Here is a 56,814-nt window from a genome sequence, read left to right as displayed (position 1 = left end):
GCCATGCTGAGCTGGCCCTTGCCGCCATCGACGATGATCAGCTGGGGCAGGGAGGCGCCTTCGTCCACCAGGCGGCGGTAGCGGCGCGTGACGACTTCATACATCGAGTCGAAGTCGTTGGGGCCGATGACGGTTTTGATGTGGTAGTGGCGGTAGTCCTTCTTGCTGGGCTTGGCGTTGCGAAAACACACCATGGCGGCCACCGGGTTGTCGCCCTGGAAGTTGGAGTTGTCGAAGCATTCGATGTGCTTGGGCAGCTCCGTGAGGCGCAGGTCGCGCTTGATGCCTTCCATGATGCGCACCTCGTTGACGTCCTTGGACCGGTCGTTCATGCTTTCCTTCTCCTTGCGCAGGTAGAGCACGTTTTTGAGCGATACTTCCAGCAGCTTACGCTTATCCCCGATCTGCGGCACCGTGACCGTGACGCCGGGCAGCGGCAGGCCGCCGATTTCGGTATTGACCAGTATTTCCCGCGACTGGCTTTCAAACTCGTCCCGCATCTGCATGATCATCGGGGCCAGAACTTCGGCGTCGGTTTCATCGAGCTTTTTCTGCAGCTCGACAGACTGAGTAAGGATAATGGAGCCGTTCATCACCTTCAGATAGTTGATGAAGGCCAGCTTCTCATTGGAGGCGATGCTGAATACGTCGATGTTAGACAGCGCCGCATTGACGACCGTGGACTTGGCCTGAAAGTCATCGAGACGGTCGAGCTTCTGCTTGAGGGTGTGGGCCAGCTCGTACTGCTGGTCCTGGGCGGCGGCCATCATTCGCTCGCGGAAATACGCTTTGGGCACGGTCAGATTGCCGCTGAGGATGTTGCGGATCTGCTGAATGTACTGGCTGTAGGTTTCCTCATCCTGCTGGCCTTCGCAGGGGCCTTTGCAGTTGCCGAGGTGGTATTCGAGGCAGACCTTGAACTTGCCGGCCGCTACGTTTTCGGGCGAGAGGTTATAGGTGCACGTGCGCAGCGGATACAGGGCCCGGATCAGCTCCAGTATCACGTTCATGGCCGTCAGGTTGGCGTAGGGGCCGTAGTAGCGCGAGCCGTCGTTGATCTTCTGGCGGGTGGGCAGCACGCGCGGGAACCGCTCGTTGGTGACGCACAGGTAGGGGTAGGTCTTGCCGTCCTTGAGCAGGATGTTGTACTTGGGCTGGTTCTGCTTGATAAGGTTGTTTTCGAGCAGAAAGGCGTCGGACTCACTGTTGACGATGGTAAACTCAATGCGCCGGATAGTCTTGACCAGCTGCTGGGTTTTCTTGTTGTGGTCCTGCTTGGTGAAGTAGCTGCTCACCCGCTTGCGCAGGTCGATGGCCTTGCCGACGTAGATAATGCCTTCGTCGTCGAAGAACTTGTAGATGCCGGGCTGGTGGGGCAGCTGGCGGATTTGCTCCTGGAGCTGGGCGTTGGCGGCCATAGAGGGGGTAAGTCGCGGATGATGCTGTGAGTACTCAGGCCGGCCGCATTTGTTCGGTCGCGCGGGCCGGCCGGGGTAAAGAAACAAAAAGTGGCAGGTGTAGAACACCTGCCACCGGCAATTTGCGCCCGAAGAGTCGACTTAAATATCCTGGTCGTCCAGGTCCTGCAGGTCGGTCTGGTTGAGCTTCTGGTCGTAGGGAATCGTGTCGCGCTGGCCGCCGTAGTAGCGGCTGCAGTCAATTTCGATGCTGAGCGGCTGCGTCGGCTTGGGGAAGGGTGCGGTGCTGATGCCAATGCCCTTGTCGGCGTACACCTTGCGCATAAACACGCCGTAGATGGGCAGGGCCAGCCGGGCCCCCTGGCCGTAGGCGCCGGTGCGGAAGTGAATGCTGCGGTCTTCGCCGCCCACCCACATGCCGCAGACCAGATCGGGTGTGATGCCCATAAACCAGGCGTCGGAGTAGTTGCTGGTGGTACCGGTTTTGCCTCCCATTTCGTAGGGAAACTTAAAGCCCGTTTTCAAAATGACCGAGGTGCCGCCGGGTTCGGTGGTGGAAGCCTGCAGCATGTAGGTCATCAGGTAAGCCGTTTCCTCGCTCAGGGCTTCCTTGGTCTGGGGTACGAACTCGCGCAGCACGTTGCCGTTCTTGTCTTCGATGCGCGTCACCATCATCGGGCCGGTCCACACGCCCTTGTTGACGAAAGTGCCGTAGGCGCCGCAGAGCTCAAACATGCTCACGTCGCTGGAGCCGAAGCCCACGGCGGGCACAGCTTCGATGGGGGAGGTGATGCCGAGGCGCTTGGCATACTGCACCACGGTTTCGGGGCCTACTTTCTGCACCACCCAGGCCGTAATGGAGTTCATGGAGCGGGCCAGCGCCTGCCGCAGCGTGAAGGTGCGGCCCGAGAAGCCGCCCTCAAAGTTCTTGGGCGTGTAGGACTCGCGGCCCGCTACGGCCGGAAACGTGGTAGCTACGTCGGGGCGCTGGTAGCAGGGCGAGTAGCCCTGGTCGATGGCGGCCGTGTACACAATCGGCTTGAACGTGGAGCCGGGCTGGCGGCGTCCCTGCTTCACGTGGTCGTACTTGAAGTACTTGTAGTTGGTGCCGCCCACCCAGGCCTTGATCTGGCCGTTGAGCGGGTTCATGGCCATAAAGCCGGCCTGCAGGTACCGCTTGTAGTAGGCCAGGGAATCCAGCGGCGACATCACCATCTCCTTCTCGCCCTGCCACGAGAAAACCGTCATCTTATACTTCTTGCGCAGGTAGTAGTTGATGGAGTCCTTGTTGCCATCGAAGCGGTTGTTCAGGGACTTGTAGCGCTCCGTCCGGCGGATGGAGGTAGCAATGAAGTTGGGAATGACTTTGCCGGTTTCGTCGCGCCAGGGCTGCTGGCCTTTCCAGTGGGCATCAAACCATTTCTGCTGCAGCTTCATGTGCTCGGCCAGGGCCGATTCGGCGTACTTCTGCATCCGCGAGTCAATCGTGGTGTAGATTTTCAGGCCGTCGGCGTACAGGTCGTGGTCGGTTTCCTTGGCCCAGGCCTTGAGCATCTTGCTCACCTCCACGCGGAAGTAGGGCGCAATGCCTTCGTTCTGGTTTTCCACGCTGTAGTCGAGCTTGATGGGCTTCAGCGTGTCGGCCCGCAGCGAGGCTTCCGGCAGGTAGCCGTACTTGTTCATCTGCAGCAGCACCCAGTTGCGGCGGCGCTTGGAGCGGTCGGGGTTGAACTTGGGGCTGAACCGCGACGGGGCGTTGAGCACCCCGACCAGCGTGGCCGCTTCGGACACGGTCAGGTCCTTGGGCTTCTTGTTGAAGAAGGTTTTGGAAGCCGTGTTGATGCCAAAGGCATTGGAGCCGTAATCGTTGGTGTTCAGGTACATGCGCAGGATTTCGCGCTTGGTGTAGTTGCGCTCCAGCCGCACGGCCAGAATCCACTCCTTGGTCTTGGTAACGAGCATGCGCACTCCCGGGACCTTGTTCAGCGTGCCGTCGTTCAGGTCGCCGCGGGTGCGAAACAGCACTTTGGCCAGCTGCTGGGTGAGCGTGGAGCCGCCCCCGCCGCTGCCGCCCGTAACCAGCCCCGCGGCCACGCGGCCGGTGGCTTTGGCGTCGATGCCGGAGTGCTGCTCAAAGCGCGAGTCCTCGGTGGCAATCAGGGCGTCGATCAGGTGCTGGGGCAGGTCCTCGTACTCGGCCGGGGTGCGGTTTTCGTGGAAGTACTTGCCCATCAGCGCGCCGTCGGCCGAGTACACTTCCGACGCCAGCTCACTCTTCGGGTTTTCCAGCGTTTTCAGGTTGGGCATCCGCCCGAACAGCCCCAGAAAGTTGATGCTCACAGCCAGCACGTACAGGATGGCTCCCAGCACGCCGCCGCCGAAAAGCAGCCACAGGGTGCGGGTAAAAGCCGTGAACCGGCCCGGGCGCTGGGGTTTGCGGGAAGAAGATTTCGTTTTAGTGGCAGGGTAAGCCATGTATGCAGGTATGAGTCAGAAGGGCCGGGCTGCGCTTCCCCGGACGAGTATGCGCAGCAGCCCGCTTCCGGAATTATTTGGAGTAGGTCTTCTGGTAGAAGCGCTGATACTCTTCGACGTCCTTGCTTTGCAGCAACAGCGGGAGGTTATCAATACCAATTATCAGCGTTTGGTAACCCGCGCCCCGCAGCCGGCTCAGCGGCGACTGGGGGCCGCGCAGCTTCAGCGCGTAGTTCTGGGCCACCTTGGCGCCCGGCAAAGACTGCACCACCACCAGGTCCAGACTGTCGCCGAGCACCAACTGCTGCACCTGCAGATTGCTGGCTTTGAAGTAGCGGCTGTTGTAGGCGCTCAGCCCGGCCGGCAGATCCTGCAGCGGGGCGGCGCCTTTCGGGAAGGCCAGCACTACCGCGTGGCCGGCCGCCGAATTGGCCGTGTAGGCCGTAGCCGGCTTGCCAGCAGGAGGCGGAGGTGAAGCGGGCGCAAGGTCGGCGGCCGGGGCAGCTGGAGTCGGCGTGGCCGGCGTAGGGGCCGGGGTAGTCGCCGACTTGGGTGCCGATGCTGCCGGGGCCTTCAGTGCGCCCGGAACCGGAGCCGCGCCCGGCTTGGCCGGGGTAGGAACCGGGGCCGTCGGCGCAGGGGGCAAGGGCACCTTGCTGGCCGGCGACTCCTCAGCGGAATAGAAGATGCGCATCCGGTTGTCGATTTCCCCGGGGCGGAATACGGAAATGACCGGCTTATCGGTAGAAGCCAGGGCTCCCGCAATCTGGCCTTCCTCGTAGCGCTTGTAGCTGACCAGCAGGTTCTGCGCCTGCCCGCCGAGCGGACTTTCGGGATACTCCTTGCGAAACTGGTCTACTGCCGCCCGCGCTACCACCGGGGGCTTGGTGCGGATGGTGATGAGGGTGCTCAGAAACGAGGTCCGGTCGTTGAGGTCATTCACCGGGTGCTGCTTTTTGGCCCGGGCCAGCACGGCGGTAGCCTTGGTGAACTCCTGCTTCTTGTAGAAGGTGAAAGCCGAGTCCAGCAGTATTCCGACCTGGGCGTTGGCCAGTGAAGTGCGGCGCAGGTATTCCGGATCGGCCACCAGGCGCGCATACGACGAGTTCGGGTATTCCTGGCGCAGCTTCTCGGCGTAGGCTTCGCCCTTGGCATTGCCCTGCTCCTTGTAGAGCAGGTAAAGGCTGTAGTACGTTTCGGGCGAATGCACGCCGGCCGGAAAGCGCGTTACGAGCTTCTCGTAGGTTTCAGTCGCCTGCACCGGCTCCCGCAGCTGCTGGTTGTAGATGCCGCCCAGCGCAAACAGCGCCTCCTCAACCTGTTTCTGCGACGCTTGCAGCTGCGGCGCCGTCAGGGGCAGGTTGCTCCGGTAGCCGGCTACCAGGCCCTGCACCTGCGCCGCCGGGTCTACCGGCGCGGCGGTACCCGCCGCGCCGGTAGCCGGATTCACGCTGGTGCTGCCCGCGCCGGCTATCGAAACCGGCACGTTGCCGCCCTGGTTGGAAACGGGCGAAGAACTCGTTTGGCTTACCACGCGCCAGTTGTCGGTCAGCTGCCGGTCGCCCCACTTGCGGATAAAGTCGGCCCGGGCCACGGCCAGCGAAGTCGGGTTGTCGAAGTACCACACGGCGCCGGTGCCGCTGTTGGCGGCGGCCAGCGGGTCGAAGTTAGCCGTGCCGAAGGCGGAGGTGGCGTTGCTGCTGGCCGTCTGCTGCTGCTGGGCCTGCCGGGCCACCAGGGCCGCCAGGCGCTCCTCTTCCTTTTTTCGGGCCGCCAGCTCGGCCACGGCATAGTCGGTCAGGCGGCGGCGCAGGGTGGCCGTATCGAGTCGGGCCAGGGTTTGCAGGCTGTCCTGGGTGTCAATAATGGTAATCTGCTTGGCAAAATCCTTCAGCACCAGGCTGCGCTCGGCGGTGGCCGCATACTCGGGCGCTTCCCGGGGCATATTCTGCACGGTGCTGTCGTAGTAGGCCGCCGCCAGCCGGTATTTCTGCAGGTTCTCGTAGTAGATGCGTCCCGCCAGCAGGTAGGTGTAGGACTTCTGGGCCTTGTTGGAAGTAGCCACCCGGGCCGAGGTCCGCAGCAGGACCAACGAATTGTCGTAGCGCTGCTGCCGGTACTCCAGCCGCGCCATTTCGTAGTAGATTTTGTCGCGGTACTCCTTGTTCTTGGTGTCCTTGAGCAGCTTGGCAAAGTACTTATCCAGCCGGGCCTTGTCCTGGTTGTTCAGGTCTGACACCTGGCCCAGCATCAGCTTGGCAAAGAAGTCCAGCTCGTAGGGCGGGTTGCGCTTCAGAATCTGGTTGAGCTGGGCATAGGCCGCCTTATCCTGGTTGTTGGCCTGGTAGAGCTGGGCCAGGATGTAGCGCGTGCGCGACAACTCATTCTTGGGCGTGATGTAGGGCAGGGCCTTGGTCAGGTTCTCAATGGCCTTGGGCTGGTCGCCGGTCAGCAGAAAGTACTCGGCCCGGGTCAGGAACAGCTCCCGGGCATTCTGGCCGGTGCCCTGCTCTTTGTCCAGCAAATCGGATACGGCGGCGGCGTTTTCCAGCTCCTTGGTGGCCAGAAAAGTGCGCATCAGCCAGATCAGCGCCTCGTGCTTGGCGTTGGCGTCCTTGCTGGTGGTGTTGACGTACTTAAACGTCTTGCCCGCGTCCTCATACTCCTTCTTATAGTAGCGCGCCTTGCCGATGAGCAGGTAGCTGTCGTCGGTCCAGTCGGAGCCGGGGCGGTGCTGAATGGGCAACGACGCCTTTTTGATGATGTCGTCCAGGTCGGCCGTCACGCGGCCCACGGTGGCGTCGTCCAGGGTCGGAAACAGGGGCAGCACGCGGTTGTAGTCGTTCACGCGGGCCGCGTAGAGCGTGGTTTCGGTGGCGCGCAGCTTTTCGCGGGCCAGGAAGAAGCCGTTGTCGCGGGCTACAATATTCTCGTAGCCGTGCCCGATGATGGACTTGCGCTCCGAGGAGCACGCGCCCACGGCGGCGGCCAGCAGCAGCAGCACGGGCACGTAGAGCAGACGGGAAAGCGGATATTTTGTCAAAACAGAATAGTAGTCAGGACCCCAAGTTGCAAAAATCAAACGCGGGTCGTCCGCCGATTCGTTCGTTCGGGCGGCGCGTGCAGTCGTCTAACGTAGCTCGGTGAGTAAAATTACGGTTTTTCCGCCGCCGCGTCGGCGCTCCAGGTACGGCGCCCCAGGGCCGCGGTCCGCAGGTTTAGCCAAAACCTGCGGGCAATCGTAGGCTACTGCGCCGAAAATCAATACTTTCGCACCCCCAAACTGCCCGAGCTATGGCCGCCGACGTTCCACCACCCAACAAATCCGACGACTCCAGCCGCCTGCGCAGCTTCGCCAAATACTCGGGCCTGGGCTTTCAGATGCTGGCCATCATCGGCTTATGCACCTGGGGCGGCCTCAGGCTCGACGAGCACTACCACACCGACCGGCCGTGGTTTACCCTGGGCCTGATGGTCTTCGGGCTCATTGCGGCTACGTATCAGATCATCCGCGGCGTGTCGCGTAACGAATAATTCTTCCGTGGCCGTTTTTCTCCGTTCCCTGCTCGTTTTCTCCGTCATCGTGTGGGCCATTATGTATGGCCTGCAGCTGCAATACGGCGCGGCCGTTATTCACCCGCTGGCCTACTCCATCTTCGGCTTCTTCGCCGTGCTGACGGCCCTGACCTACTGGCTGACGGCCCTGCTGCTGAAAGCCAACCCCGACGGGTTTATGGTCGCCTTCTTCGGGGGGATGGTCACGCGCCTGCTGCTCTCTATCGGCCTGGTGATGATCTACCTGTATAAGGGCGGGGCGCAGGAAGGCCGCGGCACCTGGACCTTCCTGGGAAGCTTCTTCCTATTGTATTTTCTCTTTGCCGGGTTTGAAATCTGGGCTATCCTGAGTAACTTGCGCCCGTTTTCAAAACCGGGCGAAGGCTCCGAATGAAGGTTTTGCGAATTTTACCTTAATCCCCACTGAATGAAGCGCTTACTGATAGCTCTCTTCTGTATTCTTTCGCTTCCCGTTTTTGCTTCTGAACCAGCTACCACGGCTGAAGCTACCCAAGAGGAGGCTTTCAACCCCGGGGAGATGATTCTGCACCACATCGGCGACTCGCACGAGTGGCACTTTGCCACCTTCGGCAACGAGGCCCACGGCACCCACCTGACGTTGCCGCTGCCCGTCATCGCCTACCAGCCGGCCAAGGGCCTGAGCGCTTTTTCTTCTTCGAACCTGGCCCACGGCCAGGCCTACAACGGTCTGAAGCTGGAGCACGAGCACCTGGTCGCCGAAGACGGCGGCAAGGTATACGATTTTTCGATTACCAAAAACGTGGCCTCCCTGCTGCTGAGCGCCGTGCTGCTGCTGCTGGTGTTCACCGCCGTAGCCCGCGGCTACCGCCGCAACCACGGCAAGGCGCCCTCGGGCATCCAGTCGTTCTTCGAAGTCATCATCACCTTCATCCGGGATGAAGTGGCCAAGAAGTCCATCGGCCCCAAGTACGAGCGCTACATGCCGTATTTGCTCACCGTGTTCTTCTTTATCTGGTTCAACAACCTGCTGGGCCTGATGCCGGGTGCCGCTAACCTGACCGGCAACATCGCCGTGACCTTCACCATGGCCGTGCTGACGCTGATCATCACCCTGGCATCGTCCAACAAGAACTACTGGGCCCACATCTTCGCCACGCCCGGCGTACCGAAGGCCCTGCTCCCGATCATGATTCCGGTGGAACTGATTGGCGTGGTGGTAAAGCCCTTCTCGCTGATGATTCGTCTGTTTGCCAACATCACGGCCGGCCACATCGTTATCCTGAGCTTTATCAGCCTGATCTTCATCTTCAAAAGCGTGGCGCTGGCGCCGGTTTCGCTGGCGTTCGGTTTGTTCATCAACGTGCTCGAGCTGCTGGTGGCCATCCTGCAGGCGTACATCTTCACGCTGCTGACGGCCATGTACATTGGCGGCGCGGTAGAAGACCACCACGACGCCGACATGCAGATGGGCGGCGGCGACGGCGCTGAGCCGGCCCACGCGCACTAAGCTTTTCTCACCCGATTTTTTCTGTTTTTCATTTCTCTCAAATTTCTGTTTTATGCTTCTTTCTCTGTTGTTGCAGGTTGCGAATTCTGTTGGTCTGGCTGTAATGGGTGCCGGTATCGGTGCTGGTCTGGTGGCTCTGGGCGTTGGTCTGGGCATCGGCCGTATCGGTGGTAGCGCCATGGAGGCCATCGGCCGCCAGCCTGAGGCTTCCGGCAAAATCCAGACTGCTATGCTGATTGTAGCCGCTCTGATCGAAGGTCTGGGCTTGTTCGCCGTCGTAGTTTGCCTGCTGATTTCGTTCAACCTGAAAGGCTAGGGGCGTTGCTGAGGCAGCCCGCTGCGCATCGCTTCGGCGCACGGCGCAGCGGGCTGTCTTGGTTTTTCGAAAGGAAGTAGTCAGTACTTCGTCTTGCGTGGCGCAAGGCTGGCTTGGCCTGTCAGGTCCCGGCTAACTTGCTGCTTCTCAACTCTCACTGCTCAATACCTAATTCCCCCGTATGGAACTCATAACCCCGGAATTTGGCCTGATCTTCTGGCAGCTGGTGATTTTCCTCACCGTGCTGTTCCTGTTGGCCAAGTTCGCCTGGAAGCCCATCCTGCTCTCCCTCAAGGAGCGCGAAGACTCTATCGAAAGCGCCCTGCGCATGGCCGACCAGGCCAAGCTGGAAATGCAGCAGCTGAAAGCCGGCAACGAAAAGCTGATTTCGGAAGCCCGCCTGGAGCGCGACAAGATGATGCAGGAAGCTTCGCACATGGCCAACCAGCTCATCGAGCAGGCCAAGAACAAAGCGACCGAAGAAGGCAGCCGCATGATCATGCAGGCCCGCGAAGCCATTCAGAACGAGAAGAACTCGGCCCTGACGGAAGTGAAAAACACGGCCGCCAAGCTTTCCATCGACATTGCTGAGCGCATCCTGCGCCGGGAGCTGGCCGACGCCGGCTCGCAGCAGCAGCTCGTGGACTCGTACCTGAAGGATGTCAAATTAAACTAAGCTGCCAGCTCCAAGCTCCAAGCCTCAAGCTGACGTTCCGTCGGCCAAAAATCTTGCAGCTTGTAGCTTACAGCTTGCAGCTCAAAACCAATGTCTGAACAACGAGTTGCCTCCCGCTACGCCAAGTCCCTGCTGGACCTGGCCGAGGAGCGTGGGACGCTGGAGCAGGTAAAGGCCGACATGGATCTGTTCCGCACCACGCTGGAGCAGAACCGCGACCTGCGCCTGTTGCTGCGCAACCCCATCGTGAAGCACGATAAGAAGCTGGCCATTCTCCAGGCAATCTTTGGCGGCAAAGTGACGGACATGACGGAGAAGTTCTTCTCCATCGTGACCCAGCACAACCGCGAAAGCGCCCTGGAGTGGGTAGCCACCGAGTTTCAGAGCCAGTACGACGTGCTGCGCGGCATGCAGGTAGCCCAGGTGACTACCGCCGCCCCGCTGGCCCCCGCCCTGCGCGAGGAACTGAATACCATCGTGCGCCGGCAGTCGGGCCTCGAGAACGTAACCCTGCAGGAAACGGTTGATGAGTCGCTCATCGGCGGCTTCATCCTGCGCGTGGGCGACCGTCAGCTCGACGAATCGGTGCGCAACAGCTTGCGCAAGCTGCGCAACAGCTTCAAAGAGAACCCCTACCAACACCATATCAATTAACAACATGGCAGACGTACGTCCGGATGAAGTATCCGCCATCCTGCGGGAGCAGCTGTCCAACTTTAAGACCGAAGCCGAACTCGAAGAGGTTGGTACGGTGCTTCAGGTTGGCGACGGTGTAGCCCGCATCTACGGCCTGAGCAACGCTCAGGCGGGGGAGCTGATCGAATTTGAAAATGGCCTGCAGGCCCTGGTGCTGAACCTCGAGGAAGACAACGTAGGCGCCGTAATGCTCGGCGACTACAGCGAAATCCGCGAGGGCGCCACGGTAAAGCGCACCAACAAGATTGCTTCCATCAAAGTCGGCGAAGGCATCATCGGCCGCGTGGTCAACACGCTGGGCCAGCCTATCGACGGCCGTGGCCCGATTGCCGGCGACACTTACGAGATGCCCCTGGAGCGTAAGGCTCCCGGCGTAATCTTCCGGCAGCCCGTAACCGAGCCCATGCAGACCGGTATCAAGGCTATCGACGCCATGATTCCAATCGGCCGGGGCCAGCGCGAGCTGATCATCGGCGACCGGCAGACGGGTAAGTCGACGGTAGCCCTTGACGCCATCCTGAACCAGCGCGAGTTCTTCGAGCGCGGCGAGCCGGTTTTCTGCATCTACGTAGCCGTAGGCCAGAAAGCCTCCACCGTGGCCCAGATCGTGCAGTCGCTGACTAAGGGCGGCGCTATGGATTACACGGTAGTAGTGGCCGCCACCGCCGGCGACCCGGCCCCGATGCAGTTCTTTGCTCCCTTCACGGGTGCCGCCATCGGCGAGTTCTTCCGCGATACGGGTCGTCCGGCTCTCGTGGTCTACGACGACTTGTCGAAGCAGGCCGTGGCCTACCGCGAGGTGTCGCTGCTGCTGCGTCGTCCTCCCGGACGCGAGGCTTACCCAGGTGACGTATTCTACCTGCACAGCCGCCTGCTCGAGCGGGCCGCGAAGATCAATGCGTCCGACACGATTGCGGCCGACATGAACGATTTGCCCGACTCCATTCGCCACATGGTGAAAGGGGGCGGCTCGCTGACGGCCCTGCCGATTATCGAAACCCAGGCCGGTGACGTTTCGGCGTATATCCCGACCAACGTAATTTCGATTACGGACGGGCAGATCTTCCTCGAAACCAACCTCTTCAACTCCGGTGTTCGTCCCGCCATCAACGTGGGTATCTCGGTATCGCGCGTGGGGGGCAACGCCCAGATCAAGTCGATGAAGAAGGTGGCCGGTACGCTGAAGCTCGACCAGGCCCAGTTCCGCGAGCTGGAAGCCTTCGCCAAGTTCGGCTCCGACCTCGACGCCTCGACCAAGCTCACCATTGAGCGCGGCCGTCGCAACCTCGAAATTCTGAAGCAGCCCCAGTTCTCGCCCGTGAAGGTGGAAGACCAGGTCGCTATCATCTACGCCGCCACCAACGGTCTGCTCGACCAGGTGCCGGTAAACAAGGTGCGGGAGTTCGAAACCGAGTTCCGCCAGGTGATGCAGTCGCGTCACCCCGAGGCGCTCAAGGCGCTGAAAGCCGGTAAGCTCGACGACGAGATTACGGGTGCCATCCGTCAGGTCGCCAAAGACCTGTCGGCGGTATATTCTTCGAAATAAGCTATAAGCCGCAAGCCGCAAGCTGCAAGCTGATGTTCTGACGTCAAATTGCAGCTTGCAGCTTGTAGCTTACAGCTTGTAGCTCAATAAAAATGGCTAGCTTAAAAGAAGTCCGCAACCGCATTGTATCGGTGCAAAGCACGCAGCAGATCACCAAAGCCATGAAGATGGTGGCGGCGGCCAAGCTGCGGCGCGCCCAGGACAACATCCTGCGCATGCGCCCTTATGCCCAGCGGCTCAACAGCATTCTGAGCAACCTGACCGCCCAGGTCGGCGAGGAGATGGAGAGTGACTACACCGCTCAGCGCGAGGTGCGCCGGGTGCTGATCATTGCCATTACCTCCGACCGCGGCCTGGCCGGGGCTTTCAACAGCAACATCTTCAAGGGGGTCAATGCGCTGATTGCGCAGCGCTACGCGGCGCAGTCGGCGGCCGGTGCCATCACGGTGCTGGCTATCGGCAAGCGCGCCCACGAGTACTTCTCGAAGCGCGGTCCGATGCTGGGCAACTACACCCACGTGTTCGGCAAACTCTCGTTCGATACGGTTCGCGAAGCCGCCGAGCAGGCCATGGAAGGCTTCCGCACCGGGCAGTACGACGAGGTGACGATGGTCTACAACGAGTTCAAGAACGTGGCCACCCAGGTGGTACGGGCCGAGCAGCTGTTGCCGTTGGTTCCCGCCGAAGCACCCGTGACGACCACGGCCACCTCGAACGTGGACTACCTCTTCGAGCCTTCGAAGGAGGAAATCGTGCAGACCCTGATTCCCCAGTCGCTGAAGGTGCAGCTCTACAAGGCGGTGCTGGAAAGCAACGCCTCGGAGCACGGCGCCCGCATGACGGCCATGGACAAGGCCACCGAAAACGCCGGCGAGCTGCTCAAGTCGCTCAAGTTAACTTACAACCGCACGCGTCAGGCGGCCATCACCACCGAGATTCTCGAAATCGTGGGGGGGGCCGAAGCCCTGGCGGCCAGCCGCGGCTAAGCACCGGCTCATTGCTTATCGAAAAGGCCCGCTTCCGGAAGGAGGCGGGCCTTTTTTCGGCTAGAATATTCCGGTCCGACGGCTTTTTCAGCCGTCGGACCGGTCGCCGGGCGCCGACGCGTGACAAGGCAGTGGGAGCGGGTCCGTGCTGTCGGCGACCGGTCGGACGGCGAAGAGCCGTCCGACCGGTGGGGAAATCCGGAGAATGGGTAGCTTTAAGCTATGCAGTTTGTACCCCAACAGCCTTACCACGTCTATAACCGGGGCAACAACCGGGAGACGGTTTTTTTTGAGCCGGCTAATTACCTGTACTTTCTGCGCAAAGTGCGTCAACACATTGTCCCGCACAGTGAGCTGCTAGCGTATTGCCTGATGCCGAATCATTTTCATCTGCTACTGTGCCCGCTTGAAACGCCGCAGACGATACATCCACTGTACAGAGGGGTGGGAACGGCTCTCAGCTCCTATACCCAAGGCGTAAACCAGGACCGAAAGCGTACCGGTTCGTTATTTCAGGCAAAAACCAAAGCGCAGCCGTTGGCCGCTGATGAAGCATATCTGCGCACCTGCTTTCGTTACATCCATCAAAATCCGGTGCGGGCCGGCCTGGTTGGCCGCCTGGAAGACTGGCCCTCCTCCTCGTACCGCGACTACGCCGGACTGCGCAGTGGTAGCCTGTGCAACCAAGCCGTTGCGCACGGACTGATTGATTTACCACAATCCTCTGAGTTGTTCCGGCGCGAAGCAGAGAATATGATTCCCCCGGAATACGTCATGGGCCAGTAACCCCGGTCGGACGGCTTTTTCAGCCGTCCGACCGGTCGTCGTAAGAACGGTCTCAACTGCGCGACGTCAGCATGCGGCCACCGGTCGGACCGCTTGAAGCGGTCCGACCGGTCACGTCCGGCCGTCGTTGGCGTGGTCTCACCCTGGCGGCCACCGGTCGGCCCGCTTCCGGCGGTCCGACCGGCAGCTTGGAGCCGGAGGCGCGCCCCCAAAAATCGAAACGCCCCACCCGCCGCGAGGCAGGTGGGGCGTTTCTTCTAAGTTGCAATAGGCGTACGGATAGCGGAAAAAGCCGGGGCCGCGGCTGGTGCGGCGGCCCTGGCCGAAAGCTTAGGCGGGCAGCGAATCCTTGCGGACCTGTACCAGCCCGACGAGGCCCACGGCTTCGTCGTGGGTCTGCGTGGCGGTAGCCACCTCAAACTCCAGCATCACCCGGTCATCAGTACCCTGCTCCTCATTCTGGTTGATGAACTGGTTGCGGCGCTTGATGTAGGTAGACAGCTCGTCTTCCACCCGGCGCTTTTCGCGGCCCTCGGTCATGCCGGGCAGGTCGGCCTGCGCGTCGCTGATGCGGCGGCTCAGGCGCGTGATTTCGGCGGCGCGGGCGGCCGGGTCACCGAAGGTTTGCAGCCGGAAGGCCAGGTTCGACTTGCGGTTGGCCGCCTCGTCGCGTTTCTGCGTCAGGGGCACCAGCACCCGGTCGCAGTCGGCCTTGGTGGCCAGTTGGTCAATAGAGTACGCCATGATAAAAGGGGGTAAAGGGTTAGTGAAAATTACGATTCTAAGATATTAGGACGGGCTTAATTTACAAGCAGTTGGGCGCTAAAAATAATCGGGGCCCGGTGGGGGCGCGGCCAGGGCCTTGGTCAGGGCCCCGGCTTCGGCCAGCAGCCCGGCCAGGCGGGCGCGCAGCAGCGCTACCGGCCCCGGGCCGCTGCGGTCTTCCAGCTCGGTCAGGGCCGCGTTGTGCAGCAGCGTCAGCTCGGCCTGCCGGTCTTCGAGCTTGCGCGGGGGCAGGGGCGCGTCGGTTTCGGTGGCGGCCAGCGCGGCGGGCAGGCTCGCGGCGTGGGCCAGCCGGTGAATGGCGGGCCGGGCCCGGGCGGGCAGCTCGTGGCTCAGGCGAAAGCGCAGGCGGCGGGCCTGGTCGAGGCAGATGATCAGGCGGGCTTCCAGCGGGGCGCGGTCCGGGGGTGGGGGCGCGGGCTCGGGCGCCCCGGGCTCGGGCAGCAGCCGGCCCAGCATGCGCAGGCGGTAGGAGGCATCAGGGGGCAAGGGGCGGGTGCCCGCCACATCGTTGGCGAGCTGCGCCTGCGACACGCCCAGCAGCCGCCCCAGCTCCCCCTGCGTGAGTCCCCAATAGGCGCGCACTCTGCCTTCCAGCGGCGTATCGGCGGCACTTACTCCTCGGGTGGGCTTTCGCATGGCGCTGTTCTTCCGGCTACCCGACGGCGGGTCAGCCACTCAAGATACAACGTCCGGCCCAGAGCTGGTTATAAATTTTGACCCCGCCAAAAATCTATCACCAGCCCGGGCTCCCCTAGCGCTGATTATGGATTTTGACTCCGCCGAAAATCTATAATCAGCGCTGGCCTTGGCCGTACGGCCCCGGCCCTGATGCGCCGTCCGCCGTCCGGCCTTGCCCTGCACTCCCGCCTGCCGGCCCCGCGGCAGTGGCCGAGCGGTTCAGGATGACAAACGATAAACAAATGCCCCCTTCCTAACCCCCTTCCAGTACATACTCGATGCCCCGGCAAAGGTAAACCGGCCGGACGCTGCTGCATCCGGCCGGTTTACCTTTGCCGGGGCATCGAACGAGTGTCGCGTCTCTCCCCTCGTTTTACCGAAGCTGGCTGTAGGCGCGCCCGGCCAGCTCCTTGCTCGGTCGGGGCGCCCTGGGGTGCTGGTCGAGCAGCTCCAGTACCAAGCGGGGCGTGAGGGTGGTAAAGTCCTTGAACACGGCCATCGGAGCCTGAAACTGGGCGGGCTTGAGGCCGGTGCTCAGGGCAATGCAGCGCATGCCGGCCTTGTAGGCGGCCTGCTCGCCGAGCAGGGCGTCCTCAAACACCACGCACCGCTCGGGCGGCACCCCCAGCTTTTGGGCGGCTACCCGGAACGTGTCGGGGTGGGGCTTGCCCTTGTCCACGTCGTCTTTGCCCACGACCACGTCGAAGAAGCGGCGCAGGTCCAGGTGGTCGAGGATGTAGCTGATGGTGTCGGCGGCCGAGCCCGTGCCCAGCCCGAGCTTGAAGCCCGCGTCGCGGGCCGCCTGCAGAAACTTCGAGAGGCCGGCGGCTTCCCGGCGCTTGTCCCAGTACAGCGTGCGGTACAGAAACTCGCGCTGGGCGGCGTACTCCTTGAGCTGCTTGTCGGGTACGGGGTTGGTGAAGACCGTCTTGAGAATGTTCGAGGCCGGCATCCCGTTCAGGCGGCGCAGCAGCTGCCGGGCGTTGGTACTCAGGCCCAGGTCGCGGAACAGCAGCTGGAAGGCCCGGGCCTGGTAGGGCGTGTTGTCGATGAGCACGCCGTCCATGTCGAAGATCAGGGCGTAGGGCAGGGCAGGAGTAGGCATGGGGCAGGAAGAGGGGGGAAGTAGAAACGAACGTCATGCTGAGCGCAGCAACGCGCAGCCGAAGCATCCCGCGGGCTGCTGTTGGGACGGCAACCCAGATACGTCTGTCATCCTGAGCAAAGCGAAGGACAGCTGAAGGATGATAGACGATTTTAAAGGAGTAGCCTAACGAAGCGAGCGAGATGCTTCGGCTCCGGCTACGCCTGCGCTCAGCATGACGTTCTTTTTCCAACAACGACTGCCCGTGGGATGCTTCGGCGGCGTCTCTGCATGACGTGCGGTAGCCGGCAGGGTTGCCGGCCCGGCTATTTTGGCGGTCGGCACCCGAATTCCGGATGCGGGCTGTTACCTTTGCCCCCGCCCTGGCCGGTTCGCCGCCGGCGCCCGACCTAACCGTGCTACTGATTTGAAAAAGAGCCTGTTTCTCCTGCTGGCGGCCGTGCTGGCCGCGCCTGCCTTCGGGCAGAAGAAAGCCGCGCCCCTGAGCCGGCCCAAGCTGGTGGTGGGCATCGTGGTCGACCAGATGCGCTACGACTACCTCTACCGCTACTGGAGCAAGTACGGCACCGGCGGCTTCCGGCGCCTGCTGGGCGAAGGCTTCAGCTACGAAAACACCCACTTCAACTACGTGCCCACCTACACCGGGCCCGGCCACGCCAGCCTCTACACCGGCACCACGCCCTCCATGCACGGCATCGTGGGCAACAACTGGTTTAGGCGCGAAACCGGCCGGGGCACCTACGTGACCGAGGACAAAACCGTGCAGGCCGTGGGCGGCACGGCCGCGGCGGGGCAGATGTCGCCGCGCTACATGCTCACCAGCACCATCACCGACGAGCTGCGGCTGGCCACCAACTTTCAGAGCAAGGTCATCGGCGTCTGCATCAAGGACCGGGGCTCCATCCTGCCCGCCGGCCACGCCGCCAACGCCGCCTACTGGTACGACGGCTCCAACGGCGCCTTCATCAGCAGCACCTACTACCAGGAAACCCTGCCCGAGTGGGTGAGCAAATTCAACGGCGAGCAGCGGGCCGCGAAGTACCTCGACCAGCCCTGGACGACGCTGCTGCCCATCGGGCAGTACACCGAAAGCTCGGCCGACGACGTGGCCTGGGAAGCGGCCTTCAAAGGGGAAGCCAAGCCGGTGTTTCCGCATGATCTGCCGGCGCTGAGCGCCGCGGCCCCCGTGGCGGTGAAGGGCGCGCTGAAGGCCGAGGGCGAAAAGGCCCCCGTGGCCACGCCCCGCAACCTGGATCTGATCCGCTCCACGCCCTTCGGCAACTCGCTCACTCTGGACTTCGCCCTCGAAGCCGTCCGGGCCGAGCAGCTGGGCCAGCGCGGCCAAACCGACTTTCTGACCCTGAGCTTCAGCTCGACCGACTACGTGGGCCACCAGTTCGGCACCAGCGCCATCGAAACCGAGGACACCTACCTGCGCCTCGACCAGGACATTGCCCGCCTGCTGCAGTACCTCGACAAAACCGTGGGCAAGGGCCAGACGCTGGTGTTCCTCTCGGCCGACCACGGCGCGGCCAACTCGCCCGACTTTATGCGCCTGCACAAGCTGCCCGCCGGCTCGGTGGGCCCGGCCCTGATGCGCGACTCCATCCAGCAGGCCCTCACCCGCCGGCACGGGGCCGGGCAGTGGGTGCTGAGCTACGAGAACCAGCAGGTGTACCTCAACCGCCCGCTCATTGCCCAGAAAAATCTTGACCTGCGCAAGGTGCAGGACGAAGTGGTTGACATTGCCGTGTCGCTCAGCGGCGTCAACCGCGCCATCTCCGCCGACGATCTGCAGAAGTCGCACTGGGAAAGCGGCATGCTGATGTACCTCGAAAACGGCTTCTTCCCCGGCCGCAGCGGCGACGTGATGGTGGTGCTGCAGCCCGGCTGGCTCGAATCGTACGCCTACCCCGTGACCAAGGGCACCACCCACGGCTCGCTGAACAACTACGACACCCACGTGCCCCTCGTATTCTGGGGCTGGCACGTCAAGCACGGCGAGTCGAGCGTGGTGGCCAAGGTGACGGACGCGGCGGCCACGCTGGCGCGCTTCCTGCACATTCAGGAGCCCAACGGCTGCACCGGCACGCCCCTGCTCGAAGTTCTTAAATAGCAGGTTTTCTTGCTTGGTTATCCTTTTCCACCTGTCATCCTGAGCCTGCGAAGGACCTTATCACGGCAGAACAAGTCGTTGTTACGATTGTCGTTCAGCTGGCATAAGGTCCTTCGCAGGCTCAGGATGACAGGCGAGAAAAAAACTAAACCCCAAAAATCAACATTCACACTTCTCAGTAATAAACACAATGGCTCATTTTAACCCCTGGCACGATGTAGAGCGCGGCGCAGGCGCTCCGGCGGTGGTAAACGGTATCATCGAGATTCCGAAAGGCTCGAAAGGCAAGTACGAGCTGGACAAGGACAGCGGCATGCTCAAGCTGGACCGCGTGCTGTTCTCGGCCGTGCACTACCCGGCCGCCTACGGCTTCATTCCCCAAACCTACTGCGACGACAAGGACCCGCTCGACATCCTCGTTATCTGCTCGGTCGACATCGTGCCCATGTGCCTGGTCGATGCCAAGGTCATCGGCGTGATGCAGATGATTGACGGCGACGAGGAAGACGACAAAATCATTGCCGTGGCCGCCAACGACATCTCCGTCAACCACTACAACGACATTGCCGACCTGCCCCCGCACACGCTGCTGGAAATGCGCCGCTTCTTCGAAGACTACAAAGCCCTGGAGCACAAGCAGGTGACGGTGGAGCAGTTTCTGGGCCGCGAAGATGCCTACCGCATCATCGAGGACAGCATCAAGCTCTACCACGAGACCTTCAGCAAGGATGCCGAAGGCGTCACCACGACCAAGACGGAAAGCCTGAGCGCCTAGCCGGCCTCCCGTTTCTGACTTCCGCAAGCCCCGAAGCCCGCCTGGTTTCGGGGCTTTCTGCTGGAAGGCCGGTCGGGGGCAGCAGCGCCGCCGGGTCGTATCTTTTTCGCGGGCCGGCGAGTAGCGGCGGCCCCGTATCTTTGGGCCGCGGCGTTGGCCGTCTTTTGCCGCCCCAGCCATGCCGCCCGGACCCCAGCGCGCGTTTAGCGACACTTCCCCGTCAGTTCGCCCCGCCTGGCTCACCATCCTGCGGCGCGGCACCGACGCCGTGCTCTACAGCAGCACGCTGGTGGCGCTGGCCGCCACGGGCCTCACCTGGGCCACGTTTCTGTTCTGGCGCCACCCCATCCCGTTTCGCCTGGTCGCCCTGATCTTTGCGGCCACGCTGTTTCTCTACAACATCGACAGCGTGCTGCCCTACAAGTACCGGCAGCAGGCGGTGCTCTCGGCGCGCAAGCGCTGGATTATCCGCCACCGCCGGGCGCTGCTCGGGCTGGCGCTGGGCAGCCTGGCCGTGGCCGGCGTGCTGTTCTGGACCGACGGCTGGCGCCCCCTCACGCTGTTTCTGGGGCATCTGGCGGCCATTTCCCTGCTCTACTCCATGCCCCTGGTGCGCCGCCACGGCCGCTGGCGGGCCCTGCGCGACCTGCCCCTGCTCAAGATCTTCCTCATTGCCTACGTCTGGTCGGCCATCACGGTGTGGGTGCCGGCGCTGTACCTGGGCAAAGCCCTGGGCGAGCCGGAAGTGCTGGTGCTGTTTGCCCGCCGCTTCTTCTTCATCCTGAACCTGGCCTTGGTGTTCGATATCCGCGACTACACCAAGGACCGGCTCAGCGGCACGCGCACGTTTCCGGGGCTGTTTGGGCTGCGGGCCACCAAGCTGCTGGGCCTGGCATTTCTGGCGGTTTCGGCGCTGCTGGTGCCGCCGGGCGTGTCGGCTCACCACCTGCTGGTGCTCACGGTGCCTACGCTGCTGGCCGGCGCCATCATCTGGTACGCCGACGAAACCCGCCCCGACTACTACTTCGCCCTGCTGGCCGACGGGCTGCTGCTGGTGCAGTTCGGGGTGGCGTACTGGGTGGCCTAGGCCGGGGCTAAAAGCGGTCGGCGGTAGTGAGTTCCTGAAACGCCGGCCCCAGAAACCGGATAAGGTCGCCGGCGACGAGGCCCGCTTCCCCGGTTTGCCGGGCGGCCAGGTCGCCGGCGCGGCCGTGGGCGTACAGGCCCAGCAGGGCCGCATCGAGGGCCGAGAAGTGCTGGGCGCGCAGGGCCGTGAGCACGCCGGTCAGCACGTCGCCGCTGCCGCCGGTGGCCATGCCGGGGTTGCCGGTGCTGTTGAAGTAGAGCGTCCCCCCGGGAGTGCCCAGGCAGGAATAGGCGCCCTTCAGAATGGTGTAGCACTGGTGCTGCCGGCAGAAGTCGCGCAGCAGGTCCAGGCGGTGGTAGTCGTCGCGGGCCGGGCCGGTCAGGCGCTCAAACTCCTTGGGGTGGGGCGTAAGCAGCGAGTCGGGCGGGAGCAGGGCCAGCAGGTCGGGGCTTTCACTGAGCAGGTTCAGGGCGTCGGCATCCAGTACGAGGGGCACCTGGGCCTGGCGCAGCAGCTTTTCCAGCAGCTGCCGGGTGCTTTCCTCCCGGCCCAGGCCCGGCCCGATGCCCACGGCGGAGTAGGGCTGCAGCCCGGGCAGCTCGGTCACGAAGTCGGTGGCGGGGTCGGGCAGGGCCATGGCCTCGGGGGCGGCGGTTTGCAGGATGTCGTAGCCCGCCGCCGGCCCCCGCACCGTGAGCAGCCCCACGCCGCTGCGCAGGCAGGCGTTGGCGGCCAGCACGGCGGCGCCCATCTTGCCGTAGCTGCCGGCCAGCAGCAGCGCGTGCCCGTAGGTGCCCTTGTGGGCAAACGTAGCCCGGCGCGGCAGCCGGCCCGCCAGCAGGGCCGCATCGATCAGGTGCAGGGCGTCGGGCACCTGGTCCAGGAAGCTTCGGCTCAGCTCAATGGGCTGCACGTGCCAGCGGCCGACGCAGGCCGCGTTCCGGGGCAGCAGGAAAGCCAGCTTGGGCAGCTCAAAGCTCACGGTGTGCCGGGCCTGCACCACCGGGCTTTTCGCCGGCTGGGGCGCGTCGGCCAGCAGGCCCGAAGGAATGTCGACGGCCACCACCCGGGCCGCCGCCTGGTTGAGGTGGGCTACCACGGCCGCGGCCAGGCCCGTCAGCGGGCGGCTCAGGCCGGTGCCGAACAGCGCATCCACGACCAGCGCATCGGCCGGAATTGTGGGCAAAGCGGCGGCGTCCAGCTCGGCCACGGGCACAGCCGGCAGCCGTTGGCGGTTCAGGGTAAAGTCGGCGGCGTAGTGGTCGGCGGGCAGCAGGTACACGCGCACGGCGTAGTCGCGCTGGTGGAGCAGGCGGGCAATGGCCAGGCCGTCGCCGCCGTTGTTGCCGGGGCCGCAGAGCACCAGGATTTCACCGGCTTCGGCCGGGCTCTGGCGGGCGGTGAGCCAGGCGGTGAAGGCCCGGGCGGCGCGCTCCATCAGCGCTTCGGAAGCAATGCCCTGTTCCTGCATGGTGGCCAGGTCGGCCTGGCGGGTCTGGGCGGCGGTGAGCAGTTTCATAGCGGCAGAGTAAGCATCTGCAGGAGCATACGCAAGCGCAAGGCGAAGGCTGGGCGGGCTAGGACGAGCTTAAAAACTTACCGTCCGGTTTTCGCGTTTCCAGAGCTCAAGCTTTTACTCTTCAACACTACGACATATGCAAACCTGGAACGACGTACTCCGGCTGGCCACCAACGGCAGCCCGGCCCCCGAGCGGCGGGTAGAAAAAACCGATGCCGAGTGGAAAGCCCAACTCACGGCCGAGCAGTACCACGTCACGCGCCAGCACGGCACCGAGCGGGCTTTCACCGGCGAGTACTGCGAGGCCCACGAAGCCGGCCTCTACGCCTGCGTGTGCTGCGGCACCCCGCTCTACGACTCGCGCACCAAGTTCGAGAGTGGCACGGGCTGGCCCAGCTTCACCCAGCCGGTGCAGGACAGCGCCATCAAGTATAAGAAAGACACCAGCTACGGCATGACCCGGGTGGAAGCCCTTTGCAACACCTGCGACGCCCACCAGGGCCACGTGTTTCCCGACGGTCCGGCCCCGAGCGGGCTGCGCCTGTGCATCAACTCGGCCGCCGTGAAGCTGGTGAGTGAAAAAGCCGCTACCGGGGCCTAAAGCCTGACCGCGCTTAGTAGCCAGAAGCCGGAAAAGCGGCCCGCGCAAGTGGGCCGCTTTTCGTTTTTAAAGGGCAGCTGGCCGGCCGGCCGGCGTGGGCACCGGAATTATCCCGATTTTCGCACCCCCGCGCCGCCGGGCGTGTTGGAGCCGTATACCTGCTTACCGGCTGCTGCCTCCTGGCTCCGGGCTTTCGCATTCGACTCTTTCTTCTCCGCCACTCCCGCTTTTCCTCCCGCCCATGTCCTTGCTCTTCACTGACTTTGCTTCCTGGCAGGCCCACTGCGCCGCCACCGGGGAGCCCCTCTACCAGCCCGTGCTGGACTACGAAATTGAGCAGAAGGGCCGCACCGAGGCCGAAATCTGGACGGGCCTGCAGCGGGCCTACGACGTGATGCGCGACGCCGTGCACACCGGCCTGACCGAGGACATGACCTCCCGCTCGGGCATGATAAACAACGGGGCCAAGAAAATTGCGGCCTCCCCCGTCACGGTTTTGTCGCCGGAGTTTAAGAGCCTGATTGTGCGGGCCCTGGGCGCCAAGGAGGTGAATTCGTGCATGGGCCGGGTGGTGGCCGCGCCCACGGCCGGGGCCTCGGGCATCCTGCCCGGCGTGCTGGTCACGCTCCAGGATCTGCACAAGCTCGACGACCACAAGATTCTCGAAGGGCTGCTGGTAGCGGCCGGCATTGCTCTCATCATCGAGCAGAATGCCTCCCTGGCCGGCGCCGTGGGCGGCTGCCAGGCCGAAACCGGCTCCGCGGCCGCCATGGGCTCCGGCGCCATCGTCTACTGCCTGGGCGGCGACGTGGACGTGACCTTCGCGGCCGTGGCCATTACCATTCAGTGCATGCTCGGCCTGGTCTGCGACCCGGTGGCGGGGCTGGTGGAGGTGCCCTGCGTGGTGCGCAATGCCTCGGCGGCCGCCATTGCCTTCAGCTCGGCCCAGATTGCCATTGCCGGCGTCAACCCCGTCATTCCTGTGGATCAGTGCGTGGCGGCCCTGGGCGAGGTGGGGCAGAGCATGGAAACCCGCTACAAGGAAACCGCCCTCGGGGGCCTGGCCAACACCACCCGCGGCCGCGAAATCGAGAAGATGGTGCTGGTGCAGGACGTCAACATCCTGCCCGACGAAGACTAGCCCGCGCCGGCCGTCGGGCCGCCGGCTGGTGTATTCAGACATGAAAAAGCCCCGCCGGAATTCCGGCGGGGCTTTTTTGCGGCTGCTGCCGGGCGCTTAGCGGCGCACCAGCTTCAGCAGTTGCGGGGCCGTGTTCGGGCTGCTGATGCGCAGCAGGTACACGCCCACCGGCAGAGTTGAGAGGTCAACCGGGCTGAGGCTGGCGGCGCTGGCAGCCGCTTGCTCCGGGTGCAGCACCAAAGTGCGGACCACCTGACCGAGCGTGTTCAGCACCGTTACGTCAGCGGCCTTCGAGTAGCCCCGCAGCTCCACCATGACGTTGCCGTCGGCGGTAGGGTTGGGGAACAGCAGGGCACTGACCGCTGCCAGATTAGCCTTGGCCGAAGCCAGCACCGTAGCGTTGACGGCGTTGGAAGCCGCCGAGGAGCAGCCGCCGCCGCTGGTCGAAACCACGGTGTAGATGCCGCTCTGCGCGCCCGAGAGCAGCAGCAGGGTCTGGCCCGTGGCGCCGGGCACCAGCACGCCGTTGCGGTAGAACTGGTTGCCGGTAGCCGCGCTGGAGGTCAGCAGGATGGCGCCCGAAGGCTGGGTCGTGCTGGTCAGCGTGGGCGTGTTCGGCGTGGCATTCACCGTCACCACCACCGGGGCCGATACCGTGAAGCAGTTCGTGGTATTGGTCAGCTGCACCGTGTAGCTACCCGCGGCCACGGCGGTGAAGGTCGGGTTGGTAGCGCCGGCGATGGCCGTGCCGTTCAGGAAATACTGGTAGCTGTTGCCCGTGGTAGCCGTGGCCGTGAAGGTCACCGAGCCGCCCTGGCAGAAGGTCGTCGGACCGCCCGCCGTGAGAGTAGCCGTTACCGGACCCGGGTTCACCGTCACCTGCACCGTGCTGGTCGACGAGCAGCCGTTGGCGGTCGTAGCCGTCAGGGTGTAGGTCACGACCAGCGGGGCGGTGCCCGTGTTGGTCAGCGTCACGGTCGGGTTGCTGACCGTGGCGCTGCTCAGCCCCGTAGCCGGGCTCCAGCTGTAGGTGTAGCCCGCTATGGCCGTCGTACCAAGCTGGACCGAGCTTCCCGAGCAGAAGGCCTGGTTGGCCCCGGCGTTGGCTATGGCTGCCGGATTCAGCGTGATGCTGGCAATGGCGGAGGAAGGACAGGAGCCGCCCACGCTGTAGGTCACCACGTAGGTGCCGGCCGTGGACGTTGCCAGGTTGATGACGCCCGTGGCAGCATTGAGGCTCAGGCCCGCCGCAGCGCTGAACGTGCCGCCCGCCGTGCCGGTGATGGTCGGCGCGGGGTTGGTGCCGCTCAGGCAGAAGGCGGGGCTGGCGTAGGTGAACGTCGCCGTCGTAGTCGGGTTCACCACCACGGCCGTAGCCGCTGAAGTGGCCGAGCAGGCGCTGGCGTTGGTTACCGTGACCGAGTAGCTGCCGGCGGCCGAAGCCGTGTAGGTAGCCGAGGTAGCGCCATTGATAGCCGTGCCGTTGAGCAGGAACTGGTAGCTGTTGCCCGTGCCGGCTGGCGCCGTGAAGGTTACCGAGCCACCCTGGCAGAAAGTCGTCGGCCCCCCGGCCGTCAGCGTGGCCGCCGGGGCCGCGTTGAGGATGATGGTGGTCGAAGCCGTGGCCGCCGCGCAGCCGCCGGAAGCGGCAATGGTATTGGTCACCGTATAGGTACCCGCCGCGCTGGAAGCCAGCGTAACGACGCCCGTATTGGGGGCAATGGTCAGGCCCGTAGCCGGCGAAACCGAGAACACCCCGCCGCTGCTGTTGGCGCCGAACGTCGGCGTAACCGTGGCCGTGCCTCCGGCGCAGTAGCCGGGCTGGGCGTAGGAGAACGAGGCCGAAGGAGCCGTGGTAATCGTCACCTGGGTCGTGGTCGACGAGGCGCAGGGCCCGCTCACGCTGTACGTCACCGTGTACATGCCCGGAGTGGACGTTGCCAGCGTGATAACGCCCGTGCCAGCATTGAGGCTCAGGCCCGTCGTGGAGCTGAACGTGCCGCCCGCCGTGCCGGTGATGGTTGGCGTGGGGTTGGTGCCGCTCAGGCAGAAGGTGCTGCCGGCATAGGCAAAGGCCGCCGAGGTAGCCGGCGTGATGGTTACCGAAGCGGTAGCCGTGACGCCCGCGCAGGAGCCCGAGGCGGCAATAGTGTTTGTCACGGTGTAGGTGCCCGCCGTGGAGGCGGCCACGTTGATGACGCCCGTCGCCGGATCGAGGCTCAGGCCCGCCGTAGACGAGAACGTACCGGCCGCCGCACCGCTGCCCAGCGTGGGCGGCACGGTGCTGGTGGCGCCGGCGCAGTAGGTGCCGGCCGCGTAGCTGAAGGCCGCAACCGGAGCCGAGGTAATCGTCACCGACTGGGTGGTCGTGCCGGGGCAGCTGCCGCCCGCGGTGTAGGTTACCGTGTAGGTGCCGGCCGCCGTAGCGCTCAGGTTGATGACGCCCGTCGTCGGATCAATGCTCAGGCCGGTGCTGCCCGCGAAGGTGCCGCCGCTCACGCCCGTTACCGTGGGCGAGGGGTTGGCGCCGTTCCGGCAGAAGCTGGCCGCCGCGTAGCTGAACGCGGCCGAGGCTACCGGAGCTACCGTCACCGACTGGGTAGCCGTGAGGGCCGGGCAGTTGCCCGCGGCGGCCACGGTGTAGCTTACCAGGTAAGTGCCCGCCGTGGAGGTGGTGGGGTTGATAGCGCCCGTGGTCGGGTCAATGGTCAGTCCAGCTGGAGCGCTGAACGTGCCGCCCGTCACCGAGCCGCTGCCCAGCGTCGGCGTTACGGCCGAGCCCGAACCCGCGCAGATGGTGCCGGCCGCATAGGTGAAGGCCACCGTACGGGGCGTGCTGACGATGGTCAGCGGCGTGGCCAGCGTATTGTTTTCGAGAACTTCGTCGCCGGTTATGCTCACGGCGCCGCTCAGCGAGTAGGTAGCGGCGGCCGACAGGTCGACCGTGCCCACGGCTACTACCAGCGAGGCGCCCGGGGCCAGGGTGCCGGTGTTGACGATGGTCGAAATATTCTGAGCGGCAGCGCCGCCCGCCACCGATACAAAAACGGTGGCGGGCGTCACGGCAAAGTCCAGGGTGACGGCCGTCGTGTTGCGGATGGTGACCGAAACCGCTTCCGTGGCCGAGTAGCAGCCGTTGCCGGCCGTTGGTCCGGTCAGGGCCGTGGTGGCCAGGTCGAGCAGGCTGAACTCGTCGGCGCCGATGTCGGGCATCAGGCCTGAGCGCAGCTGCCCGTCGAAGTCAACCGTAATATCCGCAACCGGCACGCCGGCGTTGTTCAGCGCCGGGCTCACGCTGTGCAGATCGGTAGCCGAGACAAACTGCGGATCAGCCACTTTGGACGTCGCCGGGTTGTCCTGGCCGGTTTCGGCGTTCAGGGCGGCCAGCGTGGCGCGCAACGTGCCGGTGGTGCTCAGGCTGCCGGTCTGCCCGACGCCGAAGTTGGCGCCGGTGCCGATGAAGAAGCTGTTGTTGGAGGAAGTCAGGTTGGCGTACGCCCCGGCCGTGCTGCTGTAGGCAAAGCCCAGGGCGATGCTGTTGGCCGTGCCCGTGGTCTGGGTGTTGGCCAGCACGTTGTTGCGAATCTGCACTGCCGGCGACGAGCCGCCCACCGCCAGCGCGTAGCTGGGGTAGTTGCCGCCGGTCTGCGTGCCCGTCATGCTGATGGAGTTGAATACCACGCGGGTAGTCGAGCCCGTGCCGCCGCCCAGGTAGATGCCCGCGCCGAAGTCGCCGGAGGTACCATTGGCCGAAACCCCGGCAATCATGTTGTTGCTGATGGTCGAGGTGCCCGAGGTGGCCGCGGCCAGGGCAATGCCCACGGCCGAGAAGGTATTGGTCTGCCGCACCGTCCCGATGTAGTTGCGGTCGACGGTGGCGTTGACGACCTCACTGCCGGTGAAGACGGTACCGCTGATGCCGGTAAAGCCCAGGCCGATGCCCCAGGCATCCCCGGAAACGGCCGTGTTGATGCCGTCCACCGTGTTCTGGGTCACCTGAATGCCATCCTCGAAGTAGCCCGTGATGCCGAAGCGGCCAATGGCGCCGGCGCCCGTCACGGTCAGGTCGTTCTGGCTGATAACGGTGCCCGTGTTCTTCACCGCGGCGCTCGGCCCCTGCGAGTAGATGCCGTAGATGCTGCCCGACACGGCGTTGTTGCGTACCACGTTGCCGTTGTTGCCGGCCGGGTTAGCGGCGGCGGCCAGCATGATGATACCCGCCTGCGCCGTAGCCGCGCCGCTGCCGGTGATTACCAGGTTTCTAAAGGTGTTGTTGGTGGCGTTGTCCCCGCCCGCGTTGAACACCGTCAGCACAATCCCGTTGCTGGCCGTGGCCGTGCTGGTGTTGTTCAGGGTCCAGTTGCGGCTCGGGCGCAGGTCGGAGGCCGAGAGCGTGCCGCCGCTGGTACCGTCCACGGTTACGTAGTCGGTGCCGATGAGCTGCAGCAGGGCAACGGCATTGCTGCCGGTCAGCGTCGTGTTCAGGCCGTCAGTGGGCTTGATGGTCAGTGTGTTGACTGCCGAGGCATCCGCGTTGGCCAGAAGCTGGATGGGGAATGTCTCGTTGGGGCCGTAGCTGGCGTCGAGCAGCAGGAAGGTTACTGCCCCGCCCAGCAGGTTGTTGTTGTAGGCGGCGGCGGCGGCCGTCAGCGTGGCGTAGGTGCGGGTCGCGTCGGGCGAGGCGCCGGTGCCCACGTAGTAGGTGCCGCTGAGCGTGCCCTGAATCAGGAACTGGTACACCTGGGCCGGCAGCGTCGTGAACGTGCCGCCGGGCGGGTTGCTGCTCACGTTGTTGTTGGCGCTGGCGTCCTGGGCCACCACGTAGTACTGGATAGCGTCGAAGCTCGTCACGCCGCCCACCAGGGAGTAGTCGAACGTGAAGGTGTAGGCGCTGCCGCTCACGCTGCTGGCCTGCACGCTCTGGAAAGCGCCCGTCGTGCCTTTGCGGAAAAACAGGCGCGGGGCATCGGCGCCCGTGGCAATGCCGCTGGGGTCGGTGATGGTAACCGTAAGGGTGCGGTTGGCCGTGCTGGGCGTGTTGCCCAGGGGCGTGAGGGTAATGGTCGGGGCCGTCAGGTCGAGGGGCGTGAACGAGCCTTCGTCGGCGCCGATATCGGGCGTCGTCGCGTTGCGGGTCTGGCCATCGAAGTCGATGGTGACGCCACTGACGGGGGTGCCGCCGCTTTCCACCTGCGTCGCCGGGGCGGGGTTGATGTGCAGGAAGGTGGCATCGGGGCCGGTGGTGCTCAGGAAAGATACATCCTCCGTGGCGGAGTTGGTTTCACGCGGGAAAACCAGGGCTTTGTAGCCGGCTAGGGTCGCGGCGGCGTTGGTAGCCGTGCTGGTGCCTTCCACGTAGATAACGTTGGTGGCCGAAGGCGTACCGGCGTAGTACAGGTTGTTGTTGGTGGCGGCCGCCAGGTTGGCCGGCGCCGTGCCCGCCGTGCCCGAAACGCGGCGCAGGGCGGCGGTGTAGCCCCCCGTGCCGGCGGCCGTGCTCTTGTTCACCACGAGGTTGTTGCGGGCATCGAGCGTGGTAGCCGTGGAGTTCAGGTAGATGCCCGAGGTGCCGAAGGTGGCGCCCGCGCTGGTGGCGTTCAGGTAGATGGTGTTGAAGTAGGCATTCACCGCGGTAGCCGAGGTAAAGCTCATGCCGCTGATGGCAACCAGGCCCGTAGCCGCCGGGGCCCGCAGGTCGCCGATAAGGTTGTTGGTGAGCGCAAAGGTGCCGCCGCCGGCAATGGTGAGGCCGTTGACGGTGCTGGTAGCTCCGGCCGCACTCAGGTCGTAGATCTTATTGCGGGCAATGCTGCTGCCCGCGCCGCCGCCGCTGGGAATGGCAATGCCGGTAACCGTGCCGCTGCCCGCCGTCAGGGCCAGGCCGGCCACGGTATTCTGGGTCATCGTCTGCACGTTGGAGCTGCTGGTGGCCGTCACAATACCGCGCAGCAGGTGCGACGTGCTGGTGCTGGTGCCGCTGATGGTCAGGCCCGTCACGACGTTGTTGCTCAGCACCTCGGTGGGCGTCGAGGCGGCCGTGCTGTTGATGCCGGTCAGGGTGCAGGTAGAGGTGGAGGTGCCCGACGAGACGATGCTGTTGTTGGTAACCGTGTTGCCGGTAATCGTGGTGGTGGCCGTACCCAGCGAGATGCCGAACAGCGAGGTGCCGGCCGTAGTCCCGGCGGGCGTCTTGCTGTTGCCCGATAGCGTGTTGTTGTTGATGGTGACCGGGGTGGCCGCCGACACTATCGACGACGAAATCAGGGTCATGGTGCCCGTGCCGGCCGTCGAGTTGTTGGTGACGTTGTTGCTGCTCAGGTTGACGGCGGCACCGGCCGAGCAGACGATGCCGTTGAACGAGGCCGTGGTAGCGGCGGCGGCCGTGCTGTTCTGCACCGTGTTGCCGGTGATGTTGACCGTTGCGGCCGAAGCCGTGTTGCTGATGCCGCTCAGGGTGCCCGTCGTGGCCGTGGCGTAGGTCAGCTGTACCGTGTTGCCGGTGATGTTGACCGTGTTGGCAGCCGCCGTGGAGCCGATGCCGTTGTCGATGCCGGCCAGCAGGCTGGTGGTAGCGCCGCTGGACAGCGTGATGGTGTTGTTGGTGATGTCGATGTTCGACGAGGTGCCGGTGTTGCCGTAAATGCCGCGCAGCGTCGAGGTGCCGGCCGCGCCGCCGCCGCTGTTGACGATGTTGTTGGCAATCCTGGCGCCGTTCTGGATGTTCACGCCGATGCCCCAGCCCGAGGCGGCCAGCCCGCCGAAGTTGGTGACCGTGTTGGCGGCCGTCACCCCGATTTCGTTGTTCAGGTCGTAGTTGGGGGCCGTGGTGGTGGTAGCGCCGGTCAGGTACATGCCCGACACGGCATTGCTCACCGTGTTGCCGTAGATACGGTTGCCGGAGTTGGCCCCGGCGGGGGCGGTAGCCGCTACCGAAGTGGCCAGGGCCGCCGTAGTGGCCGCGCCGTAGAGGCCGAAGGTTCCCGTGTTGGCCTTGTTCAGCGTCACCACGCAGTTGCGGATGGTGTTGAACTGGCAGCCGTCGGTCGGCGAAGGCCGGAACAGCGCAAAGCCAAACTCCATCTGGGTAATAGGCGTCGTATTGGCGGCGCTTTCAGTCAGCTCCAGCCCGTCGAAGGTCACGTAGTCGGCACCCGACAGGCCGATGATGGCGTCCAGGCTCGTGGTAGTGCCCACGCCGGCCGTAATCTTCGGATTGGCTCCCGCCCCGGCCTTCTGGAATACAATGGCATTGGTGGCGGTACCCGTCGCCGTGAGCAGCAGCGGGGCCGTCAGGGTTTCGGCGTAGCCCGCCGTCACGTTGATGACAACCCCGCCGGCCGGCACGCCGCTGGTGTTCAAATCCGTAAAAGCCGCCGCCAGGGTGGCATAGTCGCCGGGCAGGGTTTTGGTGACCTGGGCCCAGCTTAGCTGGCTGCTCAGCAGCAGCGCCAGCAGCAGGCCCAGCCGCCGCAGCCTCGTCCCTCCGGGGATGGGGGCAGCCGGCACTAAACAGTCGGGCCGGGGCCCGGAGCGTAAAGATTGTTGCATAGAAGAAGGAAAGAGGGTTGGGAAAAGTGAAAAACAGAATACCCGTCCGGGCCAGGCGCATGAGCGGGCCGCAGGCGGAAAAGTCACGACTGGTAAAAAGTAAGCGTGGGGCGGGCTAGCGGCCCCTCAGCGAATCGGTGGGGCAGACTGCGGGAGTCTGCCCTGGGCTCGGCATAGCGGCTGGATGATAAGCGAATACTGCTGACGCATGCCGAAAGGGGAGGAAGCCAAAAAAGCATTTCGGCCCGAACGAACAGGATGTTGGACGGAAAAATGCTGGAAAATAGCTATTCTGCAATAATATCACAAAGTAGCTGATAGAAAGCGGATAACAGAATGATTTGGGCAAAAGCCTCAAAAAAACTGTGGCGCTCATTCCCAGGGCCGGGGCACAACCGGTTTGGCTGCCCAACGACAGCACTGCCGAGCCATTTTTCAACCCAATCAGCGGTTCCCGCCGATGGCTTTCAGGTCCGGGGACATGGTGAGCTTGGCCAGATACTGGACGGCGCTGGCATAGCGGGCGCGCAGCGCCTGATACTCGTCCCAGGCGGCCTGCTGATCCTCTTTCAGCGGTACGCCGGCCTGCCGCAACTGGTCGTAGGTCTGGAAAAAGTCGCGGCGCGTGGGGTCCTCCACCGGGTCCGACTCGTTTATCAGATTGTTGGGCTCCGCGTGGGCGCGGTCTTCAAAATAGCGGCTGATGCGGTTGATGGTAATGCAGCCGGCTTTAAAGCACAGCTCCGTCTGCGGGTCGCGCGGCTGATCTACGGAGCTGATGATGACGGCAGCGGCATCCAGGATAATGCTGGCGGCCGTAACCCAGGAGCGGCCCGGCTGGGGCGAGCGAAAAAATGATAGGATAGGCAGCGAAGTGTGGGTTTCCTCAATCTCCACGAACCACTCTTCCCACCGTTCCCACTGGGGCGCGTCATCGGCCAGGGAGCCGGTGCGGTTAAGCCAGATGATAAGCTCCGTGGCGGTGCGGTTGGTGCCGCAGCGCAGCTCCAGCCGGGCTACCACCAGCTCGCGCCGGGTGAAAGCCTGATACATGGTGGGCAAATAGGAAATCAGGAGCGTAATCAGCAGCAGGCCAAACGTGGCTTCCGAGTAGGAGGCAATGCCGCCGAGCATAGTGGCCGCCTTCACCGATCCCAGCGTCAGCACCGAGTTGCTGCTCAGAATATAGCTCGTGAGGAGCGTCCCCTCGCCCAGCGCCCACAGGATGCCGGTGTAGCCAATGGAGAGCAGAACCAGCCACACCACGGGCAGCATCACGAGCCCGACCGGCGCGTACATCGACATGACCCGGTCGCGCTGGGCGTAGGTTTTCTTGGAGGAAGCCAGGGCGCTGAATACGTGCCGGATGCCCATGAACACCCAGTTGTTGATCAGCACCGACTCGTTGCGGGGCAGCACAAACGAGCGGATAGCCGCCAGGACGGTGCTGAACACCAGAAACACGCCGCCCAGAAAGGCCAGCACGCGCAATAATACGTCGAGCATAGTAGCAGGCTGATCCGCTGGTAAAGTGCCCGGCGTCGTCTTTTTACTGCTACGGGGCAGAATGGTTAGGTTTCGGACCGGGCCCGCCTCCTTTACCGGTCAGCTCCTTTCCCGCCACAGCTTGTTGAACGACTTCGGGGCCACTTCCAGCGCCTCGCGCCGCTTGTTCCAGCCCACCTGGCTGAGCATGCGCAGCAGCACCCAGTTTTTGGCGCGGGCGGGCAGCAGGTTCAGCAGGCGGCGGCTTTTCATGCTCAGCAGCCAGAGGCGGATGGCCGTGCGCTCCTCCGTGTCGGTGAGGCCCTGCTGCACCACCTGCTGGCGGTTGCGGAGCAGCAGGTTGTGAATGTTGATCTTGACCGGACACACCGAGGTGCAGGCCCCGCACAGCGAGGAGGCGTAGCTCAGGTGCTTGTTTTCGGCCAGCCCGCCCAGGTGGGGCGAAATCACCGAGCCGATGGGCCCCGAATACGTGGTTTCGTAGGTGTGGCCACCGATGTTCTTGTACACCGGGCACACGTTCAGGCAGGCCCCGCAGCGGATGCAGTGCAGGGCTTCGCGCTTGTCGGCCTGGGCCAGCAGGGTGGTGCGGCCGTTGTCGAGCAGCACCACGTACATCTCGTCGGGGCCGTCTTTCTCCAGCGGCTGCCGCGGGCCGGTGTAGATGGTGTTGTAGACCGTGACCTGCTGCCCCGTGCCGCTGGTGCTGAGCAGGGGCCAGAACAAATCCAGGTCGTGGACGCTGGGAATGACCTTTTCGATGCCCACGATGGCAATGTGGGTGCTGGGAAACGTGGCCGACAGGCGGGCATTGCCCTCGTTCTCGGTTACGGCCACGCCGCCGATATCGGCCAGCAGGAAGTTGCCGCCGGTGATGCCCACTTCCGCCTCCGTGTACTTGCCGCGCAGCAGGTGGCGGGCCGTGAGCACCAGCTCCTGCGCGTCGTCGGTGGGCTCGATCTTGAGGTGCTTGACGAAGATGGCGGCAATGTCCTGCTTGCTCAGGTGCATGGCCGGCGTCACGATGTGGTAGGGCCGCTCGCCGTTGAGCTGCACAATGAACTCGCCCAGGTCGGTTTCGATGGACTCAATGCCGTTCTTGCCGAGGTAGTCGTTGAGGTGGATTTCCTCGGTGGTCATGCTCTTGGCCTTCACCACGGTGCGGGCGTGCTTGCGGGCCATGATCTTGCCGATTTCCGCCAGGGCCTCCTGCGCGTCGCGGGCCCAGATAACCTTGCCGCCGCGGGCCGTGAAGTTGCGCTCAAACTCGAGCAGGTACTCGTCGAGGTGGTTGATGGCCTTGGCCTTGAGGTAGGACGCCCGCTCCCGGGCCAGCTCGTGGTCGTAGTACCAGCCCAGGCCGGTCTGCACGGCCGCGTTGTACTTGCCGATGTTGAAGCGAATCTTGCGCCGGTGCTCCAGGTCAAAGGCTTTGGTTTCGCTGTCGAGCTGGAATTGACTAGATTTAGTGAGCATGTTGCTGGTTCCTTGCACGTTTCTACCCGCTGATTTTCCCTTGGCTTTCTCCCAAATTCCTAACCCGCTGCCCCCCGAAGGGTTTGCGCTGCCCATTGATGAAATCCGGGGCAGCTTCCTGACGCTGGGCTTTCTGCCGGGCAGCTCCCACAACAGCCTCAGCCCCCGGCTACTGCTGCTGCCGGCCGGGATAGAAATCAAGGTGATGTCTGCCAGCTACTACGAATATACGGCCCTGAGCCGGATTGACTACCGCCCCGAGGGCTTTTTGCGCCAGGAGCGGGTGGCGCTGTACTTCGACCGTGCCAGCGGCGCCAGCTACGACTTCATTCCTTCGTCGGGGGCCATTCGGCGGGCTTTCCTGCAGTTCTGCCTCCAGCGGGGCTTCATGCTGAGCCCGCAGGCCCGGGCGGCAGCGCAAAGCTAGTCAGGGCTTGGTGGCGTCCAGGGCCACGCGGTTGTCGCGGTTGGCCAGCTCCCAGGCCGTATGAAATACCAGCCGGGCGCGCTTGGCCAGGGGCTCAAACTCAATCTTGTCCACGTCGTCGGTGGCCTTGTGGTAGTCGGCGTGCAGGCCGCTGGTAAAGAAGACGACCGGGATTTTGTGCTTGGCGAAGTTGTAGTGGTCGGAGCGGTAATACAGCTCCTCGGGGTCGTCGGCGGCGTTGTAGGTGTAGTCGAGGGCCAGCTGCCCGTACCTGGCGTTGGCGGCCTCGTTGATGGTGTGCAGCTCCCACGACAGCCGGTCGTCGCCGACCACGTACACGAAATCGGGCTTGCCGGCGTGGGCCTTGTCGGTGCGGCCCACCATGTCGATGTTCAGGTTAGCTACCGTCTGGGCCAGGGGCAGCACGGGGTGGCCGGTGTAGTATTGCGAGCCAAACAGGCCTTCTTCCTCGCCCGTCAGCAGCAGAAACAGCAGGCTGCGGCGGGGGCCGTGGCCGTCTTTCTTGGCCTGAGCAAACGCCTGGGCAATTTCGAGCACCGCCGACGTGCCCGAGCCGTCATCGTCGGCGCCGTTGTAAATCGTGTCGTGCCGCACGCCCAGGTGGTCGTAGTGGGCCGAGATGACCAGCACCTCCTCCTTCTTGTCGGTGCCTTCCAAAAAGCCCAGCACGTTTTCGGTCGTCAGCTTTTCCTGCTGCTGGGGCAGGTGAACCGTGAAGGGCCGGGGCTGAAAGTTGAGCGGCACCGGCGCTTTCTTCTTGGCCACGGCGCCCAGGTAGCCGCGCAGGTTATCGTCGGTGGTGCCGGCCAGCTGCAGCCCCATTTCCGGCGACACCAGGTAGACGCCAATGCCCGTGGGCGCTTCGGCGTGGTCGTCATCCGCGGCGGCGGGGCCGGGGTCGGGTAGGGCCCAGGCCGGCTCCTGCAGCGCCGGGGCCAGCTGGGCGGCCTGGGCCTGGAAGTCGGCCGTGGAGCCGAAGGTGAGAAAGAAGATGCTGCGCGCCCCTTTCTGCTTGGCCACGGCAATCTTCTTCACGCCCGACTCCCACTCGCCGCCCTCCCTGGTACCCGTAAGCAGGTTGCGGCCCTTGGTATCCTGCGGCTCCCCCATGATGACCAGCACGTCCTTGCCCCGCACGTCCAGTCCGGTATAGTCCGAATAGCTGGGCGCGTCGATGCCGAAGCCGGCAAAAACGGGCTGACCCGCAGTTTCGGCGGGGAAGGGGGAAAGCAGGGGGCCGTAGCTGAAAAAGTCGCGCAGCCAGGTATACCGCTGCCCGTTCACCTGCAGGTAGCCCCCCGGCCGGGCCGTGCCCCGCGTCACGGCGAAGGGCTGCAGGTGGGCATTGCCGCCGCCCCGGACCGGACCCTGCAGCCCCAGCGCGGCAAACTGCCGGGCCAGGTAGTCGGCCGCCTTTTTCTGGCCCGCCTGCCCGGTTTCGCGGCCTTCAAAGGCATCGGAAGCGAGCGTGCTCAGGTGCTGGCGCAGGTCGGGGGCCTGGATGGTGGCGGCGTAGGTGGCAGCCTGGTCGGCGGCCGCTGCCGCTGCCGGGGCCGGGGCGGCGACCTTGGCCGCAGCTTTGGCCTTGCCGGCGGTCGGCTGGGCCAGCGCGGCCGGCCGGGTGGCCAGAGCCAGGAAGCTATACAGGATAATTTTTTTCATAGCAGAGCGGGCAGGAGCAAATGAGGCCAGGAGCAGAGCCGGCGGGCCGGGCCGAGCTATGCTAACGGAAAGCAGCCGAAAAAGTAAGCCCGCCCGCCCCGCAAAAAGGCGCGAAGCCCAACGCGGAGCTACCCCGTTGATCTTCGCGCCTTTTGCGGGGCCGAAACCCGGCAACTCCTATTTCTTGTTCGAGTCGACCACGATGCGGTTTTCCCGGTTGGCCAGCTCCCAGGCGGTGTAAAACACCAGGCGGGCCCGCTTCTCCATCTTCGCAAACTCGATTTTCTCCACCTCGTCGCCGGCGCCGTGGTAGTCGGCATGCACGCCGTTGAAGTAAAATGCCACCGGGATTTTGTGCTTGGCGAAGTTGTAGTGGTCGGAGCGGTAGTAGAAGCGGTTCGGGTCCTCGGGGTCGTTGAACTTGTAGTCGAGGTCGATGTTGGTGTACTTCTTATTGGCGGCCTCGTCGATGGCGTGCAGCTCCGAGGAGAGCTTGTCGGAGCCGATGACGTAGATATAGTCGCCTTTGCCTTCGTGCTCCTTGTCGGTGCGGCCCACCATGTCGATGTTGAGGTCGGCAATGGTGCTTTCCAGCGGAAATACGGGGTGGTCGGTGTAGTACTCCGAGCCCAGCAGGCCCTTTTCCTCCCCGGTCACGGTCAGAAACAGGATGCTGCGGCGCGGGCCGTGGCCGTCTTTTTTGGCTTTGGCGTAGGCCTGGGCAATTTCGAGCACGGACACTGTGCCCGAGCCGTCGTCGTCGGCGCCGTTGTTTACCTGGCCGTCGGTGATGCCGATATGGTCGTAGTGGGCCGAGATGACCAGCACTTCCTCCTTCTTATCGGTGCCTTCCAGGAAGCCCATCACGTTTTCGGTGGTGAAGTTCTCCTTTTTCTTGGGGGCCTTGATGGCTACGGCGGCGGGCTTGAAGGCCGCGGCCGGCTTGGCGGTTTTGCCCACCGTTTCCCGGTACTTGGTCAGCCCCGCGGCGGTGGTGCCCAGCATCCGGGCTCCCAGCGCCGGCGACACGTAGAAAGCCAGTCGGCCGGGCTCCTTGCTGTCGGCGAAGCGCATGCTCGGCCGGCCGATGTAGGGAGCCATGCGGGCTATGGTCTTCTCGAAGTTGGCGCCGTCGAGGCTCACGAAGAATACGGTGCGGGCGCCCTGCTCGGCCGCCTTGGCCGTTTTGGCGCGCACGTCGGTGCCCCACTTGGTGGGCTTGCCGTCCGGGCTGAGCACGGGCTTGCCGGCGGCGTCGGTCGGCTCGCCGAGCAGGATGATGATGTCTTTGCCCTTCACGTCCTTCCCGGCGTAGTCCGAGTAGCCGTCCTGCTCGATGCCGTAGCCTACGAACACGGGCTTGATGGTCGTTTCGGTCTGGAAAGGGGAGGTGCCGCCGCCGTAGAAGTCGGTGAGCCACTTGTAGGTCTGGCCGCCGGCTTTGATCGTGGCGTCGCCGGTCCAGGTGCTGCGCTCCATGGTGAAGTGCTGCACGTAGGGGTTGTCGGAGTTTTTCACCGGGCCCGTCAGGCCCAGCTCGGTATACTGCTTGGCGAGGTAGTCGGCTGCCATTTTCTGGCCTTTTTCGCCGGTTTCGCGGCCCTCGTAGGCATCCGAGGCCAGAATGGTCAGGTGCTGGCGCAGGTCGGCTTCGGTGATGGTGTTGCCGTATTCCGGGGCCATGTCCGTCTCGATGGGCGGCTGCCGGGTCGGCTGCTTGGCGGGCTCCTCCGCGGCGGGAGCCGGAGCGCTTACCTTTTCGGTTTTGCCGCGCTTAACCTTGATCTTGGTTTTCTCGGGCGCCTGCTGGGCCACGGCGGATGAGGCGCAGGTGACGGCCAGGAGCAGCGCGTAGAACGTGTTTTTCTGCATGAAAGGAAAATGGAGGGGAAAAAGTAAAGCAAAGACACCGCAGCGGCCGAAGGCTGCACGGCGCCGGCTAAGCCTGCGTAATGAGCACGGTGGCGTAGGCGGCCACGCCTTCGCGGCGGCCCACAAAGCCCAGCTTTTCGGTGGTGGTGGCCTTGATGGAAATATCGTCGGCCGGAATGTCCATTACCTCGGCCAGCACCCGCTGCATCTCGGCAATGTGGGGGTTCACCTTGGGCGCCTCCAGGCAGATGGTGGAGTCGATGTTGGACACGGCATAGCCCTTGGCCCGGAGCAGGCGCATGACTTCGCTCAGCAGGCGCTTGCTGTCGATGCCCTTGTACTGCGGGTCGGTGTCGGGGAAGTGGAAGCCGATGTCGCGCAGGTTGGCCGCGCCCAGCAGCGCGTCGCAGATGACGTGAATGAGCACGTCGGCATCGGAGTGGCCGAGGGCGCCGTGGGTGTGCGGAACCTGGATGCCGCCGAGCCAGAAAGGCAGGCCCTCGCGGAGCTGATGCACGTCGTAGCCGAAGCCAACGCGGATTTTCATACGAACGGGAAAGAGGAGTGAAGCAGATACTACCAGCCCCCAAGGTACAACGAACCGCCGGCACTGGCCGCCGGGCGGCCAGGCCGGCGCTACGGCGGCCGGCCCGATTAAAAATAGGGCGGCGCTAATAAAGTAAAGCCTCGCCTCAATCGTCAGAGAAGGCAGGGAACCATTCGGCCCGAATAAATGCTGACAAAAAGTTAATGGAAACTTTGGAGTCGTTTAAAGTTTCCGTCGTACCTTTGTCGCGTAGTCATGGAAATAAAAGATCGGATTTTAGGGGCCGCCGTCGGGCTTTTCACGCGCAACGGTATTCGCAGCGTGTCGATGGACGACATTGCCACGCACCTGGGCATCTCCAAAAAGACGCTCTACAAGTGGTTTGAAAACAAGGACCAGATCGTGTCGGCCGTCATCACCAACCACCTGACTGGGGTGCAGGGGGAGTGCGAAAGCCTGATCCAGCACACCCGCAACGCGGTAGACGAGATGGTGCAGATGATGGACTGGGCCAAGCGCCAGTTCGCCAACATCAACCCCACCGCCATTCACGACCTGCGCAAATACTACCCGGCGGCCTGGTCGCTGTTTCACGCCCACAAGAGCACCTACATCCTGAGTCAGATTCAGGCCAACCTGCGCCGGGGCGTGGCCGAAGGCCTCTACCGCGCCGACCTGGACATTGAGGTGCTCTCGCGCCTGCGCCTGGCCCAGATTGACGTGCTCTTCGACCCCGACGTGTTTCCCCACGCCCAGTTCGACCAGCCCCGCGTGCAGATGGCTTGCAACGAGCATTTCCTGCTGGGAATGGTCACGCTCAAAGGCCACAAGCTGATAAATGAATACCGTCACGTGACGGAAGAAGAATAACTCCTTCGCCCAAGCCGATTCCTTATGAACAACACCCTCCGCGTTTTGCTGCTGGCCGCCGGGCCGGGCCTGCTGCTGGCTCCCGCCGGCCCGGCACTGGCGCAGACTTCCGCCCCGCGCCCCGAGCTGGCCACGCAGACCACCGGCACTATGCCGCTGACGCTGCAGCAGGCCATCGACTACGCCGTCAAGAATAAATCCTCGCTGCTGGCCACCCGCCTGGGTGAGCAGACGGCTGCCGCCCGTGTGGGCGAAATCCGGTCGGCGGGCCTGCCCCAGGTGAACGTGGCAGCCAACGTGGCCGACAACTTCAAGCTCCAGCAAAGCCTGGTGAGCTTTCCCGTGCAGCAAACCGTGCTGACCTCGGCCGACGTGGCCGCGGCCAGCGCGGGGGAGAAAGTGCTGGAAACGCGCCGCCTGGACGTGCCGCCCCAGCCCTTTGCCTTCGGTCTGCAGTACGCCGCCAACACCAGCGCCTCCGTGTCGCAGCTGCTGTTCGACGGCTCCTACCTGATTGGTCTGAAAGCCGCCAAGGTGTACACGGAGCTGTCCAGAAAGCAAACCCAGCAGGCCGAAATCGAGGTGGTGGAGCAGGTGAGCAAGGCCTATTACAGCACCCTGGTAGCCCGCTCCCGGCTGGGCCTGCTGGCCCGCAACGTGCAGCGGCTCGACACGGTCCTGTACCAGACCAACGAAACGTATAAGGCCGGTTTTGTCGAGAAGCTCGACGTAGACCGCCTGCGCGTGCAGCGCAACAACCTGGTCGTGGAGCAGCAGAAAGCCCAGCGGCTGACCGAGCTCAGCGTGGCCCTGCTCAAGTTTCAGATGGGCCTGCCCCAGAGTCAGGCGGTGCAGCTCACCGATTCGCTCGGGGCCGCCATCATCGATGCGGGTACCCTGCGCCAGCGGTTGGGTGTCGGCAGTGCCACCACCGGTGGTGGCGCAGATGGCCTTGGAGCCGTACCCACGGCGCCCGCGCCGGCCGGCTCTACTCCCGACCAGAGCCGGCAGGACCAGCAAGCGGCGCTGAGCGGCGCCCGCACGGGGCAGCTGGCGGCCGCCTTTAACTATAATAACCGCATCGAGTTTAGCGCTTTGGAAACCCAGCAGGCGCTGGCCGGACTGGACCTGGCCAGCCGCCGCTCCGGCGCCTACCCCCGCCTGTTGGCTACGGCTGCTTACGGCTTTTCGGGCTCCGCAAATACTTTCGGCGACCTGGTGGCCTTCCGCGGCCCCGACTCGCGCGCGGCCAACGGCTTTGCCAACCAGAACTGGTTCGGCTTCGGCAACATCGGCCTGAGCCTGCAGATTCCGGTCTTCGACGGCTTCCGCCGCAAGTACCAGGTGCAGCAGGGCCGCATTCAGCAGCAGACCCTGGAGCGGGGGTTCGAAACCCTGCGCCAGAGCATTGATTTGCAGGATGCCCAGAGCCGCGCCACGCTCGTCAACGCCCTCGACGTGCTCGACAACCAGAAAGCCAACCTTGACCTGGCCGCCGACGTGGCCCGGGTGTCGCGCATCAAATTCCAGGAGGGCGTGGGCTCGAACCTGGAAGTGGTGTCGGCGGAAACGGAGCTGCGCTCAGCCCAGACCAATTACTACGGCGCCATTTACGACGTGCTGGTAGCCAAGGTGGACCGCGACAAAGCCACCGGCGAGCTGTACAACCAGGCTAAGAAATAAGCGGCCGGCTGCCGCTCACCCGCTGGCGGCTTTCTTTCTCAACGACTTCCTACTCCTTCGTATATGAACTTCTCTTCCTCCCTGAAAGCCTCCCGCTATCCGCTCTTAGCGCTCAGCTTGCTTGTCGCCTCCTGCGGGCAAAAAGACCCCAAGGCCGAGCTGGCCGAGCTGAAGTCGGAGCAGGCAGCCAACCAGGCTAAGATTGCCGCACTGGAGGCCAAAACGGGCGCCAGTGCCGATTCGGCCACGGTGCAGGCTACGCCCATTTCCACTATTAAGGTAGCCCCCGAGAGCTTCAAGAGCTACCTCGAAGTGCAGGGCCGCGTCGACTTCGACCAGAACGCCACCGTGGCGGCGCGCTCGGCGGGTACGCTCACCGCCATCCGGGTGCAGCGCGGCGACCGGGTCCGCAAGGGCCAGGTACTGGCTTCCATCGACGCGAGCATCCTCGATGCCAGCGTGGCCGAGCTGCGCACCCGCCTGGATCTGGCCCGGGTGATTTACGAAAAGCAGGACCGCCTCTGGAAGCAGCAGATCGGCACCGAGATTCAGTATCTGCAGGCCAAAAACAACTACCAGGCCCTGCAGCGCAGCCTCACCACACTGGGCCGCCAGCGCGAACTCTACAACGTTGTGGCGCCCTTCAGCGGCACCGTAGACGAAGTATTGCCCAAGCAGGGCGAGGTAACGGCCCCCGGCGCGCCCATCGTGCGCCTCACGGGCGGCTCGGGCGGTAAGATTCTGGCCGACATCTCCGAATCCTACGCCAGCCGCATCAAGGCCGGCGACCGGGCGCTGGTAAGCCTGCCGGACCTGGGCCAGGAAGAACTGCCGGCGACGGTGCGGACCGTGAGCCGCACCATCAACCAGACCAGCCGCACGTTCACTGCCGAGCTGCGCCTGAGCAGCAGCAGAGCCGTGCAGCTGAGCCCTAACATGGTGGCCACGGTGCGCATTCTGAACTACGACCGCCAGAACGCCACCGTGCTGCCCGTCGACCTGGTGCAGAAAGACGAGCAGAACTCCTACGTGCTGGTGGTGGAGCAAAAAGGCGGCAAGAGCGTGGCCGCCAAGCGCGTTATCCAAACCGGCAACACCTACAACGGCCGGGTAGAAGTTACCCAGGGGCTGAAAGTCAACGACCGGGTGATTTCGGCCGGCTACCAGAATCTGAACGAAGGCCAGGCGGTCAGCCTGTAAGGGAGCGGCAAGCGGTAAGCGGTAAGCCTCAAGCGGCAAGCTTTTCGTTGTGATTCACCAAACTATAAGCTTGCCGCTTATAGTTTGCAGCTCAAAACCAATGCGTAACTACCAGCAACTGTTGATTTGGCAGAAAGGGATGGACTTGGTAGAGCAGGTGTACCTGCTTGTTGCCAGCTTTCCGGCTGAGGAGCGGTTTGGGTTACGCAGCCAGCTTACCCGGGCCGCAACTTCGATTTCATCGAATATTGCGGAAGGCAGTAGCCGGGGAAGCGAAAAAGACTACAAGCGCTTCATAGAAATAGCGCTGGGGTCAGCGTTTGAAGTTGAAACCCAGTTGCTGATTATCACGCGGGTTGGGCTGTCCTGCCCGCCAGCAGCCGAGCCGGCGCTTAGCCTGGTCCGGGAAGAACAAATGATGCTGCAAAGCTTTCTGCGCCGGCTCGGCGGATAACCCAACAAGGGCTGTTCCCGTGCCCGACGCATCATCCCAAAACGCCACACACATTCGTCCACTAAAGCTTGAAGCTTACCGCTTACGGCTTGTAGCTCGAAAAAAAACATGCAGGACGTCGAAAAAGAATTTAAGCCGACCAGCTGGTCCATCGACAATAAGACCAGCATCTACATTCTCACGCTCATCATCGCCATTGCGGGCACGTTCACCTACCTGAAGCTTCAGAAGGAGAACTTCCCCGACATCGTGGTGCCGCGCATTATTGTGGCCACCATCTACCCGGGAATTTCACCCACGGATATGGAAAACCTGGTCACGCGCCAGATTGAGAAAGAGCTCAAGAGCGTGAACGGGGTCAAAAAAATCAACTCCACCTCCAACCAGGACTACTCGGTGATTGACGTCGAGTTCAACACCAACGTGGAGGTGCAGTACGCCAAGCAACTGGTGAAGGACGCCGTGGACAAGGCCCGCAACGAGCTGCCCAACGACCTGCCCACGCCCCCGAGCGTGCAGGAAGTGAGCTTCTCGGAGTTCCCGATTATGACCATCAACCTGTCGGGCAACCTGTCGACCACCCAGCTCAAGAAATTCGCCGACGATTTTCAGGACAAGATTGAGGCCCTGCCCGAAATCAGCCGGGTCGATATCGTGGGCGCGCTCGACCAGCAGGTGAACGTAGACGTGGACCTGTACAAGATGCAGGCCGCACGGTTGAGCTTCAACGACGTGAGCCGGGCCATTCAGAGCGAGAACCTCACCATTTCGGGGGGCTCGGTGGAAGTAGGCAGCCAGAAGCGCGCCGTGCGCGTGGCCGGGCAGTACGCCAAAGCCGCCGACATTGCCGACATCCAGCTCAAGAACATGAACGGGGCCGCCATTCGCCTCGGCGACATTGCCGCCGTAGCCGACGGCTTCAAAGACCGCGAGTCCTATGCCCGCCTCGACGGCAAGCCCGCCATTGCCCTGAACGTGATTAAGCGCTCGGGCGAAAACCTGATCGACGCGTCCGACAAGATTCAGGACATCGTAAAAACCACGCAGGCGACCTTACCCGGTGAGCTGAAAATTACCCTCACCGGCGACACGTCCAACGATACCCGCGTTACGCTGCACGATTTGATCAACACCATCGTCATCGGCTTTATTCTGGTGACGCTGATTCTGATGTTCTTCATGGGAACCACCAACGCCCTGTTCGTGGCCCTGTCGGTGCCGCTGTCGATGTTCCTGGCCTTTCTGTTCATGCCCACGCTGGGCTTCTCGCTGAACATGATCGTGCTCTTCAGCTTCCTGCTGGCTTTGGGTATTGTGGTCGACGACGCCATTGTGGTGATTGAAAACACCCACCGCATTCTGCACGACCACCCCGAGCTGACCACGGCCCAGGCCGCCAAGTTTGCGGCCGGCGAGGTGTTCGTGCCCGTGCTGGCCGGGACGCTCACCACGGTGGCGCCGTTTATTCCGCTGGCCTTCTGGCCCGGCATCATCGGCGAGTTTATGTTCTACCTGCCCATCACGCTCATCGTCACGCTGCTCTCGTCGCTCGTCATTGCCTTCATCATCAATCCGGTGTTTGCGGTGAGCTTCATGGACCGGGAAGAGCACAACAGCCCCGAGGAGCTGCGCAAGCCGCGCTGGACGCCGGGCTTCCGCCGCGTGCTGTTCATTCTGCTCGGCATTGCGGCCGCGGGCTACGCCTTCGGCTCGCTGTTCGTCGGCAACCTGTTCCTGTTTCTGGCGTTGTTCGCTACGCTCGACCAGTTCGTGCTCTACCGCCTGATTGCCGGCTTCCAGACCAAAGTGCTGCCGCGCTTCCAGAATGCCTATGCCAACCTGGTGGGCTGGGCCGTCAACGGCACCTGGTGGCGGCAGGCGGGCATCATGGCCGGCATGCTGGTCCTGCTTATCCTGGGCTTCGTGGCCGTGGCCATCCGCAAGCCGCAGGTGGAGTTCTTCCCCCAGGGCGACCCTAAGTTCATCTACACCTACCTGCGCATGCCGGTGGGCACCAAAGTGGCCATCACCGACTCCATCACCCGCGTGCTGGAGCAGCGCATCAACACTGTGATTGGCCGCAACAACCCCGACGTGGAATCCATCATTGCCAACGTCGGCATCGGGGCCGACGACCCGCAGGACGCGGCCCGCACCGCCCAGTCGCACCTGGGTAAGGTGTCGGTGGCCTTCAAGGAGTTCAGCGAGCGGACCGGTCCGTTGACGAACACCTACAAGGACAAGATCCGCGCGGCCGTAAAAGGCATTCCCGGCGCTGAGGTAGCCGTGGATCAGGAGCAGAACGGACCGCCCCAGGGCAAGGCCGTGGCCATCGAGGTCAGCGGCGACGACTACCAGCAGCTGGCCAAGCTCTCGAAGAAAGTGGAGCGCTACGTCGATTCTTTGCAAATCGCGGGCATCGAAGACCTGCGGACGGACCTGGTGGACCGCAACCCCGAAATTGCCGTCAACATCGATCGGGCGCGGGCCAACCGCGAAGGGCTGAGCACGGCCCAGATCGGGCTGGAAGTGCGGACGGCCATCTTCGGCTCGGAAGCCAGCAAGTTTAAAACCCCCGACGACGAGTACCCGATTCAGGTGCGCTACGCCCAGCCTTACCGCGACGACGTGGACGCCATCATGAACTCGCGGCTCACCTTCCGCGACGGAACCGGTCAGATGCGGCAGGTCCCCATCTCGTCGGTGGCCAGCGTGGAGTACAGCAACACCTTCGGCGGCATCAAGCGCCAGGATCTGAAGAAAGTCATCACTCTTTCCTCGAACGTGCTCAGCGGCTTCACGGCTCCCGATGTGGTGGCCCAGATCGACCAGGCGCTGAAGGCCTATCCGACGCCGCCCGGCTACTCCATCAAGATGGGCGGCGCTTCGGAAGACCAGCAGGAAACCCAGGACTTCCTCGGCGTGGCCGGCCTGCTCAGCATCGGCCTTATCTTCATGATTTTGGTCACGCAGTTCAACTCGGTGAGCAAGACGATTATCATTCTTACCGAAATCATCTTCTCCGTGACGGGCGTGTGCCTTGGCCTCGCCGCCACGGGCATGAAGATAAGTATTGTGATGACCGGCGTAGGGGTAGTGGCGCTGGCCGGTATCGTAGTTAAAAATGGTATCCTGCTCGTGGAATTCACTGACATGCTTCGCGCCCAGGGCGTGCCGTTGCGCGAGGCCCTCGTGCAGGCCGGCCGCACCCGTCTCAATCCCGTGATTCTGACGGCTACGGCTGCCATCCTGGGCCTGATTCCGCTGGCCATCGGCCTCAACATCGACTTCTACACCCTTTTCGAACGCTTCGAGCCTAACTTCTTCGTCGGGGGCGAGTCGGTGGTGTTCTGGGGGCCGCTGGCCTGGACCATCATCTTCGGGCTGGCCTTCGCCACGCTCATCACCCTGGTGGTAGTGCCGGTGATGTACCTGCTCACGGAAAGCCTGAAGCTGCGCGTGCAGAAAAAGCCCGACAAGCCGACCGCTACGGAAGTGGAAGCCGCCACCCCGCCGGTTCTGGCGGAAGTATAATTTTTTTCGTCGGCTTGCAACCATTCCCCCAGCAGTGGCCTCATCTGCCCGAACGGGCACGAAAGTCTGCTGCTGGGCCGCCCGCCGACACACTTTTTCCTTTTTTACCGTCGTTTACTTGTATGATTTCCTCAACGACTTCCGCCCCTAAATCAATTACGCAACAGGTAGTGCGTATCATCAGCAAGCGCAAGGCCATCAAGGCCACCCGCCTGCGTGTCGGCAGCAGCCTGAGCCGCGAGCTGGGCTTCGATACCCTGGACGTAGTAGACATTATCCTGGAGCTGGAGCGCAGCTTTCACATCACCATCCCGGATGAAGTGCCCCTGAGCACCGTGGGTGATTTTGTGAACTACGTTTCCACCCACACGCCCGAGCACGAGCACGTTCGCGCCGCTTAATAGCTCCTGGCACCAACAAAAAGGCCCGCAACTACAGTTGCGGGCCTTTTTGTTGGTGCCAGGAGGCGGCGTTTACCGCACGTTGCCGCCGGTGTCGGCAGCGCCGTCGTTCGGAACCCGGCTGCTGTCGGTGGTGCTGGCCGCCACGTCGGTGTGGAGGACGGCATGGGTGTCAGCGTCGGTGGAAGGCTGGTCGGTCGTACCCGCACGCTTGGCCGATTCGGTGGTTTCCGCCGCGTTAGGTGACGCTACCGGATTAGCGCCGGCCGGGGCCGAATGCTTGGTGCTGGCCGCTGCGCTGGCCGCGGCAGTAGCTGAGGCAGAAGAGCTGGCGGGGCTGGCCAGGCTGACGTGCGTTTTCTCCCACTCCGCGAATTTGTCCATCTCGTCTTTCACGGTTGAGGAAAACCAGGCTACCAGGGCCACGTCATCGAGCAGGCCGAGCACGGGGATGAAGTCCGGAATCAGGTCGATAGGGCTCAGGAAGTAGATAACCACGGCAATGGCCGCCACGATGGTAGGGGTGGGCAGTCCCGTATATTCCCCCGATACCGATGAGCGAATCAGGCGGAACAGCGTCTGCATGGTTTCCCAGGCTTCGTGCGCGATGCTGCCCACGTCCTTTTTGTCGCTGGCCTTCTGGTAGGCATCCGTCAGCAGCTGCTTGAGGCGGCTGGGCTTGCTGATGTATTCTTCAGCTTTGCCGAGAAACTTTTTGAAAACGGCCGAGGCAGCTACGTTCTCACCTTTGGGGTTTCGGGTATCCATGTGGGAAAAAGAGTTGGGAGGGTGAACCGGTTCGCCCGCAAGTTAGGGGCGGCAGTTGCCTGTGCTATACTGCTAGCGGGTAAAATAGGTTTTGCCCTATGCTCAACTGTTGTCGCGCTGGTTCAGCGGTAGGTTTCAGGGGGCTGCTGGCTTGGATAACATAAAAAAAGCCCCATTCGGAGGAATGAGGCTTCGGAGATGCAAGGGGTTCGGCGGCCGCTAGTTGGTCGTAACGCGGCCGGCGGCGTAGAAGTTGCGCTGGTAGTAGGCCTGGTGCAGGGAGCTGACCATCACGCCGCCATTGCAGGCCGAGTGGGCAAACTTGCCATCCTGCAGGTAGATGCCCACGTGGTAGATGGGCTGGCCCGGGCCGCGGCGGAAGAATACCAGGTCGCCGCTCTGCATTTCGGTTTTGGCCACGTGCTTCACGTTCTGAAACATGGAGCGCGAGCTGCGCTGCAGCGTGACGCCGTATACTTCCTTGAACACGCGCGTCACGAAGCCGGAGCAGTCGGTGCCTTTCTTGGAGTTGTTGCCGTAGCTATAAGGAGTGCCGATCCAGTCGGTTACGGTCTGGAGCAGGTTTTTGTCTTCGTTGAAGGCCAGCTTGAGGCCCAGGGTCTGCGCGTAGTAGTTGTAGGCCAGCGAGTCGCGGGAAGAGGCCGAGGCGGCAGGCTTGTCGTCGTCGCCGCTGAAGGCGGAGAGGAAGGAGGCTTCGGCCGCGACAGGGGCCGTAACCGGGGAATTCAGAGAGGAAGCGGGAGTATGCTCAAAGAAGAAGGAAAGGGCCAGCGAGGAAGCGGCGAGGCAATACAGAAGGCTGTTTTTCATTGACCGTCGTAGGGTGGCAAAATCGGTTTCCGGGGTCGGCCGGAGGGCCGGAGCGTACTGATTTATTCGATAGAATGGCGTTAACCAGAGAGCGAAAAAGACTGTTGTCAGAGCGGGGGTAAAGGCCGAAAAGAAAGGAATTCTGTTCCGGCCGATGGTTAAAGCTAAGTCCGGGAAAGCCAAGCCTCCTAACTTTGGCCCCGGAATCGGTAAAACTTCCTGCTATAGTTCAAGCTTTTGACGGGAAATTAAAGGTCGGGCTTGCAACCCTCGCCAACCGCCGCCGTATAGGCCCGCCTTGCTTCCCCGCTTATGAACCCGCCGCGCATCATCGAAAACTCGCCCTTGGCCCGCCTCGCCCGCCTCAAGCTCAGCGCCGGCAGCGTGGCGATGGTACTGGGCCGCAGCATCCACCTGAGCGGGGTTACGCGGGAGCAGTTTCTGCGCGACCCCCACTGGGTGGCCCACGAGGTGGAGCACATCCGTCAGTTTGAGGAGCACGGCCGCGCCGGGTTTCTGTGGCGCTACCTGCTGGGCTGGGTGCGGCACGGGTACTACAACATCCCGTTTGAGGTGGCGGCCCGCGAGGCTGCCGAGCGCGACGCGCTGCTCTACGCGCCCGATGGCGTACTGCCCGCGCCGGAGCTGCGTCATCCTACCCCGAAGGCGAAATCGTGACGAGGGAAGCCGAGCACGGCAGCCGGCGCCCTTGGCCTGACCGCCAGACTGCGGCCGGAGAAACGAAGAATCCTCAGGCGCGGCAAAGCCGTGGGGCTTACAGGGCGGCCAGGCGGCCACCGTCCACGGCCAGGGTGGAGCCGTTGATGAAGTTGGCTTCGGCCGAGGCCAGAAAGCAGATGGCGGCAGCCAATTCCGCGGGTGTGCCGACCTGGCCGGTTATCTTTTCCTTGCCGCTTTTCACGTTCGGGTTGCTCCAGAGCATGGGCGTATCCACGGCACCGGGGGCCACGGCGTTGATGCGGGCCTGGGTGTGGGGGATTTCGAGGCTGAGGCCCCGTACAAAAGCTTCCATGGCGCCCTTGCTGGCGGCGTACGATACGACGTTGGGCGTGGTTTGCATGGCATGCACCGAGCTGATGGTGACGATGGCGCCGCCTTGCATGTGGGGCAGGCACAGCTGGCAGAGGCGAAACAGGGCCCGCACGTTCACGCTCATCAGGTGGTCCCATTCCTTCGGGTCGAGCTTGAGGATGGGCGCAAAGGTCATCATGGCCGCGTTGTTGATGAGCACGTCGATGCGCGGCCACCTGGCCAGCGTTTTGGCCACGGCATTCCGGAGCTGGGCGTCCTTGCTCACGTCGGTGCGAATGAAAATGGCCTCGCCGCCCCCGGCCTTAATTTCCTGTACCACTTTGCGGCCTTCCGGCACGTTGCGGCCCATCACCACCACGCGGCCGCCCTCGAGGCCCAGCTGCACGGCCGTAGCGCGGCCAATACCCGAAGTAGCGCCCGTAACGAGGCAGACCTTATCCTGAAAACGCTTATTCATAACGAAGTAAAACGGTGAGAAAACAGCAGACCGGCGGAGCCGCCAGCAACTGGCCCCGGACGCCATGCTTCCTACGACAGCACCGGTGTAGAGTTAGCAAAAGACGGGAGGGAACTCCGGGTAAGAACTCCGGCTCCGGCCGCTTTAGCTGAGGGCGGCGCCGAAACCATTACGGTACATTTTGCATAAAAACTTGACCTGTTTTGCAACCCCAGCCAACCGCTTTACGAATAGGAGAAACGCCCGGCAGGCTGTCGGGCCGTTTCTTTGTAAACTAATAACCACGTATTTGCCATGGAAAACAAGCCAACCCAGCCCACCTCAGGGCCGAATTCTTCGCAATCCACTGGTACCAGCAAAACCTCGACGTCGGGCGCTACGCCGCAGTCGGGCAGTGCTACTCCGCAGGGTCAGACTGACCGCACCAAAGCCTCTGTCGCCTCTGCTACCGGTGCTGCCGGAGCCCAGGCTTCCAACAATACTGCCTCAACCGATTCCGCCACCCCGCGTACGGGCAGCCCGACTCCTTCCGCCCAGGATCAGTCGCGCACTCCAAGCGCCAAGGATTCGGGTGGCCAGAAGGAGCCGCAGTCGTGGACGAACGTCTCGTCGTGGCTGGACGGTACGAATCAGCTGCCGCAGTCGGTAAAAGATATGGGTACCAAAGCCCTGGATCAGGTAAACAAGCTCACGACCACCCAGAAAGTGGTCGGCGGCGCCTTGCTGGTCAGCGGCCTGAGCTGGCTGGCCCTGCGCTCGAAAAGCCAGGCCAAGAGCAGCTCTTCGGATTCTCGCTCCAACACCGACTACCGCTCGGGCAGCTCCCCCACCTACCGTGGCAGCCGCGCCACGGGGGCTACTACCGACCAGAAATTCCAGGGCCCGTACGGCAACTCGCCCACCCGCGGCATTTCGGATGACTACCCTACTAAATCGTCGGGTGACCAGCGGACCTCGGACTCCGGCTACCGCAGCGGCAGCACCCGCCCCGACTCGGCCAGCACTTCCGGCTTCGGCGATGATGACTACAGCACCGACCTGTAAGCGGTAGCCCCGCTTCTTATAGTAAGTTAGAAAGGCCGTCTGCACTACGCAGCCGGCCTTTTTTTGTGAACTCTCCGGGCAGCTAGCCCGAGGAATGCTGACTCCGAGCAGTTGACTACTGGCCGCTGGCCGCCCGGAGAAAACTGCTGCGCCCAGGTTGACGCTTATTTGGTAGGACGCCAGGTGAAAGTCAGGCCCATACCGCCGCTGGTTCCGGGCTGCCACATGGGCGAGAAGCTGCTGCCGTCCAGCAGGCGGGGTTTGCGGCCCCAGCGGTTGCGGTGCGAGAGGTAAGCCAGGTGAGCCGACAGAATGCCGATGCCCGCTCCGGCCACCACATCGCTCTGCCAGTGCTTGGTGTTGATCATGCGCAGGGCGGCTACGCTGGTGGCCACGGCGTAGGCGCCCACGCCATACCACTGGCTTTTATCCCGAAACTCGGTATGCACAATGCTGGCGGCCAAAAAGGCCTGCGCCGTGTGGCCCGAGGGAAAGGAGAGGTTGTCGGATCCGTCCGGGCGGGTTTCGCGGCTCAGGTTTTTGATGGCAAACACCGAGGTCAGCATCAGCGCCTCGCTCTTCAGAATGATCAGGCCCATGTTGAGCCGGTCGTCGCGCGACTCTACGCCGGCCAGGGTGACGGCGGCCAGCTCCAGGTAGGGTACAAAGATGAGGACGTCGTCGGCCTTGGTGCGGTAAGTCGGAAACAGGCGATGAATGTCGCGGTTGGCCTGCTGGTTGGTGTAGAAGCCGCCCCCGTCGAAGGTGTAAGCGCCGTAGCCGATGAGCAGCGCCGGCACGATGGAAGCCTTGACCAGCTTGCCCCGGTACCAGGGTTTGGGAGTTGCCGCCGAAACGCCGCCGGTATTCTCGTACTTGTGCAGGGTGTCGGCCGGAGCCGTGACCTGGGCGGAAACCCGGGATAAAGGGGCCGCCCAAAGAAGCAGGGCCGCCAGCGTGGTGGTAAGATATGCGCGCATTGACTGGGAAAAGGAAACAAGTCGGGCCGCTGCCCCAGCACCGAAATACGCGCTGACGTTGGAGCAGTTCCGAATTCGGCAGCAAATTATAGCTTACGCCGCACAAAAGCGCAACCGGCCTGTCGTTATCGCCCGGCTCATCCGGCCGTCGGAATAGCCGACGGATTGCGCCGCGCTATGCCGGCAGGTGACGGTGGAAGTGGTGGCGCAGGATGTCGTCAAGCTCGGCCGGCGTGAGCGGCGTGTTCAAAACCCCGGCAACGTTGAGCTGGTGCCCCCGGTCCAGGTTCGGCGGGTGCAGGGAGGTGGTCAGCATCACGATGATGATGGCGTCTTTCGGGGGCAGCGGCAGCTGGCCGTAGGCCTCCTGAAACTGAAATCCATCCATCACGGATATCTTTACATCCAGCAGAATCAGGACCGGGCACTCGGGCGTGGTCAGGTGGCAGTGCAGCAGCAGCAAGTCCATAGCTTCCTGGCCGTTCAGCGCCACCAGCAGCTTATCGGTGCCGCTGAGCCGGCTTGTCAGCAGCTGGTTGAAGTAGTTGGCAGTCTGGTCGTCATCAACCAACAGAACGCAGGTCGGCTTTTTTATGAGCCTAGCGGGCCAGTAATCGTTGCCAGCGGATTCCGGCAGCTGATACGCCGCCATTGAGTGCGCTAACGCAAAACCCTGCTGCCGGGATATTAGCTGCCGGACTCAGCCCGCGGAAGCTGCCCTGGCCTCCCCACCCCAGCCTGACGATGGAGCGGGCGGAAATTCTTCCCGCCTGAAATCCTGGGTGTAGGCCTCCACTTGGTCGCGCACGGCGCGCGGATTGAGCCCAGGCACTTTCCCGCCGCGCTGTACTCGGCGGCCCGGTCGCCGGGCGTGCAGCTGGCTGCGGCAGGAGTTGCCGGGGCCTAGCACCAGCCCGTTTTTCTTGCCAGAAATGGGAAGAAGGAAAAGCGCAGGGCGTTACGCCATCGGAGCTGCCGTTTTGCCGCCGTACCAGCGGCGGCGGAACCAGAAGGCCAGGTTGACCAGCGCAATCAGGGCCGGCACCTCAATCAGCGGCCCGATGACGCCCGCGAAGGCCTGGCCCGAGTTCAGGCCAAACACCCCGATGGCCACGGCAATGGCCAGCTCGAAGTTGTTGCCGGTGGCCGTGAAGGCGATGCTGGCATTCTCGGCATAGTCCGCGCCCAGGTACTTGCCGGCGGCAAAGCTGAGCACGAACATAAGGCCGAAATACAGGGCCAGCGGCAGGGCAATGCGCAGCACATCGAGCGGCACCTGCACAATGGCTTCTCCCTTCAGGCTGAACATGACCACGATAGTCAGCAGCAGCGCCACCAGCGTAACGGGGCTGATAGCGGGAATGTATATCTGCTCGTACCACTCGTTGCCTTTCAGGCGGCGCAGAACTAAGCGTGAGAGGAACCCGGCCGCAAACGGAATGCCCAGATACACGAGCACACTCTGCGCAATGTCCCGGATGCCGATGTCTACCGCGTACCCTTTCAGGCCGAAGTAGGGCGGCAGCACGGTGATGAACAGCCAAGCCAGCACCGCGTAAAACAGCACCTGAAAGAGGGAGTTGAGCGCCACCAGGCCGGCGGCGTACTCGCGGCTGCCATCGGCCAGGTCGTTCCAGACCAGCACCATGGCGATGCAGCGGGCAATGCCGATGAGAATCAGGCCCATCATGTACTCGGGCTTATCCGGTAGCAGCCAGATGGCCAGCAGAAACATGAGCAGCGGGCCCACAATCCAGTTCAGAAACAGCGAAAGGCCGATGATGCGCGTGTTTTTAAAGACGTTCGGCAGCTGCTCGTACTTCACTTTGGCCAGCGGCGGGTACATCATCAGGATGAGGCCGACGGCCAGCGGCACGTTTACCGTGCCCACCGAGAAGTAGTTGATGGCCCCGTTGATGCCGGGCACGAAGTAGCCCAGGCCCACGCCCAGGGCCATAGCCAGGAATATCCAGAGCGTCAGGCCCCGGTCGAGGCCCGAGAGCTTCTTTTGCGCCACCGCTGCCCTGACGCCGCCACGGGCGGCGTCAGGGCAGCGGTTGGTTAAGCGCTGACACGAGCAGGCGATAAAGCGGAAGGGGCACTGGGTGCGGGAGTACTTACCGTAGGGCGGCGGCGTTCGAGCAGCACCGTGTCGCGCCATACGCCGTGCAGCTGGCCGATACGCTCCCGCCGACCCACCTCCCGGAAGCCGGCCCCGGCGTGAATGCGGAGGCTGGTGGTGTTTTCGGGGAAGATGCCAGCCTTTAGTGTCCAGATGCCGTGGGCTTCGGATTCGGTGACCAGGGCCGCCAGCAGCTGCCGGCCCACGCCCCGCCCCCGCGCGGCGCCGGCCACGTACCCGCTCACCTCGGCCACCCCGCCGTACACGCAGCGGCCTGATAGGGGCGAGAGGGCGACCCAGTCGAGCACTGCTCCGCCGGCACCGTACCCGGCATCGACCGCCACCAGGCGGCTGTGGGCCAGGTGGCCCCGGTCCCAGTCTTCCCAGGTCGGGGCCTCGGTTTGGAAGGTGGCGTTGCCCGCGGCGATGCCGGCTCCATAAATGGCCCGCACGGCTGGCCAATGGGTCTCTGTGAGTGGTTGAATGGTCATCAATAAGGCAGGTTAGTAGGCCTTGCGGAGCATGTCGGCGTATTCATTGGGCAGCGGCGAGGCTTCCACCGCCTGCGCCGCTTTTTCCACGTCGTATTCGACGCGAATCAACTCCGAGCGCACGCTCCGTGGGTCGGTCAGCCTGGTGTGCTCGTCGAGGTGCAGCAGCTGGTAGGCCGCGCGCGGGTCGCCGTCCTTGGGCTTGCCCGCCGAGCCGATGTTGAGCGTGTGCCGGTAGCGGGTTTCGCCCTCGTGCTCGTAGGCGAAGGCGCGGTGGTAGGGCTTGTGGGTGTGCCCGAAGAGCATAATATCGGCGTTGGCATCGGCCAGTACGCGCAGGAAGCTGCCTCCGGCCGGTCCTCAAACAGGTATTCATTGATTTTGCGCGGCGAGCCGTGCACCATCAGCAGGTTCAGGGTGCAGGGCTCTTCCTGAAACGCCAGCCGCATGTGCTTGGGCAGCAAGCGCAGGTAGCGCCGCTCGTCGTCGCCCACCACGTGGTTGGTGTAGGCAATGCTCTGCGCGCCCAGGTCCTTCTCGGGGGGGCGTCTTATAAGCGCAGCCGCAATTGCTGCTGGCCAGCCCGATGCGCTGGTCGTAGTTGCCGGCCAGGGTGGGGATGCCGCGGCGGCGCACCTCCTTCACCACTTCGTTGGGCCGGGGCGCGTAGCCCACCAGGTCGCCGAGGCAGAAAATCAGGTCGGGGCGGCGCTGGTCCATATCGGCCAGCACCGCTTCCAGAGCCGGCAGGTTGCCGTGCACGTCGGAGAAAAAGGCAATGGTCATTGCGGGGGATTAGCGGATGGCAAAAGCGTGGGGTGCGGGCGGTAGCGCGGCCCGGCCGGGGCCATAGCTTAGCAGCACCCGCCGCCGGGCGTGCAGCAGGAGGCCGCTTGCAGTTGGGGCAGGGCCACCAGCGCGTTGGGGATGCCGCAGGCATCCTGCGCCAGGCAGGCGGTTTGCTTGGGCGTGAGCACGAAGTCGGTACCGTCGAAGGCCAGGCCGAACTTGCCGATGGTGGCCTGCTGGTATTCCACTTCGATGTCCAGGTCCTCAGTGCCCAGAATCTTGTCTGACAGGTTCAGGATGTGCAGAAACTTCTGCGGCGCCAGGCGGTGGTCGTAGTCGCCGGCTTCCCAGAGCTGGAAGTTGGCCACGGTTTCCCGGCGCTCGACGCCGCCGCAGTCGATAAAGTGCTTGGTCACCAGTCCAACCTCCGTGACGTGGAAGTGGGCGGGCAGGTAGGTGCCGTCGGGCAGGCGGAAGCTGATGGCGGCCAGCCCGGGCAGCGCCTGTTTCATTTCAGCGATTTTCATGGTCGAGGAGTGGTTAGGTGGAGAGAAAAGCAGTTAGCAGGCGCAGGTATCGTCGGGGCCACAGGCCGCGCCGCTCGTAGCCTCAATGAAAAAGGCCGTGAATTGCTGCTGTACCTCTAGCAGCAGCTTGGTGTTGAGGCAGTAGCAGACGGTCAGCCCGTCAATTTCGCCCCGGATCAGATCCAGCGCCTTCAGCTCCTGCAGGTGCTGCGACACCGTGGTGCGGGACAGGGGCAGCTCGGCGGCAATGTCGCCGGAGATGCAGGTTTTTTTGCTGGCCAGAAACTGAATAATAGCCACGCGAGCCGGATGCGCGAGGCCTTTGGCTACCCGCGCCAGCTGTTGTTGTTCCTCGGTGAAAGCGGCAGTTTTGGCGTGGGTCATCCTGAAAGAAAAGCGGAAAATGAATGCAGGAGAGAGGTGATGAAGCTGTAAGCGGACTTTTCGAAACGCCCGCGGCCTGAGCGGAAGCCGCAGAACCTGGGGTTGTTAGCCGGCTATGACGCAAACATAAGACATGATATGTCGTATGTTTGCGTCATAGCCGGCTTTTATTTATCCATCCCGCTAAAACGGCTTGGATCAGCTGCTGGGGAAGCCGGCGGCGGCGGTAGATGCATAGCGCGGCCGGCCGGGCCAGTCGGCAACAAGGGCGAAAGGGCCAAGGGCAGCGGGCAAGTAAGGAGCGGGCCGTATGTCTCGTCCGGCTATATGTTGACATGAATAAGGCAAGGGCCCCGCTCGGATTTTCCGGCGGGGCTTTTTCCTTGCGAATGGACTTGATTGGGGGTTAAGTAGTT

The 56,814-nt window shown here is 63.4% G+C and carries 47 protein-coding genes (1 of these 47 only partly in view); 23 read left to right on the top strand and 24 right to left on the bottom strand.

Annotated elements, in window-relative coordinates:
- From uvrC to porW, 3 genes are all read right to left on the bottom strand, one after another.
- On the bottom strand, positions 1-1,418 hold the 5' portion of the coding sequence (gene uvrC, locus ABD842_RS17540; RefSeq protein WP_345116820.1) for an excinuclease ABC subunit UvrC. Its footprint begins 406 nt before the window's first position; only the first 1,418 of its 1,824 coding nucleotides appear in the window; it begins with the start codon at positions 1,416-1,418; its stop codon lies off the left edge, out of view.
- Positions 1,419-1,559: 141 nt separating this feature from the next.
- Positions 1,560-3,893: a transglycosylase domain-containing protein gene (locus ABD842_RS17535; protein WP_345116818.1), complete on the bottom strand. Its 2,334-nt coding sequence runs from the start codon at positions 3,891-3,893 to the stop codon at positions 1,560-1,562.
- Between the two features lie 73 nt (positions 3,894-3,966).
- Positions 3,967-6,936 carry a type IX secretion system periplasmic lipoprotein PorW/SprE gene (porW, locus tag ABD842_RS17530; RefSeq protein WP_345116817.1) on the bottom strand — a complete coding sequence of 990 codons (2,970 nt, stop codon included), beginning with the start codon at positions 6,934-6,936 and terminating at the stop codon, positions 3,967-3,969.
- Between the two features lie 251 nt (positions 6,937-7,187).
- On the opposite strand from porW, the gene ABD842_RS17525 reads away from it, so the two are divergent.
- The 9 genes from ABD842_RS17525 to ABD842_RS17485 all read left to right on the top strand — a co-directional run bounded on the left by ABD842_RS17525 (position 7,188) and on the right by ABD842_RS17485 (position 13,943).
- Complete coding sequence (locus ABD842_RS17525) at positions 7,188-7,427, top strand: AtpZ/AtpI family protein (RefSeq protein WP_345116815.1); 240 nt, start codon at positions 7,188-7,190, stop codon at positions 7,425-7,427.
- A gap of 7 nt (positions 7,428-7,434) precedes the next feature.
- Positions 7,435-7,842, top strand: coding sequence for a hypothetical protein (locus ABD842_RS17520; RefSeq protein WP_345116813.1), 408 nt, complete (start codon positions 7,435-7,437; stop codon positions 7,840-7,842).
- Between the two features lie 33 nt (positions 7,843-7,875).
- Positions 7,876-8,937: a F0F1 ATP synthase subunit A gene (gene atpB / locus ABD842_RS17515; protein WP_345116811.1), complete on the top strand. Its 1,062-nt coding sequence runs from the start codon at positions 7,876-7,878 to the stop codon at positions 8,935-8,937.
- 52 nt (positions 8,938-8,989) lie between these two features.
- Positions 8,990-9,253 carry an ATP synthase F0 subunit C gene (gene atpE, locus ABD842_RS17510; RefSeq protein ID WP_345116809.1) on the top strand — a complete coding sequence of 88 codons (264 nt, stop codon included), beginning with the start codon at positions 8,990-8,992 and terminating at the stop codon, positions 9,251-9,253.
- 181 nt (positions 9,254-9,434) lie between these two features.
- The gene (locus ABD842_RS17505; protein WP_345116807.1) at positions 9,435-9,929 is read left to right on the top strand and encodes a F0F1 ATP synthase subunit B; all 495 of its coding nucleotides are present in this window, start codon (positions 9,435-9,437) and stop codon (positions 9,927-9,929) included.
- Positions 9,930-10,019: 90 nt separating this feature from the next.
- Positions 10,020-10,583, top strand: coding sequence for an ATP synthase F1 subunit delta (gene atpH, locus ABD842_RS17500; RefSeq protein WP_345116805.1), 564 nt, complete (start codon positions 10,020-10,022; stop codon positions 10,581-10,583).
- Between the two features lie 4 nt (positions 10,584-10,587).
- Positions 10,588-12,171 (top strand): F0F1 ATP synthase subunit alpha, encoded by a 1,584-nt coding sequence (gene atpA / locus ABD842_RS17495; RefSeq protein ID WP_345116803.1) that lies wholly within the window; start codon positions 10,588-10,590, stop codon positions 12,169-12,171.
- A 92-nt stretch (positions 12,172-12,263) separates the two neighbouring features.
- Positions 12,264-13,157, top strand: coding sequence for an ATP synthase F1 subunit gamma (gene atpG / locus ABD842_RS17490; RefSeq protein WP_345116801.1), 894 nt, complete (start codon positions 12,264-12,266; stop codon positions 13,155-13,157).
- A gap of 222 nt (positions 13,158-13,379) precedes the next feature.
- Entirely contained in the window at positions 13,380-13,943 is a 564-nt protein-coding gene (locus ABD842_RS17485) for a transposase (protein WP_345116799.1), read from the top strand.
- A gap of 330 nt (positions 13,944-14,273) precedes the next feature.
- Here the strand turns inward: ABD842_RS17485 and ABD842_RS17480 are convergent, their stop codons facing one another.
- From ABD842_RS17480 to ABD842_RS17470, 3 genes are all read right to left on the bottom strand, one after another.
- A complete protein-coding gene (locus ABD842_RS17480) occupies positions 14,274-14,687 on the bottom strand; it encodes a hypothetical protein (RefSeq protein WP_345116797.1) in 414 nt (137 codons plus the stop codon).
- 78 nt (positions 14,688-14,765) lie between these two features.
- On the bottom strand, positions 14,766-15,365 hold the full coding sequence (locus ABD842_RS17475; protein WP_345116795.1) for an antitoxin Xre-like helix-turn-helix domain-containing protein: 600 nt from the start codon (positions 15,363-15,365) through the stop codon (positions 14,766-14,768).
- A gap of 415 nt (positions 15,366-15,780) precedes the next feature.
- Entirely contained in the window at positions 15,781-16,512 is a 732-nt protein-coding gene (locus tag ABD842_RS17470) for an HAD family hydrolase (protein WP_345116793.1), read from the bottom strand.
- Between the two features lie 406 nt (positions 16,513-16,918).
- On the opposite strand from ABD842_RS17470, the gene pafA reads away from it, so the two are divergent.
- The 3 genes from pafA to ABD842_RS17455 all read left to right on the top strand — a co-directional run bounded on the left by pafA (position 16,919) and on the right by ABD842_RS17455 (position 20,490).
- Complete coding sequence (pafA, locus tag ABD842_RS17465; RefSeq protein ID WP_345116791.1) at positions 16,919-18,628, top strand: alkaline phosphatase PafA; 1,710 nt, start codon at positions 16,919-16,921, stop codon at positions 18,626-18,628.
- A 190-nt stretch (positions 18,629-18,818) separates the two neighbouring features.
- Complete coding sequence (locus ABD842_RS17460; protein WP_345116788.1) at positions 18,819-19,403, top strand: inorganic diphosphatase; 585 nt, start codon at positions 18,819-18,821, stop codon at positions 19,401-19,403.
- 178 nt (positions 19,404-19,581) lie between these two features.
- Entirely contained in the window at positions 19,582-20,490 is a 909-nt protein-coding gene (locus ABD842_RS17455) for a UbiA family prenyltransferase (RefSeq protein ID WP_345116785.1), read from the top strand.
- Positions 20,491-20,497: 7 nt separating this feature from the next.
- Here the strand turns inward: ABD842_RS17455 and ABD842_RS17450 are convergent, their stop codons facing one another.
- Complete coding sequence (locus tag ABD842_RS17450) at positions 20,498-22,009, bottom strand: NAD(P)H-hydrate dehydratase (RefSeq protein ID WP_345116782.1); 1,512 nt, start codon at positions 22,007-22,009, stop codon at positions 20,498-20,500.
- Positions 22,010-22,145: 136 nt separating this feature from the next.
- Between ABD842_RS17450 and msrB the strand changes: the two genes are divergently transcribed.
- Positions 22,146-22,610: a peptide-methionine (R)-S-oxide reductase MsrB gene (msrB, locus tag ABD842_RS17445; RefSeq protein ID WP_345116780.1), complete on the top strand. Its 465-nt coding sequence runs from the start codon at positions 22,146-22,148 to the stop codon at positions 22,608-22,610.
- A gap of 241 nt (positions 22,611-22,851) precedes the next feature.
- On the top strand, positions 22,852-23,751 hold the full coding sequence (gene sdaAA, locus ABD842_RS17440; RefSeq protein ID WP_345116778.1) for an L-serine ammonia-lyase, iron-sulfur-dependent, subunit alpha: 900 nt from the start codon (positions 22,852-22,854) through the stop codon (positions 23,749-23,751).
- Positions 23,752-23,847: 96 nt separating this feature from the next.
- Here the strand turns inward: sdaAA and ABD842_RS17435 are convergent, their stop codons facing one another.
- The 3 genes from ABD842_RS17435 to ABD842_RS17425 form a co-directional block, all read right to left on the bottom strand.
- Positions 23,848-31,299, bottom strand: a complete 7,452-nt coding sequence (locus ABD842_RS17435; RefSeq protein WP_345116776.1) for a beta strand repeat-containing protein — start codon at positions 31,297-31,299, stop codon at positions 23,848-23,850.
- A 444-nt stretch (positions 31,300-31,743) separates the two neighbouring features.
- Positions 31,744-32,805, bottom strand: coding sequence for a hypothetical protein (locus tag ABD842_RS17430; protein ID WP_345116774.1), 1,062 nt, complete (start codon positions 32,803-32,805; stop codon positions 31,744-31,746).
- Positions 32,806-32,904: 99 nt separating this feature from the next.
- Positions 32,905-34,281, bottom strand: a complete 1,377-nt coding sequence (locus tag ABD842_RS17425) for a lactate utilization protein B (RefSeq protein ID WP_345116772.1) — start codon at positions 34,279-34,281, stop codon at positions 32,905-32,907.
- 40 nt (positions 34,282-34,321) lie between these two features.
- On the opposite strand from ABD842_RS17425, the gene ABD842_RS17420 reads away from it, so the two are divergent.
- Positions 34,322-34,708: a hypothetical protein gene (locus ABD842_RS17420; protein WP_345116770.1), complete on the top strand. Its 387-nt coding sequence runs from the start codon at positions 34,322-34,324 to the stop codon at positions 34,706-34,708.
- On the opposite strand, the gene ABD842_RS17415 is transcribed toward ABD842_RS17420, so the two are convergent.
- The 3 genes from ABD842_RS17415 to ispF all read right to left on the bottom strand — a co-directional run bounded on the left by ABD842_RS17415 (position 34,709) and on the right by ispF (position 38,810).
- Positions 34,709-36,391, bottom strand: a complete 1,683-nt coding sequence (locus ABD842_RS17415) for a M28 family peptidase (RefSeq protein WP_345116768.1) — start codon at positions 36,389-36,391, stop codon at positions 34,709-34,711.
- 177 nt (positions 36,392-36,568) lie between these two features.
- The gene (locus ABD842_RS17410; protein ID WP_345116767.1) at positions 36,569-38,263 is read right to left on the bottom strand and encodes a M28 family peptidase; all 1,695 of its coding nucleotides are present in this window, start codon (positions 38,261-38,263) and stop codon (positions 36,569-36,571) included.
- 67 nt (positions 38,264-38,330) lie between these two features.
- A complete protein-coding gene (ispF, locus tag ABD842_RS17405) occupies positions 38,331-38,810 on the bottom strand; it encodes a 2-C-methyl-D-erythritol 2,4-cyclodiphosphate synthase (protein WP_345116766.1) in 480 nt (159 codons plus the stop codon).
- Between the two features lie 255 nt (positions 38,811-39,065).
- Here ispF and ABD842_RS17400 point away from each other — a divergent pair, with 255 nt between their 5' ends.
- From ABD842_RS17400 to ABD842_RS17375, 6 genes are all read left to right on the top strand, one after another.
- A complete protein-coding gene (locus ABD842_RS17400) occupies positions 39,066-39,680 on the top strand; it encodes a TetR/AcrR family transcriptional regulator (RefSeq protein ID WP_345116765.1) in 615 nt (204 codons plus the stop codon).
- A 24-nt stretch (positions 39,681-39,704) separates the two neighbouring features.
- On the top strand, positions 39,705-41,363 hold the full coding sequence (locus ABD842_RS17395) for a TolC family protein (protein ID WP_345116763.1): 1,659 nt from the start codon (positions 39,705-39,707) through the stop codon (positions 41,361-41,363).
- A gap of 63 nt (positions 41,364-41,426) precedes the next feature.
- A complete protein-coding gene (locus ABD842_RS17390) occupies positions 41,427-42,563 on the top strand; it encodes an efflux RND transporter periplasmic adaptor subunit (RefSeq protein ID WP_345116761.1) in 1,137 nt (378 codons plus the stop codon).
- 100 nt (positions 42,564-42,663) lie between these two features.
- Positions 42,664-43,017: a four helix bundle protein gene (locus ABD842_RS17385; RefSeq protein WP_345116759.1), complete on the top strand. Its 354-nt coding sequence runs from the start codon at positions 42,664-42,666 to the stop codon at positions 43,015-43,017.
- A gap of 108 nt (positions 43,018-43,125) precedes the next feature.
- Positions 43,126-46,551 carry an efflux RND transporter permease subunit gene (locus ABD842_RS17380; RefSeq protein ID WP_345116757.1) on the top strand — a complete coding sequence of 1,142 codons (3,426 nt, stop codon included), beginning with the start codon at positions 43,126-43,128 and terminating at the stop codon, positions 46,549-46,551.
- A 122-nt stretch (positions 46,552-46,673) separates the two neighbouring features.
- On the top strand, positions 46,674-46,952 hold the full coding sequence (locus tag ABD842_RS17375) for an acyl carrier protein (protein WP_345116755.1): 279 nt from the start codon (positions 46,674-46,676) through the stop codon (positions 46,950-46,952).
- Positions 46,953-47,024: 72 nt separating this feature from the next.
- Here the strand turns inward: ABD842_RS17375 and ABD842_RS21230 are convergent, their stop codons facing one another.
- Together ABD842_RS21230 and ABD842_RS17365 are read right to left on the bottom strand one after the other, a co-directional pair.
- The gene (locus ABD842_RS21230; RefSeq protein ID WP_425553204.1) at positions 47,025-47,720 is read right to left on the bottom strand and encodes a YkvA family protein; all 696 of its coding nucleotides are present in this window, start codon (positions 47,718-47,720) and stop codon (positions 47,025-47,027) included.
- A 219-nt stretch (positions 47,721-47,939) separates the two neighbouring features.
- Complete coding sequence (locus ABD842_RS17365) at positions 47,940-48,551, bottom strand: C40 family peptidase (RefSeq protein WP_345116753.1); 612 nt, start codon at positions 48,549-48,551, stop codon at positions 47,940-47,942.
- Positions 48,552-48,863: 312 nt separating this feature from the next.
- On the opposite strand from ABD842_RS17365, the gene ABD842_RS17360 reads away from it, so the two are divergent.
- Positions 48,864-49,229 carry a hypothetical protein gene (locus ABD842_RS17360; RefSeq protein ID WP_345116751.1) on the top strand — a complete coding sequence of 122 codons (366 nt, stop codon included), beginning with the start codon at positions 48,864-48,866 and terminating at the stop codon, positions 49,227-49,229.
- A gap of 97 nt (positions 49,230-49,326) precedes the next feature.
- Here ABD842_RS17360 and ABD842_RS17355 read toward each other — a convergent pair whose 3' ends face one another.
- Positions 49,327-50,061, bottom strand: a complete 735-nt coding sequence (locus ABD842_RS17355) for an SDR family NAD(P)-dependent oxidoreductase (protein WP_345116749.1) — start codon at positions 50,059-50,061, stop codon at positions 49,327-49,329.
- Between the two features lie 294 nt (positions 50,062-50,355).
- Between ABD842_RS17355 and ABD842_RS17350 the strand changes: the two genes are divergently transcribed.
- The gene (locus ABD842_RS17350; protein ID WP_345116746.1) at positions 50,356-51,105 is read left to right on the top strand and encodes a hypothetical protein; all 750 of its coding nucleotides are present in this window, start codon (positions 50,356-50,358) and stop codon (positions 51,103-51,105) included.
- 164 nt (positions 51,106-51,269) lie between these two features.
- Here the strand turns inward: ABD842_RS17350 and ABD842_RS17345 are convergent, their stop codons facing one another.
- The 8 genes from ABD842_RS17345 to ABD842_RS17310 form a co-directional block, all read right to left on the bottom strand.
- Positions 51,270-52,085 carry a phosphatase PAP2 family protein gene (locus ABD842_RS17345; RefSeq protein WP_345116744.1) on the bottom strand — a complete coding sequence of 272 codons (816 nt, stop codon included), beginning with the start codon at positions 52,083-52,085 and terminating at the stop codon, positions 51,270-51,272.
- A 175-nt stretch (positions 52,086-52,260) separates the two neighbouring features.
- Positions 52,261-52,656 carry a response regulator gene (locus ABD842_RS17340; RefSeq protein ID WP_345116742.1) on the bottom strand — a complete coding sequence of 132 codons (396 nt, stop codon included), beginning with the start codon at positions 52,654-52,656 and terminating at the stop codon, positions 52,261-52,263.
- Positions 52,657-53,043: 387 nt separating this feature from the next.
- Positions 53,044-54,102 carry an ACR3 family arsenite efflux transporter gene (gene arsB, locus ABD842_RS17335; protein ID WP_345116740.1) on the bottom strand — a complete coding sequence of 353 codons (1,059 nt, stop codon included), beginning with the start codon at positions 54,100-54,102 and terminating at the stop codon, positions 53,044-53,046.
- Between the two features lie 44 nt (positions 54,103-54,146).
- Complete coding sequence (locus tag ABD842_RS17330) at positions 54,147-54,698, bottom strand: GNAT family N-acetyltransferase (RefSeq protein WP_345116738.1); 552 nt, start codon at positions 54,696-54,698, stop codon at positions 54,147-54,149.
- Positions 54,699-54,710: 12 nt separating this feature from the next.
- Positions 54,711-55,004, bottom strand: coding sequence for a metallophosphoesterase family protein (locus ABD842_RS17325; protein WP_345116737.1), 294 nt, complete (start codon positions 55,002-55,004; stop codon positions 54,711-54,713).
- 66 nt (positions 55,005-55,070) lie between these two features.
- On the bottom strand, positions 55,071-55,484 hold the full coding sequence (locus ABD842_RS17320; protein ID WP_345116735.1) for a metallophosphoesterase family protein: 414 nt from the start codon (positions 55,482-55,484) through the stop codon (positions 55,071-55,073).
- Positions 55,485-55,552: 68 nt separating this feature from the next.
- The gene (locus ABD842_RS17315) at positions 55,553-56,014 is read right to left on the bottom strand and encodes a DUF6428 family protein (RefSeq protein WP_345116733.1); all 462 of its coding nucleotides are present in this window, start codon (positions 56,012-56,014) and stop codon (positions 55,553-55,555) included.
- Positions 56,015-56,047: 33 nt separating this feature from the next.
- Positions 56,048-56,398, bottom strand: coding sequence for an ArsR/SmtB family transcription factor (locus ABD842_RS17310; protein ID WP_345116730.1), 351 nt, complete (start codon positions 56,396-56,398; stop codon positions 56,048-56,050).
- Between the last annotated feature and the right edge of the window lie 416 nt (positions 56,399-56,814).

Source organism: Hymenobacter algoricola (assembly GCF_039539525.1).
Lineage (GTDB): Bacteria > Bacteroidota > Bacteroidia > Cytophagales > Hymenobacteraceae > Hymenobacter > Hymenobacter algoricola.
The sequence above is the reverse complement of the archived record's forward strand: the minus strand, read 5'-3'. Positions and strand labels throughout refer to the sequence as shown.

Excerpts from the sequence above, each read along its gene's own strand:
- ABD842_RS17395 (WP_345116763.1), top strand. The coding sequence starts at position 39,705 with ATGAACAACACCCTCCGCGTTTTGCTGCTGGCCGCCGGGCCGGGCCTG.
- ABD842_RS17320 (WP_345116735.1), bottom strand. The coding sequence starts at position 55,484 with ATGACCATTGCCTTTTTCTCCGACGTGCACGGCAACCTGCCGGCTCTG.
- atpA (WP_345116803.1), top strand. The coding sequence starts at position 10,588 with ATGGCAGACGTACGTCCGGATGAAGTATCCGCCATCCTGCGGGAGCAG.
- ABD842_RS17380 (WP_345116757.1), top strand. The coding sequence starts at position 43,126 with ATGCAGGACGTCGAAAAAGAATTTAAGCCGACCAGCTGGTCCATCGAC.
- sdaAA (WP_345116778.1), top strand. The coding sequence starts at position 22,852 with ATGTCCTTGCTCTTCACTGACTTTGCTTCCTGGCAGGCCCACTGCGCC.
- ABD842_RS17375 (WP_345116755.1), top strand. The coding sequence starts at position 46,674 with ATGATTTCCTCAACGACTTCCGCCCCTAAATCAATTACGCAACAGGTA.
- ABD842_RS17430 (WP_345116774.1), bottom strand. The coding sequence starts at position 32,805 with ATGCTCGACGTATTATTGCGCGTGCTGGCCTTTCTGGGCGGCGTGTTT.
- ABD842_RS17315 (WP_345116733.1), bottom strand. The coding sequence starts at position 56,014 with ATGAAAATCGCTGAAATGAAACAGGCGCTGCCCGGGCTGGCCGCCATC.
- ABD842_RS17485 (WP_345116799.1), top strand. The coding sequence starts at position 13,380 with ATGCAGTTTGTACCCCAACAGCCTTACCACGTCTATAACCGGGGCAAC.
- ABD842_RS17355 (WP_345116749.1), bottom strand. The coding sequence starts at position 50,061 with ATGAATAAGCGTTTTCAGGATAAGGTCTGCCTCGTTACGGGCGCTACT.
- ABD842_RS17470 (WP_345116793.1), bottom strand. The coding sequence starts at position 16,512 with ATGCCTACTCCTGCCCTGCCCTACGCCCTGATCTTCGACATGGACGGC.
- ABD842_RS17365 (WP_345116753.1), bottom strand. The coding sequence starts at position 48,551 with ATGAAAAACAGCCTTCTGTATTGCCTCGCCGCTTCCTCGCTGGCCCTT.
- msrB (WP_345116780.1), top strand. The coding sequence starts at position 22,146 with ATGCAAACCTGGAACGACGTACTCCGGCTGGCCACCAACGGCAGCCCG.
- ABD842_RS17480 (WP_345116797.1), bottom strand. The coding sequence starts at position 14,687 with ATGGCGTACTCTATTGACCAACTGGCCACCAAGGCCGACTGCGACCGG.
- ABD842_RS17425 (WP_345116772.1), bottom strand. The coding sequence starts at position 34,281 with ATGCTCACTAAATCTAGTCAATTCCAGCTCGACAGCGAAACCAAAGCC.
- ABD842_RS17410 (WP_345116767.1), bottom strand. The coding sequence starts at position 38,263 with ATGCAGAAAAACACGTTCTACGCGCTGCTCCTGGCCGTCACCTGCGCC.
- ABD842_RS17460 (WP_345116788.1), top strand. The coding sequence starts at position 18,819 with ATGGCTCATTTTAACCCCTGGCACGATGTAGAGCGCGGCGCAGGCGCT.
- ABD842_RS17455 (WP_345116785.1), top strand. The coding sequence starts at position 19,582 with ATGCCGCCCGGACCCCAGCGCGCGTTTAGCGACACTTCCCCGTCAGTT.
- ABD842_RS17525 (WP_345116815.1), top strand. The coding sequence starts at position 7,188 with ATGGCCGCCGACGTTCCACCACCCAACAAATCCGACGACTCCAGCCGC.
- ABD842_RS17535 (WP_345116818.1), bottom strand. The coding sequence starts at position 3,893 with ATGGCTTACCCTGCCACTAAAACGAAATCTTCTTCCCGCAAACCCCAG.
- atpB (WP_345116811.1), top strand. The coding sequence starts at position 7,876 with ATGAAGCGCTTACTGATAGCTCTCTTCTGTATTCTTTCGCTTCCCGTT.
- atpH (WP_345116805.1), top strand. The coding sequence starts at position 10,020 with ATGTCTGAACAACGAGTTGCCTCCCGCTACGCCAAGTCCCTGCTGGAC.
- ABD842_RS17325 (WP_345116737.1), bottom strand. The coding sequence starts at position 55,004 with ATGCTCTTCGGGCACACCCACAAGCCCTACCACCGCGCCTTCGCCTAC.
- ABD842_RS17475 (WP_345116795.1), bottom strand. The coding sequence starts at position 15,365 with ATGCGAAAGCCCACCCGAGGAGTAAGTGCCGCCGATACGCCGCTGGAA.
- ABD842_RS17330 (WP_345116738.1), bottom strand. The coding sequence starts at position 54,698 with ATGACCATTCAACCACTCACAGAGACCCATTGGCCAGCCGTGCGGGCC.
- atpE (WP_345116809.1), top strand. The coding sequence starts at position 8,990 with ATGCTTCTTTCTCTGTTGTTGCAGGTTGCGAATTCTGTTGGTCTGGCT.
- ABD842_RS17385 (WP_345116759.1), top strand. The coding sequence starts at position 42,664 with ATGCGTAACTACCAGCAACTGTTGATTTGGCAGAAAGGGATGGACTTG.
- ABD842_RS17415 (WP_345116768.1), bottom strand. The coding sequence starts at position 36,391 with ATGAAAAAAATTATCCTGTATAGCTTCCTGGCTCTGGCCACCCGGCCG.
- ABD842_RS17345 (WP_345116744.1), bottom strand. The coding sequence starts at position 52,085 with ATGCGCGCATATCTTACCACCACGCTGGCGGCCCTGCTTCTTTGGGCG.
- ABD842_RS17450 (WP_345116782.1), bottom strand. The coding sequence starts at position 22,009 with ATGAAACTGCTCACCGCCGCCCAGACCCGCCAGGCCGACCTGGCCACC.
- ABD842_RS17435 (WP_345116776.1), bottom strand. The coding sequence starts at position 31,299 with ATGCAACAATCTTTACGCTCCGGGCCCCGGCCCGACTGTTTAGTGCCG.
- ABD842_RS17400 (WP_345116765.1), top strand. The coding sequence starts at position 39,066 with ATGGAAATAAAAGATCGGATTTTAGGGGCCGCCGTCGGGCTTTTCACG.
- ABD842_RS17505 (WP_345116807.1), top strand. The coding sequence starts at position 9,435 with ATGGAACTCATAACCCCGGAATTTGGCCTGATCTTCTGGCAGCTGGTG.
- atpG (WP_345116801.1), top strand. The coding sequence starts at position 12,264 with ATGGCTAGCTTAAAAGAAGTCCGCAACCGCATTGTATCGGTGCAAAGC.
- ABD842_RS21230 (WP_425553204.1), bottom strand. The coding sequence starts at position 47,720 with ATGGATACCCGAAACCCCAAAGGTGAGAACGTAGCTGCCTCGGCCGTT.
- ispF (WP_345116766.1), bottom strand. The coding sequence starts at position 38,810 with ATGAAAATCCGCGTTGGCTTCGGCTACGACGTGCATCAGCTCCGCGAG.
- ABD842_RS17310 (WP_345116730.1), bottom strand. The coding sequence starts at position 56,398 with ATGACCCACGCCAAAACTGCCGCTTTCACCGAGGAACAACAACAGCTG.
- ABD842_RS17390 (WP_345116761.1), top strand. The coding sequence starts at position 41,427 with ATGAACTTCTCTTCCTCCCTGAAAGCCTCCCGCTATCCGCTCTTAGCG.
- ABD842_RS17360 (WP_345116751.1), top strand. The coding sequence starts at position 48,864 with ATGAACCCGCCGCGCATCATCGAAAACTCGCCCTTGGCCCGCCTCGCC.
- ABD842_RS17350 (WP_345116746.1), top strand. The coding sequence starts at position 50,356 with ATGGAAAACAAGCCAACCCAGCCCACCTCAGGGCCGAATTCTTCGCAA.